General features: G+C 49.7%; 21 protein-coding genes. 2 read left to right on the forward strand and 19 right to left on the reverse strand.

Annotation, left to right across the window (positions count from 1 at the left end):
* Nucleotides 1–44 precede the first annotated feature (44 nt).
* The 9 genes from ymfI to EDC32_RS07055 form a co-directional block, all read right to left on the reverse strand.
* Nucleotides 45–797, reverse strand: a complete 753-nt coding sequence (ymfI, locus tag EDC32_RS07015) for an elongation factor P 5-aminopentanone reductase (RefSeq protein ID WP_132220816.1) — start codon at nucleotides 795–797, stop codon at nucleotides 45–47.
* 53 nt (nucleotides 798–850) lie between these two features.
* Complete coding sequence (gene yfmH / locus EDC32_RS07020) at nucleotides 851–2,143, reverse strand: EF-P 5-aminopentanol modification-associated protein YfmH (protein WP_132220818.1); 1,293 nt, start codon at nucleotides 2,141–2,143, stop codon at nucleotides 851–853.
* Nucleotides 2,130–3,428, reverse strand: coding sequence for an EF-P 5-aminopentanol modification-associated protein YfmF (gene yfmF / locus EDC32_RS07025; protein WP_022737593.1), 1,299 nt, complete (start codon nucleotides 3,426–3,428; stop codon nucleotides 2,130–2,132). Before yfmF ends, yfmH begins: the two co-directional genes overlap by 14 nt.
* Nucleotides 3,429–3,576: 148 nt before the next feature.
* Nucleotides 3,577–4,614 (reverse strand): BMP family lipoprotein, encoded by a 1,038-nt coding sequence (locus EDC32_RS07030; RefSeq protein ID WP_132220820.1) that lies wholly within the window; start codon nucleotides 4,612–4,614, stop codon nucleotides 3,577–3,579.
* A gap of 99 nt (nucleotides 4,615–4,713) precedes the next feature.
* Nucleotides 4,714–5,649: an ABC transporter permease gene (locus EDC32_RS07035; RefSeq protein WP_022737591.1), complete on the reverse strand. Its 936-nt coding sequence runs from the start codon at nucleotides 5,647–5,649 to the stop codon at nucleotides 4,714–4,716.
* A complete protein-coding gene (locus EDC32_RS07040) occupies nucleotides 5,642–6,712 on the reverse strand; it encodes an ABC transporter permease (RefSeq protein ID WP_132220822.1) in 1,071 nt (356 codons plus the stop codon). Before EDC32_RS07040 ends, EDC32_RS07035 begins: the two co-directional genes overlap by 8 nt.
* Nucleotides 6,709–8,220 carry an ABC transporter ATP-binding protein gene (locus EDC32_RS07045; RefSeq protein WP_132221007.1) on the reverse strand — a complete coding sequence of 504 codons (1,512 nt, stop codon included), beginning with the start codon at nucleotides 8,218–8,220 and terminating at the stop codon, nucleotides 6,709–6,711. The genes EDC32_RS07040 and EDC32_RS07045 overlap by 4 nt, the downstream gene beginning before the upstream one ends.
* A gap of 327 nt (nucleotides 8,221–8,547) precedes the next feature.
* The gene (locus EDC32_RS07050; RefSeq protein WP_132220824.1) at nucleotides 8,548–9,576 is read right to left on the reverse strand and encodes a BMP family lipoprotein; all 1,029 of its coding nucleotides are present in this window, start codon (nucleotides 9,574–9,576) and stop codon (nucleotides 8,548–8,550) included.
* A gap of 167 nt (nucleotides 9,577–9,743) precedes the next feature.
* Nucleotides 9,744–12,101, reverse strand: a complete 2,358-nt coding sequence (locus EDC32_RS07055; protein WP_132220826.1) for an FtsK/SpoIIIE family DNA translocase — start codon at nucleotides 12,099–12,101, stop codon at nucleotides 9,744–9,746.
* A 675-nt stretch (nucleotides 12,102–12,776) separates the two neighbouring features.
* On the opposite strand from EDC32_RS07055, the gene EDC32_RS07060 reads away from it, so the two are divergent.
* Both EDC32_RS07060 and EDC32_RS07065 read left to right on the forward strand, forming a co-directional pair.
* A complete protein-coding gene (locus EDC32_RS07060; RefSeq protein WP_158283263.1) occupies nucleotides 12,777–14,246 on the forward strand; it encodes a phytoene desaturase family protein in 1,470 nt (489 codons plus the stop codon).
* Between the two features lie 1,037 nt (nucleotides 14,247–15,283).
* Nucleotides 15,284–15,754, forward strand: coding sequence for a hypothetical protein (locus EDC32_RS07065; RefSeq protein WP_132220830.1), 471 nt, complete (start codon nucleotides 15,284–15,286; stop codon nucleotides 15,752–15,754).
* 252 nt (nucleotides 15,755–16,006) lie between these two features.
* Here EDC32_RS07065 and EDC32_RS07070 read toward each other — a convergent pair whose 3' ends face one another.
* The 10 genes from EDC32_RS07070 to EDC32_RS07115 all read right to left on the reverse strand — a co-directional run bounded on the left by EDC32_RS07070 (nucleotide 16,007) and on the right by EDC32_RS07115 (nucleotide 40,732).
* Nucleotides 16,007–16,210, reverse strand: coding sequence for a YlzJ-like family protein (locus EDC32_RS07070; protein WP_132220832.1), 204 nt, complete (start codon nucleotides 16,208–16,210; stop codon nucleotides 16,007–16,009).
* Nucleotides 16,207–16,965: a ClpP family protease gene (locus tag EDC32_RS07075; RefSeq protein ID WP_132220834.1), complete on the reverse strand. Its 759-nt coding sequence runs from the start codon at nucleotides 16,963–16,965 to the stop codon at nucleotides 16,207–16,209. Before EDC32_RS07075 ends, EDC32_RS07070 begins: the two co-directional genes overlap by 4 nt.
* A 105-nt stretch (nucleotides 16,966–17,070) precedes the next feature.
* The gene (locus EDC32_RS07080; protein WP_132220836.1) at nucleotides 17,071–17,556 is read right to left on the reverse strand and encodes a dihydrofolate reductase; all 486 of its coding nucleotides are present in this window, start codon (nucleotides 17,554–17,556) and stop codon (nucleotides 17,071–17,073) included.
* A gap of 30 nt (nucleotides 17,557–17,586) precedes the next feature.
* Nucleotides 17,587–18,024: a DUF402 domain-containing protein gene (locus EDC32_RS07085; protein ID WP_158283264.1), complete on the reverse strand. Its 438-nt coding sequence runs from the start codon at nucleotides 18,022–18,024 to the stop codon at nucleotides 17,587–17,589.
* A 161-nt stretch (nucleotides 18,025–18,185) separates the two neighbouring features.
* Nucleotides 18,186–19,358: a Ger(x)C family spore germination protein gene (locus EDC32_RS07090; RefSeq protein ID WP_132220839.1), complete on the reverse strand. Its 1,173-nt coding sequence runs from the start codon at nucleotides 19,356–19,358 to the stop codon at nucleotides 18,186–18,188.
* A complete protein-coding gene (locus tag EDC32_RS07095; protein WP_211341893.1) occupies nucleotides 19,342–20,451 on the reverse strand; it encodes a GerAB/ArcD/ProY family transporter in 1,110 nt (369 codons plus the stop codon). Before EDC32_RS07095 ends, EDC32_RS07090 begins: the two co-directional genes overlap by 17 nt.
* Before the next feature lie 7 nt (nucleotides 20,452–20,458).
* Nucleotides 20,459–22,081: a spore germination protein gene (locus tag EDC32_RS07100; RefSeq protein ID WP_132220843.1), complete on the reverse strand. Its 1,623-nt coding sequence runs from the start codon at nucleotides 22,079–22,081 to the stop codon at nucleotides 20,459–20,461.
* 172 nt (nucleotides 22,082–22,253) lie between these two features.
* On the reverse strand, nucleotides 22,254–24,200 hold the full coding sequence (gene thrS, locus EDC32_RS07105; RefSeq protein WP_132220845.1) for a threonine--tRNA ligase: 1,947 nt from the start codon (nucleotides 24,198–24,200) through the stop codon (nucleotides 22,254–22,256).
* A gap of 395 nt (nucleotides 24,201–24,595) precedes the next feature.
* Nucleotides 24,596–35,185, reverse strand: coding sequence for a non-ribosomal peptide synthetase (locus EDC32_RS07110; RefSeq protein ID WP_132220847.1), 10,590 nt, complete (start codon nucleotides 35,183–35,185; stop codon nucleotides 24,596–24,598).
* Nucleotides 35,186–35,353: 168 nt separating this feature from the next.
* The gene (locus tag EDC32_RS07115) at nucleotides 35,354–40,732 is read right to left on the reverse strand and encodes a non-ribosomal peptide synthetase (protein ID WP_246026863.1); all 5,379 of its coding nucleotides are present in this window, start codon (nucleotides 40,730–40,732) and stop codon (nucleotides 35,354–35,356) included.
* Nucleotides 40,733–40,741: the final 9 nt, after the last annotated feature.

Consider the following 40,741-nt stretch of genomic DNA (forward strand, 5'->3'; position numbering starts at 1 on the left):
TATCGCTCTAAGAGTAATATGGGACAAAAACATATTTTTTATGCTTATGTGTACCAACCGCCATTGACCGCAAGCACTTGGCCAGTCACATAACCCGCGTCGCCAGAACACAGGTATTTCACCGCATGGGCCACCTCGTTTGGTGCCCCCAATCTTCCCATCGGGATATCATCAGCCAACGCCTTCTGTTCATCACGGGTTAGTTGCCCATCCAACAACTTCGTGTGAATGGCGCCAGGAGCCACCGCGTTTACTGTGATTCCCGATCGCGCCAATTCTTTAGCGAGGGCTTTCACCATGCCGATCTGCGCTCCCTTGGCGGCAGAATAAAGCACTTCCAGCGCGCCACCCGTCTGGCCCCATATGGATGAGACCGCCACGATCCGCCCATGTTTGCGATTTAACATACTCGGCAACACGACTTGCGCCAAGTGAAAAAACCCCCGCACATGTACATCCATGACGTCATCAAACTCACTCTCCGAATGATCCTGAAAAAAGCCGACCATGCCCTGTCCAGCAGCATGGATAAGAACCGTCGGCGCTCCCAATTGGGAAACAATCGCTTGGTGTGCCTGGTCTACCGAGTCTCTTCTCGCCACGTCATGCCGCACCGCAAAAGCCGGCCTGCCGTATGTTTGACAACGCTCAACAACACATTGTGCTTCAGCCGCGGAATGCAGATATCCGACCGCCACCGCGGCCCCTGCCTCTGCCAACACTTCTGCAACAGCCGCGCCGATCCCTCCGCTCGCTCCGGTAACCCACGCAACTTCCCCTGCCAACTTCACTTCCATCCGTCTATCCCTCCATTTAAAAAGGCGCCCTTTTTCAAGGACGCATACATCTATTATCCCAATGGCCGCACAAGCGACACGGCAAAACGCGACCAATCGATATGTTCTTTCATTCGCTTGTTTACGTCAGCCAGTGTTAACTCCTCCAACATCGGAATGATGCGGAACAAGTCTACCCCTTTGAACTGGTAACTGGTGAATTGATTAGCAATCCACTCAGGAGAATTGAGATAGCGCAAATTGCTACCGATTTTTTTCTTGCGGATGCGATCAAAGGTGTCCTGCGAAATGCCTTGGTCGATTTTCTTCGGCAATTCTTCCCGTAACCGCTCCAACAACCGATCGGGATTCGGTGTATCCCCTCCCATCATCGAAAAGCCAAATCCGCTCTCCAATGAGTAGTCAAATCCGAAGTTATCATCGATCAGACCTTCGTCATACAGGGATTGATATAATTCAGTCGCCGGGCCGATCAAGGCCTCCAGCACGACTTGGGTCGCCAATTCTTGTTTGAGTGCGGCTTCCCCTTCCACTTGGGTCCAAGCTTTGCCCTCTTTGAAACCAAACAAGCACTTGGAAATACCAACGCTCAATTTCATTTCGTTCAGCGGCTGGGCCACCTCGTCCGGCTCTTCATCAAAGAAACGGACGATCTCCGCTTGTTGCTCAAACTGTTTGGCGGCTTGGTTTTCCCTGATCAAGGTCATGGTGCGCTCCGGGTCCACCGCACCGACGACAAATAACAGCATGTTGCTTGGATGATAAAACGTCTCGTAACAGGTGTACAGCAACTCTTTGTTGATTTGTGCAATGGACTCTACTGTGCCTGCGATATCGATTTTCACGGGATGTTTTTGGTACATCGCCTCAATCAGACCAAAATAAGAGCGCCAATCTGGATTGTCATCATACATGCGGATTTCCTGACCGATGATTCCTTTTTCCTTCTCCACATTTTCATCCGTGAAATGGGGTGATTGCACAAAATCGAGCAGAGTGGTCAAATTTTTGTCCACATGGTCGGTGCAAGAAAAGAGATAAGCTGTTCTAGTAAAGCTGGTAAATGCGTTGGCTGAAGCACCCTGGCGTGAAAACTCTTGGAAAACATCTTCACCGGAAGGCTGTTCAAACATCTTGTGCTCCAAAAAGTGGGCAATCCCGTCGGGTACAGAGATTTTCTCCTTGCCGGGCACTTGAAAGGTGTTGTCAACCGAACCGTATTTCGTCGTGAAAGTGGCATACGTCTTGCTGAACCCTTGCTTCGGCAAGATGTACACATGCAATCCATTGGGCAGCTTTTCATAAAACAGGGTTTCTTGGATTTGGGCGAATTCAATTTTTTGCATCAGCATTCCCCTCCTGGTCACGCAGGAAATAAATCGTATCCAATTGCACCTTTTGCGCCACCCGCACGACATCTTCCATGCTGACGCGCTGAATGGCTTGCAGCATCTGCTCCAGCGTTCTTTCTTGCCCAGCCAACACCGATTGGTGATGGAAATGGATCAGCTCGTATGAGCGGTCTTGCTGTTCTTTGTAAGCATTGGTCAATGTCGCTTTGGTTTGTTCCAATTCTTGTTGGTCGATCCGTCCCTGACGCATGGCTTCCAATTGTTCTTTGATGATATCGACCGCTCGTTGGTAATTGCCGATTTCGATGCCGGATTGGATCATCAACAAGCCTTTGAGGCTTTCCAGTCGGGAAGAGCAGTAGTACGCCAGACTGGCCTTTTCACGCACATTGCGGAAAAGCTTAGAGTGCGGGAACCCACCCAAAATCCCGTTGTAGACAACCAGTGCCGGATAGTCGTTTGAAGTGATCTCCGTTTGTGTACGGCAACCGATGTTTAATTTGCCTTGTTTGACATTGAGCCGATCGACAACCACCTTTTCTTCCTTCACTTCGCGGACGACGGGGGCGAGTGTATATGTCTTGCGTTGCCCAGTAGCCTGCGAGGCCAAGCGGTCACGCAACAGTTCGACAACCTGTTCTGTTGAAACATTGCCCACGCAGTACAGGTCAATGGGGCAGGTTTGAATCACATCCTGATAATATGTATAAAGTTCGGTCGCCCCCAATTGCTCCAAATCAGCTAGCCGTCCGTGAGTAAACAAGGCGTAGGGTTCACCTTTGCACATCTCTTCTACCATGCGCTGAGCGGCATAGCGGATTTTGTCGTCTTGCAAGCTCTCGATTTTTTGCTTGAGGTTCTTCTTTTCAGCTTCCACATAAGAAGCTTTAAACCCATTTCCTTCGGTTGCCGGGGCAAACAACACTTCGGTGAAAAAGGACAGCCCTTCTTCCAAAAGCGCCGGCTTGTCCTGCAAATACCGCTCATTGGCGATTTCCAGACCAAATTCCATCAGGTGGCGTTCCCCTCGTTTGGACACGTCGCCAAACAGGATGGCTCCGTACAGATCATCCAGCTTCCTTTTCAATTGGATCGTGGTGGGGGTCGATTGTGTACCCCGTTGCAACACTGCCGGCAACAGCGCGGTTTTGGTTACGGTTTCCGGCTTAAGTTCTTGTCCGATATAAGCTACAAACGTGGTCGTTTTAAACTTGGTGCTTGGTAAGACATGCACTTGGATATTTCCAATCGAAACGGTTTCAAAATGGTTATTGGCCACGTTGACACCTCTCCTTTAATGTGCCGATGTATTAACATTATAGACTAATTCCAACTGAATGGAAACGATAACCACTTTTTCGGATGAATTCCCTATCAAAAAGCGCTACCGCCCAACGGCTCGTTCACAGCAGTTGGGCGGCGCCGTTTTAACTCTGCATGAATTGCTTCAGATCAGCTTCTGTGGCAGGAACAATCAGTTCTTTATTGGCCACTTTTTGTTTGAATTCATCCACCCGTTTGAGCACGTCAGGCTTGACATGTTTGGTAGTGGTTGGGGCATAGTCCACCCCGTTTTCCTTTAAGCCGAATTGTAACAATGTGCCTGCTTTGTGCTTCTTCTGTTGCTGTGCTTTCATCACGTTGAAAACAGCCACATCCACTCTCTTCACCATCGAGCTCAACGTGTGATCTGGAGCCAAGCGACTCTGATCCATGTCCACTCCGATAGCCCAATATTTTCCCTTTTCCCGTGTCTTTACTTCGTCAAACAACCCTTTTCCAACACCGCCGGCCGCATGATAAATGATATCAGCCCCACCATCGTACATCGCTTTGGCCAGCGACCGCCCTTTGGTGGCATCATTAAAGCTTTCAGCGTACGCTACTTGCACTTTCACTTTGGGATTTGCCGCATGGACACCAGCTCGATACCCCACTTCAAACTTTTTGATAAGTGGGGAGCTAATCCCGCCAATAAAGCCGACTTTTCCTGTCTTGGTGCTCAAACCGGCGATCATTCCCATCAAAAATGAGCCTTCTTCTTCCTTGAAGGTGACTGCGGTAACATTTTTGGGAATCTTGCCGCCCATATCGCTGTCCACGATCCCAAACTGAGCATTTGGAAATTGATTTGCCACATCAGCAATGGCTTTTTCAATCTTAAAACCGACACCCCATATCATGTCGCGGTTTTCCCTGGCAAATTTGGTCAAGTTGGGCACATAATCTTCATCCCGTTTTGACTCAAGTGCCTTGATATCTATGCCTAACTCCTTTTGTGCCCGTTTTAAGCCAGCGTATGTGATCTGGTTGAATGATTCATCGTTCAAACCACCCGTGTCCGTCACCATCCCGGCGGAGAAATCGCCTTTCGCTTTTTGGTTGGCGTTTCCGCCCCCTGCACACGCGGACAGCAAGAAAACACAGCAAGCCAGCAATAACGAAGCCCAGCTCATCCGTTTCATGATGATCCTCCTTTGTTTTGATCTGGATGAACTTAGTATGAGCCTGAGCAAATAAAAAAAACCTCAGCCAAAGAATTGGCTAAGGTCTTTTGATGAGGATTAACGGCTTCCTTTTTCGTATGGTTTCCCAACTGCGGCAGGCGCTTCCGCCCGGCCTACGAAGCCGGCCAACGCCAGGATGGTCAACACATAAGGCAACATGCTCAGCACTTCACTGGGCACGTATTTCGTTACATTAAACAGCTGGCCTGTCAAGGTCAACGCTACGGCAAAACCAAAGAACGTTGCCGCCCCCAGTACCCCAAACGGACGCCACTTACCGAAAATCAGCGCGGCCAAAGCAATAAACCCTTGACCCGCCACTGTACCTTGGTTGAACTCACTGCCAATGGCAATCGACAATCCAGCTCCCCCTAATGCGGCCAGCGCGCCACTGATCAATACGGCAACATAGCGCATTTTCACCACGGATACGCCCGCTGTCTCCGCTGCATGTGGATGTTCGCCCACCGCGCGCAACCGCATGCCAAAGGTGGTACGGGTAAGCAGATAGTAACTGATCAGTACCACCAAAATCGCGATATACGTAGTAGGCAACGCTTTAAAGAGAGAGGGGCCGATCACAGGAATATCGCTTAAAAACGGAATCGCGATGGCATTCAACTTGTTTTCCACCACCGGGGTTTGTCCGGCACCATCATACAAGTGCTTAACCAAATAAACGGATAACCCTAAAGCCAAAAAGTTGATCGCCACACCGCTAACCACTTGATCCGCTTTGAATGTAATGGAGGCGACAGCGTGCGGCAATGCGAGCAACACCCCGGCAAGAACTGCAAACAGCAGACCCAACCATGGATTACCGGTTGTTAGAGTGGAAACGACCGCGGTGAAGGCACCAATGGTCATCAATCCCTCCAACCCGATATTGACAACACCGGATCGCTCAGAGTACAGGCCACCCATCCCGGCCAAAATCAACGGGGTGGCATAAATGACAGTTGTTGATAATATGTTGGTCAACGTATCAAGCACGCTTGTCCCCCCCTTTATTCCGGCTGAATTTGCCCATGAGTCGGCCGGTCACATTGGCAGCTACAAACAAGATGATTGCGGCAAACACTACCCGAATGACTTCAAATGGCACCCCGGCTTCAAACTGCATGTTTCCGCCGCCATATGTGAGGATACCAAACAGCACAGAAGCCAATACGACACCTAGTGGAGTGCTGGCACCCAACAAGGCTACCGCAATGCCATCAAACCCAATACCTGTGAAGGCAGGTTGAATCGCCAGATAACCGCTTGTACCCAATGCTTCGCCCGCGCCGGCCAAACCGGCAAACGCACCACTGAACATCATGGACAAAATGATGTTGCGTTTAACGCTCATGCCAGCGTATTCTGCTGCCAGCGGATTATGTCCAACCGCGCGCAATTCATATCCCAACCGGGTACGCCATACAAGCACATACATAACGAAAGCGGCCAAGATCGCAAGGATAAGTCCAAAATGCAAACGGGCGCCTCCGAACATTTGTGAAACAGCATCAATGCGTAACGAAGCAGAATCCATGATTTTCGGGGTCGAATCGGCCCCATTGGACAACCAGTGGAAAACCAATGCGTTCGACAGGTACAAGGCGATAAAGTTCATCATGATTGAGATGATCACCTCGTGAACCCCGCGCGTTGCCTTCAACAAGCCTGGCACCAAGCCCCATACAGCTCCGGCCAAGCCACCGGCGATCACAGCTACAAAGGCGTGCAAAACAGGTGGCAGATTCAATTTGAGCCCGACGATAATCGCCACCAACTGACCCACGATAAACTGCCCCTCGACACCGATGTTGAACAAGCCCGTCCGAAACGCCAAGGCAACCGCCAATCCAGTCAAGATCAGAGGCGTAATCGTCCGGAGCGTTTCACCCAAGTCGTATGGCTGCACCAACGCACTGACGAATAACGCGTTGTAAGCCGCAATCGGATCATATCCGGCTACCACCATCATGATCGCGCCAATCAACATCCCTAAAAGAATGGACAACAGGGAAGTGATAAAAGTAGATTGTGAATTTATGCGAGACAAGACTTTCATTCCGCCTTCACCTCCTGTTGTTTGACACTGCCGGCCATCAACAAGCCCAATTCTTCTTCGGAGGTGTTTTTCGGATCAACCCAACCGACGATTTTCCCTTCATAAATCACGGCCACCCGATCACTCAATTTCAGGACTTCATCCAGCTCCAAAGAGACCAACAGCACGGCTTTGCCCTTATCTCGTTGTTCGATGATCCGGCGATGGATGAACTCAATCGCCCCCACGTCCAACCCACGGGTCGGTTGGGCCGCGATCAAAAAGTCGGGATTGCGGTCCACTTCCCGAGCGATAATCGCTTTTTGCTGGTTACCTCCGGACAAAGCACGAATAGGCACGTGTTTATCAGGCGTGCGCACGTCAAACTCGCTGATCAATCGCTCCGCGTATAGATCCACTTCTTCTTTTTGTATCAGCCCATTTTTTGAAAACGGCGCTTGGTAGTATGTTTGCAAGACCATGTTTTCACTAACCGAAAAGTCAAGGACAAGCCCGCGTTTGTGACGGTCCTCGGGGATGTGGCCCACGCCTGCTTCGGTCACCTTGCGAGGGCTTGCATTGGTCACATCGTGCCCGCCAAGTCGAATCGTCCCGGCTTTTACCGGACGCAAGCCGGTGATCGCTTCGATCAATTCAGTTTGTCCGTTACCGTCCACACCAGCCAAGCCGACCACTTCACCGGCTCTCACTTGCATGTTCAGCCCGCGAACCACTTCTACGCCGCGATTGTCTTCAACAACCAGATTGGCAATATCCAACACCGTTTGACTTGGATTGGCTTCTGCTTTTTCGATCTCGAAAGAGACCTCCCGGCCAACCATCAACGCGGCTAGTTGATTCTCATCCGTATCTTGCACATCGACCGTCTTGATCACCTTTCCGCGGCGAATCACCGTTACCCGGTCGCAAGTGCTCATAATTTCTTTCAGCTTATGTGTGATGAAGATAATTGTTTTCCCTTCTTTTACAAGGTTCCGCATAATTTCCATCAATTCATTGATCTCTTGCGGAGTCAACACAGCAGTCGGCTCGTCAAAGATCAAAATATCAGCGCCACGGTACAATGTTTTGAGGATTTCCACCCGTTGTTGCATGCCTACGGAAATATCAGATATTTTGGCCGTGGGATCCACCTTGAGATTATAGCGTTCCGACAGACGCCGGATCTCACTTTCCGCTTTTTTTACATCGATGATACCCAACTTGCTCCGTTCATCACCCAGAATGATGTTTTCGGTGACAGTGAATGGTTGGACTAACATAAAGTGTTGGTGAACCATTCCGATTCCAAGCTTATTGGCCATTGTGGGGCCTGTGATGGTAACCGGTTGTTCCTTGATGCGAATTTCACCCTCATCCGGCTGATACAAGCCAAACAGGATGTTCATCAATGTTGACTTTCCAGCTCCATTTTCCCCAAGCAAGGCATGAATCTCACCTTTTTTCACAGTGAGATGAATTTGATCGTTGGCAACGATTCCCGGGAACCGTTTGGTTATTCCTAGCATCTCAACGACGTTCACAGGCTTCCCCCCTTTATAAATAAAAAGGATCGTGTTTTCTCCCCTTGTTTATATCACTTATCTTTCCATTTTAGAATGAGACAACGCTTACAGCAGTATACATGATGCCAAAATCAAAAAAAACGGCGAACCATCTCTCTTCCAAATGAAAGCGGATTAAAACAAGAGGGATTTCTAGTATACATGAGATAATTAGAATAAGGAAGAGATATTTTTATAAATAGATACTATAACCACAGAATTTCAATATGTTTTTCTAATTTGGACATAAAAAAGAGTTGGAGTGTTCCTCCAACTCTTTGCTCCGCCTGATTAGTTCGCTTTAAAGTTTTTTGCTTCTTCAGGCGTGGTTGGCACCTTGATTTCGCCTTTGATGATTTTTTGTTGGAACTCTTCCACTTTTTTTACTACATCGTCACTGATGTGTTTGCTTTTCACAAAGCTTACGCCGCCTTCTTTCAAGCCAAACTCTTTTTGCTCGCCGCCTTTGAGTTTTCCTTCTTTCAATTCTTTGATCACATCAAACACGGCAACATCCACTTTTTTGATCATGGAAGTCAAGGTGTGTTCCGGTGCCAGCTTGGATTGGTCCATGTCAACACCGATAGCCCAGAATTTGCCTTGTTCACGCACTTTCACTTCATCAAACAGTCCTTTGCCCACACCACCGGAAGCATGGTAAATGATGTCAACGTTTCCGTTGTACATGGACTGAGCCAAAGAACGACCTTTCGTCGCGTCGGTGAAGCTTTCAGCATAAGCAACCTGTACTTCCGCATTAGGATTTACCGCTTTCACCCCTGCGATGAAACCAGCTTCAAACTTTTTGATCAAAGGAGAGGTCATTCCGCCGATAAAGCCAACTTTATTTGTTTTCGTCGTCAGACCAGCAATCGCCCCGACAAGGAAGGAACCTTCTTCTTCTTTAAAGGTTACTGCCGTTACATTCTTCGGAATATTTCCGCCCAAATTGTCGTCCACAATGCCAAAGTGTACGTTTTGAAATTGGTTAGCCACTTCTGGGATCGCTTTGTTAAACTTAAAGCCAATGCCCCAAGTGATATTGCGGCCTTCACGGGCAAATTTGGTCAAGTTAGGAACATAGTCTTCGTCACGTTTGGATTCTAGAGCCTTGATATCCGTGCTCAATTCTTTTTGGGAACGTTCAATGCCGGACCAAGCGCTTTGGTTGAATGACTCGTCATTCAAACCTCCCGTATCCGTTACCATGCCTACCGAAAATCCTTTGCCACCAGCTTGTCCTGCATTTTGACCGGAACAACCGACCAAAGAGACAGCCAGGACACCCGCCAACACGGCAGCCCATGCTTTTCTTACCATTTCCATTTTCCCCCTTGCAGCAACAAATCGCTTGTAGTGCCAAGCTTCATCTGACGCAAAAAACCCCCCTCTAACCAATACAGAAAAAATACGTATCAATCCAGAGGAATTCTATATTTTTGATAAAAACATTATTTGGATGTCAAATAAAGCTTCGCCCATAAATGTTATACCATGGGTTTACTTATTTGGCTACTGTTTTGTTTTTGTTCATATTGTTCTTTCGTCATTAACACTTCGCGCGGTTTGCTGCCTTCATAGGGACCGATCAGACCGTCTCCTTCCATCATATCGATCAGGCGCGCAGCCCGAGTGTATCCAACCCGCAAGCGGCGTTGCAGAAGGGAAGCTGAAGCCGACTGTGATTCCAACACAATCTGAACCGCTTGCGGATAAAGCTCGTCAGTCATATCCTGCGTCTGATTCTCACCCGCCTGCGGAATCATCTCTTCTTGGTAATGGGGTTCCTGCTGACCTTTTACGAACTTCACCACTGCCTCCACCTCTTCATCTGTGACAAAAGCCCCTTGAATCCGAATCGGTTTGGAGGCACCGGTTGGCAAATACAACATATCCCCTCGACCCAATAACTTTTCAGCGCCGCCCATGTCGAGAATGGTTCGCGAGTCAGCTTGTGAGGAAACAGCAAAGGCGATCCGGGAAGGGATATTCGCTTTAATCACACCCGTGATAACATCGACGGACGGACGTTGCGTGGCAATGATCAAATGAATCCCCGCGGCACGGGCCATTTGTGCCAAGCGGCAAATCGCGTCTTCCACATCGGATGGCGCAACCATCATCAAATCCGCCAACTCATCGACAATGACCACAATATAGGGCAACGGCTCTCTTCCATTCTCTTTCCGTTCTGCGACCATCTGGTTATACCGTTCAATATCACGCGCTCCCATCTTGGCGAACAGCTCATATCGCTTCTCCATCTCGGCCACCACTTTTTTGAGAGCGACAGCTGCTTTGCGCGGCTCCGTCACCACGGGCACCAACAGATGAGGAATACCGTTGTACACGTTTAACTCAACCATTTTGGGGTCAATCATCAGGAGCTTCACTTCGTCTGGACGCGCCTTGTAGAGCAAACTGACAACGATGCCGTTAATACAAACACTTTTACCCGAACCGGTCGCCCCCGCGATCAGCAAATGGGGCATTTTCGCCAAGCTGTCCACCTTGGGCTCACCATAAATATCTCGTCCTAAAGCAATACTCAGCTTGGATTGGTTGTCTTGGTATGGCAAACTTTCTATCACATCACGCAACCCGACTTTGGCGACTTCGGGATTGGGGACTTCAATCCCCACCGCGGATTTACCGGGAATAGGCGCTTCAATACGAATATCTTGAGCTGCCAAAGCCAATGCGATGTCATCTGCCAGATTGACGATCCGGCTCACTTTCACTCCTGTCTCCGGCTGAATCTCATACCGCGTCACAGCCGGCCCCCGATGAATTCCGATCACATTGGCCTTTACACCGAAACTCTTCAACTTTTCGACCAGGATTTTGGCGTTTTCCTGATAATCCCCTTGATTCAGCTGATGTTTCCGTTTGAATTTGGTGAGCAATGAAAGCGGAGGCAACCGGTATTCTGCCGGCGTGTGCGACTGGAACCGGACCACCAACTCTTCCTCTTTGACCGGTTCAGCTGAACCAGCCGCCTGGACTGGGACATCTTGGCGAGGAGTTGATCCTTCTTCTGTCTTGAGCTGAAGCTGCAACTGCTTCGGCTTCATGTCATCTCCTGCTTCTTTCTGGTAAGCATGATCGGCGAAATCATAAATGATCGGTTCGACGATCGGCTCATTGCTAACACCTTGCTCGGCATCCTCCCGCCGTCGTGACGAGGCAGGCGCTTTGTGCCGCTTTTGCTGGCGGCGAGCTTGTTTAGCTACATATCCACGCAGCCATTCAATCAGGCTTCGTTTCACTTTTTTCTTCATCTTCTTGATCCAGCCCTTGGTCTTCTTAAACGCCTTTACATACGAAAAATCAGCGATCAAGAGAAGCCCGCTCAGCACGAATGCCCCCAGCACAATCAATGTGCCTGTGTCAGCAAACAAAAACCGCAACAGAGCGTAGAGGACAGCACCCACCATGCCACTGCCAATGTCTTGGGGAACGGCGGAAGTCCGCTCATCCAACAACAGGTACCACGTGGCGTCGACAATGCCTTGTTTGGTCTGCAAAGTGTGGAAGGTGAGATAATGGTTATAAGCCAGCAGTGACAAAAACACCAACAACACGCCCGTCATTCGCGGCGACCAGCGTTGTGGCCATTTCCGATTGATCATTACGTACACTGCCAGCCAGATGCCGATGATCGGCACAACAAAATCCCAAGTTCCTACAATAAACCGTGCCAAATACGTCAGGTTTCGCCCGATGGCGCCATAACTTGCCATAGTGATAAAAGATAAGGCCAAAAGGGTGATGCCGTAAATTTCGAATAATATTTCACGCTTTAGTTGTTCAGGTTGCTTCTTTTTTTTCTTTCTCCTTGCCATTTCGATCACCTTTCACTTAGCCATCGCTTTCCATTATAACATGGAAAAGCTCACCAGCAGGATTTCTTCTCTTGACATTTCTGATTTATCTGTTCTTTTCACCCCCGGCTGGTCGGCGAATGATCTCACCTTACAAAATTTCCTATCGACATGCCCATTCCCTGCCCACCGAAAAAGCGAAAAATAAAAAAACCCTCGTTCGGGTGTTCGGATAGGGCATTATTAGGGTGTGTCTAGCAAATCAAGTTGGTAGGGAGAAGCGGAGGAAGAACCTTTTCACGATGAGCGCCTATACACAAGTGAAGCGAATGAGAAAACGGTTTTGGAGCCGCTGCCTATTCATCAGATACGCTCTAAAAGGTACTATATTGCAAAACCACAGCATACGCCAACATGACGTAAAAACTCATTTTTAATAGAGTTTTATTGTTGATTAACGAAATCATCATTTCGTTAATCATTTAAGGCGGCACATGCAAGTTTTCATCAGAGTATATCGATTCAGTTTATCTTTCATCGTGCACAAGCCTTCAACACGTGCATGTCAATGGGGGCAGATCACCGCACTCACACAATATTTAACTAATTGTCATTAACTTATCTATTTTAAAGCCCCTTTATATATTTATTAATCATAAAATAATATAATCAATATAAATTTATGGAGGAACGAAAGTGAAACAAGCGAACACAGACCTTGATGTCATCATTATCGGTTCTGGATTGGGCGGTCTCACCGCTGGAGCGTTATTGGCCAAAGCAGGGATGAAAGTATCCGTTTTAGAACAACATTATGTGGTTGGGGGGTGCGCCCAGTCTTTCCGAAGGGGCACCTTTCTTTTTGATGCAGGAATTCATTTGATCGGCGGATGCCAACCAGGAGGGATTATTCATTCACTGTACGAGGAGTTGGGCCTATCTGGTGACATTGAATTTTTAGAAGTAAATCCCATGTTCCATCTCAAGCTGGGCTCCCGTCATTATGAGATTCCTGCCAACCTCGATCAACTGTCTGCGTTGATGGGGAAATGGTTTCCCGCAGATAAAGAAGTGATCGAGGAAACCATCGCAGAGATTAAGCAATTGGGAACCATCATCTTGCACGATCAGTTTCAACAGGAACCCCATATTCTTCAGCGGCTGATGGAAGTAGCCCATCTGTCTTTTGCCCAGTACTTGCAGGGGCGTTTTTCTCATCCCCATGCTGCATTGGTGCTGGGAGCATTGCATCCCTATGGCGGTGTGCCGACCAACCAATTGAGCACCCCGTTTATGATGGCGATGATGGCTTCTTATCATCATGGCGCGTATTATCCGCGAGGAGGATCGCAAACGATGGCCAATCTCTTGCGCGATTATATCGAATCAAAAGGTGGGATCGTCCAACTCAATAAAAAAGTGTCAAAAATCCTGTTCGACGGTAAGCGCGTCACGGGCGTGCTTGACCATAAAGGAAACTGTTATCTGGCAAACACCGTGATTTCCAATGCCGACATCCGAACAACGCTGATAGATCTTTTAGGGGCAGAACATTTGCCTTCCACTTACCTGCAAAACATGAAACAAATGATACCTTCCTACTCGGCGGTGATACTATACGGAGCGGTGTCCAACCATGATACCCAATCTCTTCCACACGAACTGTTCCTCTTTCCCGATCGGGAACTGGAGACAGAAGCACAATACTTGTATGATCCACTGAATCCGGAAACAGAACCCTGTATCCTTGTTTGTTGTCCTTCTACCGTTGATCCCGGATTGGCCCCCGACGGATATGCAATTATGACATTCATGTCCTTGTGCTCAGCCTCCCATCTGGAAAAAGCTCGCACCCAACTCGGTAAAGAAGCGATTGAACGCCATTATGTGGCATTAGTGGAAAAGAAACTACCCGGTATTCAAGAAAAATTGGTTTTTCAAGAGTTCGCCACCCCGAAAACAGTTGAACGATACACATCCAATCACAACGGAGCGATTTATGGTTGGATGAAATCTGCCACCCAACCTTGGGCAGAAAACATGGGGCCAACCACGCCGATCGAGGGGTTGTATTTGGCCGGTCATTGGACACCCAACACACATGGAGTCATCGGAGCTATCAAATCAGGAAAATTCACGGCCAACTACATCCTTCAGTCGAGATAAAATTCACGATAAAAATGAGCAACTCGATATAATCACATAATATGAAAAAGCCACAAAGACAATGGTATGTGGCTTTTTCGTATATTTAGAATTTCGCTTTTGGGATAAGCAACAGAATGTGAGCACCTCTGCTAATCCGATTCAGGTTCGGTTTTTCGTCACTCGAAACTGTCAAACATTGCGGTAGGGGTAGAAGAAATATCTGCAAAAAATTGGTGATATTCATCCATCAAGGTGGATGCTCCTTCTACCCCTATACTTTGGTTGATCGATGGCTGAAAAAGGGCGTCACGAAGAAAATCAGCTGTACTGGAGCAAACTTCTCACATATGATCACATAAACTCAGTCAGATCGCTCATTTCCACTTTATATCGATTGTTCCATTAAAGATCAAAAAGACAAAAACAAGAATCAAGATAACATCCAAAGCAATAAACAACATATAGGTCGTTTTTTGTTTCCATTCCCGCTTCTGACCCAAAATGTTTATTCCAAAGAAGAGAATCGATGTCAGTACCGCATATATCAAAGCCACATATTGTATCGCCATAGTTATCCCTCCGTTATAAGATGCTGGATAAGGAAGTAAATCATTGTAAACACACTACGCATTCGAATAATAAAGCCCGTCGAATCCATCCATTTTTCAGCGAACCAAGTTTTTCCGACCATCGATCATGATCATATTGAGTTGAACGGCTGCCCCATATATATATTCGCGAATAAATTAATTTTTTTGTCAAAAATACATCATTTTCTACAAAAGGTTGCCTCCATGTATCATCTCAAGACTTTGATCAAAGCGTTGTGTAAGTAAAAAAAGTTTAATGATTCACCAATTTAAAGGAAACCTTTTTCACATTAAGATGACCTCGACATTTGTTTTTGTATGTATTGAAGCTCTTGTTGTTGTACTATTAAATAGAACGACTTCCCATCCAAACGTGATCATATTTAGAATGGATGAGAAGGCAATGCTGCCTGCAAATATGAAATGCATCCTTCTCTAGCTAATCTAAACAATAGGAGTGATGGTATGTTCAGAAAATTTCCGTTTTTAATATGGGTATTTTTACTCATATTTCTAATGTATAACGGATATGCTTACTACTTAGGCCAGCAAGTTGAGGTTGGAAACCAAAAGCAGATGCTCACCTATTGGGCTTGGATTGATCTGGGTAGTCGCTTCAACTTATTCATGATAGGGCTTAGTGGCGTAGCCTGGGTGATTCAAAAACATCGTATACCCTTTTTTACCTATTCATCAGCGACTACATTGTCCTTCTATAGTTTACAGATCGTTGTTTCTCTCTTCTTTTTTCCTGAAGTGCAAAAGCCCCTTATCGCAAACAACCCCACCATTGGTTGGAGTGAAACCATCATGGGCTGGGGAGACGTAAAAGCAATAACCCTTATTATTATGAATTCCGCCTGGACCATCTACGGCTTAATCATCGGTTGGTTGGTTTACTACATACAATATAAAAGCGCAAAGATAAAAAGTTAGTCTTAATGGACTCTCTGCACCCAACTCACGTCTCCATTCGTTTCACCACCGAGCATCGCCACTGCCCCTTTATCTGTATCAATAGAAACAACCCTAAACAAAATATGACCGATTACTCCGTTTGAAACGGCAACCAAAGATAGCTCAGGTACAAAAAATTCTGATGCTCTGATCGCTTCTACCAGATTCGCTTCCTTTTCCTATATCCATCCATAATAAATAAGCTCCCCACTCAGGAGAGCTTTTCACTCATCATAAACTAATCCGCAGTCCGGGTTGAAACCGGGGATCGAGATAATGGGCAGGATCGGCGCTGAGCAAACGAACAATGGTCTTTTCCTGTTCATTATGCCTGCGCACCAGCATGGGCACTCCCTCAACCTCCACTTCTTCCAACGGTGTTTGTGATTCATCAAAAAAGGCGAGTTCCATCGGCACTACCGCATAATAAATCACTGCAAAATCTCCCCTTTGGACTCAGCAATCTTCCGGTTCAATTCTGCCAACGCGTCCGAAATTCCGCCCACACGGTCAATCAGCCCATATTTGACCGCGTCTTTGCCAATTACATTGGTACCGATGTCCCGTGCTAAATCCCCAGTCCGAAACATCAACTCCCGGAATTTCTCCTCTGTGATATTCGAATGTTGGGACACAAACCGGATCACGCGATCCTGCATTTTCTCCAAATACTCAAAAGTCTGAGGCACACCGATTACCAAGCCAGTCAACCGAACAGGGTGTACGGTCATCGTTGCGGTTTCCGCAATGAAAGATGTGTCTGCTGCCACTGCAATTGGTACGCCGATACTGTGACCTCCGCCCAAAACAATCGAAACGGTCGGTTTGCTCATGGAAGCGATCATTTCAGCGATGGCCAGTCCAGCCTCGACATCGCCGCCCACGGTGTTAAGAATGATAACCATTCCTTCGATTTTGGGATTTTGCTCTACTGCCACGATTTGCGGAATGATATGTTCATATTTGGTTGTTTTGTTATGTGGAGGCATGACGAGATGCCCTTCCACTTGTCCGATGATGCTCATACAGAACACATTGGATTCCAGTTGTGGGACATTGGTTTGCCCCAATTGCTGGATAGCTTGCAGCGCAGCATCCTTTTTCTTTTGCTCATCCGCTCCCTCTGCTGGCCGCTCCGGATTCCCTTCAGGCGATTCAACTTGGTCATTCTTTATATTCACTTCAGACATGTGCTAATCCCTCCAACCTCGTGTCCCTGTTAGTATGGTCGGAAGGACGGAATCTTATTGCACCCGCAGAGAAAAACGAGGACGACACGTTGTAGCATGGGGATATCATCGCTTTTCATAGACATAGAAAGTACAGCTATACTTGTTCTTCTCATCCCGAGGATGTCGGCATGAAGCAACCGCTTCCCAGACACCCGGCAAAGGGGGGAAATAGGCATCTCCTTCAAACTCATGTTCCACTACGGTGATGAAGGCTTTGGTGGCAATGGGAGCAAACAGTTCATAGATTTCTTGACCTCCGATGATAAAGGCGGGACGGGAGAAGGTGGCCGCCATCACCCCGTCAAAATCTGTCACGCGAACTTCAGGAAAGTCGCGCAAACATGTACGCTTCCTGGATAACACAATATTCTCCCGACCCGGTAACGGTTTGCCAATTGATTCAAATGTTTTTCTACCCATGATGACGGTGTGTCCCCATGTCACCTTTCGGAAATGCTGCAAATCTGCGGGCAAGTCTCTACCCCAAGGCATGTTACCGTCTTTTCCGATCACGCCGTTGAGATCCTTGGCCACGATTATATAAAACATGTGAGCTCCTCCATTAATAAGTGTTCACTATCATTCGTTTCCATCAGATTGGGAAACAACTTCCACATACTTGCGCAACAACGTTTCGTCAAATGAAAATTCGCCATCGGCGATCTTGAGTCGCAAGCTGTCCAGCGAACTGACTGCCTGGTAAATCAATTCTCCTGGATATTGATAGGTTACGCTATTATCGCGAAATTCATCTTCTTCGACAACTTGCCAATCCGACTCAGCCTTTTTGATAAGATCCAAATCCAGATCAACAAAACACACCACATCTCCATGAACAGTAGATGGCATGGCCACATTGCAATAATAAAAGAGAATCTGCCCATTTTCGAACTGCATGGCAGCAGTGAACCATTCTGTAAACGAAAAATATTCCAATGACGGCCGATCCATCACATAACCTTCTTTTTTGGTGTACCAATTTCCGACCGGACTTGCACCATACAAGTATGCCGTCATCAGTCTGCTCCAAGCATTCTCCTTCCCATTCATAGTGAAGGATATCGGGATATACACTGCAGATCCCTTTACTGTACTGGCTCGCACACGTTAAGCGATTGACCAAATATATGCCTAACACAGAAAAATAACAGGGCTAAAATCCGTTCATTTAAACCCTGTCACTTAGTCTTGCGTCCCTTGGTTCGGTAGTCCCTCACCTGAATGTGGACGTCTACTTTCACCTCAGCCTCGCTGAAAACCTCGTCCCATTTGTCCTTCATCTTTTCCCAGACTTGGGGATGATCCAGTTGCAACTTTTTGCCGAAACCGATCACATCAGCATGGTATTGATGCTGCAATTTGTCAAGCGTATGCCGGATCATCTGTGTCAGCGATTTTTCCACTGCTGTACCCGCCCGTTGCAACAAATCTCCTTCAAAAGCGTCTCCCGGCAACAGCCAGTCTTCTTCCAACTCCCCATCTGCTTCCACCTTTACCAAAAAGGTGATGCGCCCATCCTGTACTTGCGCTCTTACCCGGCTCTTGATCTCAGACGTCTCAACCGTAACCAATTGGCCCGTTTTGTCGTCAAAACCTTTAATCATATCGGATCTGGTCTCCCCTGTCAGCCAATTGACCGCAGTCACTTCTCCCGGATTTAACGTGCCGATCATCTTGTTCGATTTCCCTTTAATAACAGCCGCACCAACAACTTTCTTTCCTCCTTCGCTGGCACCAATCATTTGTAACAGAAAGCTGGACTTGGCAGCCATCTTCGCTGACACTTTTTGCAAACTCATCTCCGGCAAAATACTGCCAATCCTCTCCCGGTTCTTAGCCATGTCCACCAATTCAAATGCAGGCACGTCCTCCCCCACTTCCAAAATGTGTTTCGCCCGTCCCTCAGCTATGAACAGCAAACAACTATACCGGATCTGCGTATCACGTAGATAATCCATGAGCAATTGGTTTAAATTCAGCTTGCGGGCCAAATCTTCACTCACCACCACCACTTTCACATGTGAAACGATGGGGACTTGGGTATAGCGTTCAAACAACTTGTGCCAAGCCTTTAACACCGATATGTCAGTTGTTGAGAAATTAGTATACGGCTTCTGTTGTTGCCCTCCCTTTTGACTGGCAATCGCTTCCGGTACAATATGTTGCGCTGTCACCATAATCATGGGATGACTCTTTGTCTCTTCTTCTTCTGATTGCTCCGCCAAATCAAGCGCTTCACCCACCTGCAAGTGTCGTTCTTCCAAGTCTGTATAATCCCAGCAACCACCCAAACAAACACACAGTAACACCATGCAGACCAGCATGAGTAGCGTTCTAGGAGTGATTCGCATGCAACATCCCCCTCATCTTCGCGATGATAAGGAGCAACAACGGGATAACTACGATAAGCCCAAGCAACAAATAACCCAATAGATCTCCCACCGCAAACACATCATTAATTGTTGTCGGCACCCAACCCAATCCATATATCACCGGCAACAATCCGTAAACAAATGGGCGAAACCAGTTTTCATTGGCAAATACGTGCCTCAAACCCAATCCTGCGAAATAATGGCACAAGCTTAACGTGGTGAAAATCTGCAAAATCCACACCGCCAACAAAAAAGATTCATACCTCTCAAAAAACACCCCCTCCAATTCAACCGACCGAGCTAGATCAATCGTGGGAAAGGTAAGCGTCACCACATCATCAACCGTCAACACGCCTATGACGATAATCACTGTTAAAACATAAAATACCATGGATATCCCGATCCCCACGATCACCGCTTTGACAGCATCGCGTGGTTTGTCCATGAACGCGGGCAAAAATAGCATCGTTTCAAGTCCCAAGTAGGACAAGGAAGTCGTTTTGACACCCTGCAATACAGGCAACCAGCCTTTGGACAACACCGGTTCCAAATGATCGACATCAAATTCCTTAAAACCCATGAACAAGACGAGAAAAAACAAGATCACTGTGATCGGAAGAAAACCTTCGTACAATCGAGCCACTGCATTTAAGCCGCCAACTACCAGATACGCACTGGCCAATAAAAGCATACCCATCGTCACTTCCTTGGGTGTGGCTGGCAACAGAAAAAAATCAGTCACTTCCGCCATGGCCCGGACCTCAAATGAGGCCAACAGGGTGAAATAACCTACTGTATACAAACAAATGATGTTGCCGATCCACTTACCGGCGATGTCCTTACTGTATTGGTAAAACGTCTTTCCGGGAAAACACTGGCTGAACTTTGCAAGAAGGCTTCCCGCCAACATGGCTACCAGCCCTCCCAGAATGACCGAAATCCAACCATCAGGGGTACCGGTTTCATCAGTGACCGCGCGCGGCAGGGTCAAAATGCCGAGCCCCAAGATAAAGGAGGATACCAAGACAGCGGTTTGCGTAGAAGTGATGCGATCTTGCAAATTTGTTAACAATGTCCACTCACTTCCTTTTTGTCGGGGATCGCAAGCGAATCTCATCTTGCGTAAACAGCATTTTGGGACGCCTGGTCATCATTTTCTGCGGCAGGCGCAAAACGAAATCTTTCCAATCAGACAGGTAAATAGGCGCAGCCGGAGAAACATAGGGAACACCAAAACTCTTTAATTTGACCAAATGAATCGAGAGAATGAGAAAATAAAAGATCACGCCAAACAATCCCAAGACACCGGCGCAAATCATCGCCCCAAACCGTAACACACGCATGCTGATACCGCCCGCATACTGTGGAATGACAAAAGAAGAAATCGCCGTCAACGACACCACAATCACCATGATCGGGCTAACAATGCCCGCTTGTACCGCCGCTTCGCCGATCACCAGCCCCCCAACCAAGCCAACCGTTTGTCCCACCGGTTTGGGCAGGCGCAACCCCGCTTCACGCAAAATTTCAATGGCAATCTCCATGACAAAAGATTCAATGATAGATGGAAACGGGACCCCTTCCCTCGTGGCTGCAATCGAAATAGCCAACGTGGTAGGAATAAGCCCTTGATGAAAGGAGACGAAAGCGATATAGATGGAAGGGAGAAAGATGGTAAGAAATGCGGCAAAATAACGCAACAGGCGAATCAGGGAACCCGGAATCCATCGTTCATAATAATCTTCAGGTGACTGAAGCAACATCGCGAACGTGACGGGAGCGATTAAGGCAAAGGGGGTGCCGTCAAGTAGAATAACCACCCGCCCTTCCAACAGCGCGGCGACGATGCGGTCGGGCCGTTCCGTACTTTGCAATTGGGGAAAGAGCGTCACATGATTCTCTTCGATCAGTTGCTCAATATAACCGGATTCCGGTATATCATCCAATTCAATCATGTTGTCGATTCGTCGTTCTACCTCTTGAAGCAAATCTTCATTGACAATGCCCTCAAAATAAACAATGGCCAACTCTTTTTTGGTGCGTTGGCCCACATGCTTCGTGATGACTGACAGATTGGGATTGGCCACTTGTTGGCGCAAAATGGCCAGATTATCCTGAAGGCTTTCGTTAAAACCCAACCGCGGACCTCTAACCAAAGCCTCCGTCAGCGGCTCGGCAAATTTGCGCGACTTTTTATTCTTGGTATTGATCACCAATACCTCGTCAGCACCCTCAATCCACAATGCCGCATTTCCGTGAAAGACATGAGATGATACGTCGGATACCGCTACTTTAATCACATCATTCACAGTAAGAAAACGATCCTTTATGATATCCAGCAGGTTGGACGGCATATTGGCCCCATCGACCTCATCGGAAAGTCGAAAATTCATTAACAAGGGCTTCAAGACATACTCATTAATTACAATGCTATTTGCCAATTCGTTCAAGAATATCAATACGGCGCGAATGTTGGTACCTCGTAAATAAAACTCCCTCGTCCGCAGTTCTGTGCGGGTACCGATCTCCTCAATCAAACGCTGAAACGGATCTACGAACGCCTGGTTTGCCCCGCCACCGCTCGGTATCCCATCCTCCCTTACCCCCGGCGACGCGGACGGCTCAGTAGCCGACATCTTCTTCGGAGAAAGCGGCCGGGCCTTTCTTATCCGCGATGTTTTGCGCTTCCGTCCATCTGTCATCCCACATCCCCCTTTCTCTGCGAAACTGGCCCACGGAACGTCGGTTTTCCTTATTTTGGACAGAACCACACTTCTTCATACGGCATAAATTGGCAACCGCACCTTCTTTTCACGCACAAAAAAAACCACAGTTCGTTATCATCGAACTGCGGTTTATGGAATGGATTTCCCCTTAGTTTTTCACCAGCAACCCTTTGTTCCCCACTTCTTCCTTGAGGAGGTTGGCGAAGGCGTCTACCGTCATCACACCTAGATCCCCTTCACCATAACGGCGCACCGCAACAGAACGGGATGCTTGTTCTTTCTCCCCGATCACCAAGGTGTACGGGATTTTCTCTGTTTGCGATTTTCTGATCTTATAGCCGAGCTTCTCGTCACTATTGTCAAACTCCACTCGCAATCCGGCTCTGGTCAAGACATCTGCCACTTCTTGCGCATAAGTGTCAAACACTTTGCTTACCGTCAGCACGCGAGCTTGCACTGGTGCCAACCAAGCCGGAAATGCTCCTTTGTATTGCTCGATGAGGAAAGCGACAAAGCGCTCCATCGTTCCCACAATACCGCGGTGGAGGACAACCGGGCGGTGCATCTTGCCATCTTCGCCCATGTACTCCAATTCAAACCGCATCGGCAATTGGAAGTCCAGTTGCACAGTAGACAAGGTCTCATCTTTTCCCAACGCCGTTTTGACTTGAACATCCAATTTCGGACCATAGAAAGCCGCCTCACCCGGGGCAATCACATAGTCCAATCCCATGTCATCCATGGTTTCTTTCAACATACCTTGCGCCAATTCCCACATCTCATCATTTTGGATGTATTTCTCCTTATCTTCCGGATCGCGGAAAGACAAGCGGTGATAGTAATCCGTGATACCAAAATCCTTGTACACTTGCTCAATGAGCCGCACTACTCGGGTAAATTCTTCTTTGATCTGATCCGGGCGGCAGAAGATGTGGGCATCATTCAAGGTCATCACCCGCACCCGTTGCAAACCGGCTAAGGCCCCCGACATCTCATAGCGGTGCATCATGCCCAGCTCAGCGATCCGGATCGGCAGGTCGCGGTAGCTATGCAAGCGGGATTTGTACACCATCATATGGTGTGGGCAGTTCATTGGCCGCAACACCAACTCTTCTTGGTCGATCTTCATCACCGGATACATGTCTTCTTTGTAATGTTCCCAATGGCCCGATGTTTTGTAGAGATCCACGTTGGCCAAATGGGGGGTGTACACATGCTCATAACCCAAACGCTCTTCCAAGTCCACAATGTAACGCTCGATGATGCGGCGGATTTTGGCCCCTTTTGGCAACCAGATCGGCAAGCCTTGACCCACGTCTTTGGATAAGGTGAACAAGCCCAATTCTTTGCCCAGCTTGCGATGGTCGCGTTGTTTAGCCTCTTCCAACAGCTTCAAATGGGCATCCAGTTCTTCTTTTTTATTAAAAGCCACGGCATAGATGCGGGTCAGCATCTCCCGGTCGGAATCCCCACGCCAGTATGCCCCGGAAATGTTCATCAGCTTGAATGCTTTCACCTTGCCCGTAGAAGGCAGGTGTGGGCCACGGCACAAATCTACAAACTCGCCCTGACGATAGATGGTAATCACTTCATCTTCCGGCAAGTCTTGAATCAACTCCACCTTGAAACGATCCTCCCGCTCAGCGAAAAACTTGATCGCTTCGTCGCGGGACAGCACTTCGCGCTCCAACGGCAGATTTTCCTTGATGATCTTCTTCATCTCTGCCTCAATTTTGGGCAGATCTTCCGGAGTGAAAGTATGGTCAGCAAAATCATAGTAAAACCCGTTTTCAATCACCGGACCGATCGCGAACTTGACACCAGGATACAGGCGGGACACCGCTTGAGCCATAACATGGGCCGCGGTGTGGCGCATCACGTCAACCCCCTCAGCTTCCTTTAGGGTCAACAGTTCCAAATCGCCGTCTTCTTCGATCGTGCGCATCAAATCCAACACTTTTCCATTCAGTTTGGCGGCCACCGCTTCCTTCGCCAAGCTACGTGAAATGGACGCGGCAATTTCCTTAAACGTGGTGCCAGCTGGATATTCTCTCTCCGAACCATCTTTTAACCTGATCTTCAGCTGTTCTGCCACTGTTAAACACCTCTTTTTAGGTAAAATAAAAAACGTCCCCGCCGCCTCATTAAATGAGGGACGAGAACGTTGTTCCCGTGGTTCCACCCTGATTTGATGGGTTCCCCAATAGGGGCAAACGCCATCCTTGTTGGTGTATAACGTACACCCCGGCCATCATTTCATAAGTCGCCTTACTCCCTGATGGCAGCTTGGAAAGTGGTATCCGCTAAAAGTCCTATGGGCGTGCTTGCAGCCACGGCAACGCCTCTCTGATGCATAGGTTTCTTTAGGGCATGTCTTTCCGCATCGCTGTGAAAAATAAATTTGTTTATGATTATAGTGCCCTATCACCGCGTTGTCAACCATATTTGTTTACTTTAGCGGGCAAGTGTTAAAACTTGCCCGCCATCACTTCACTTAATCAACACTTTACTTCGGCAGTGGTCGATAATCCGTTCCAAGTTCCCTTTGTAATTCGCGGCGAACCGTTCCATCGTCTCCCGGTAAAATAGGGTGCTTTGATAACGGATCAGGATGAGGAGTTCGCCGTTCTCCACAAAGATGTTGAAATCCATTTTGTAAGGCCATTTGGTGAGCGGATTGATTCCTTGCCCCACAGGCATTTCAGACAAACGATACTCTTCTTTCTCCATATCCCGCACAAATTCACCTTGATAGTTAAAGTTGATCTCCGCTCTTGGTGGCAGGTGCAACGCTTGTTTGAGAGCAGGGTCCGTCAAATATTTCATGATGCCATATCCCACACCTTTATGGGGAACTTGGCGCAAGGCTTCTTTCACTTTGTCGATGGTGCGTCTTAAATCCCTTTGATCCGCTTCCAATATGACCGGATAAATGGAGGTAAACCAACCGACTGTGCGGGTGAGGTCCACACCCTCGATGATTTCCTCCCGTCCGTGTCCCTCCAGATCAACGGCGACCTTGCCTCCGACCCATTCCGATACCGTTTGTGCCAAGGCAGCCAGCAAGAGGTCGTTCACCTCGGTTTGATAGGCGCGATGCGCATGTGTGAGCAACTCTTTGGTTTCCTCAGCGTGCAGGCGCATGGTGATCGTGTGCAAGTCTTGGAATAAATACGTTTCCTCCCCGCGCTTGTCAATGGGTAGTTTCGGCACCCGTTCATCCGCCATCCGCTCCCAATATGCACGCTCTTTCAGGAATTCCGCAGAGTTGGCATAGTGGGACAATTGATGGCTCCATTCTTTGAATGAAGTCGTTTTGGCCGGCAAAACAATCTCCTTGCCCGATAGCGCCTGTTCATAAGCACTGTCCAAATCCTCAGAGATGATCCGCCATGATACTGCATCAATGACCAAGTGATGGATGATCAGAAGCAGATAATCCCCATCATCCGCATGAAAGACGGCAAGCTTGACCAAGGGGCCCTCTGCCAATTTGATCGAACGATGAAGACGATTCGCTTCTTGTTCGATGCGTTTGGCTATGTTCGCCTCCCCAGCTAAGTTAAATTCCTCCAAGGTGAAGTGCACCCCGTCGCGTCCGCGGTTAAAGAGGCGAATGCGTCCCTCCTCCCGCCAGCAAACCATCCGCAACGCATCGTGATGTTCAGTGATTTTGGTGAACGCTTTGCGCAAAGCGGCTGTTTTCCAGCCCTCTTCCCGCTTAAGGATAATCGCCATGTTCCAATGGTCAACCGTTTCGTTCATGTCAAAAATCCAGTGCTGAATCGGAGTTAACGGGACTTCGCCGACAACAAGATCCTGTTCAGACTCCGTCTCCAGTGTCCGTAACGCAGGAGCCAACTCCGCAATCGTCGGATGCCGGAAGAGATCCTTTAAGCGCATTTTCAGCTGGTGCTGTGCCAGGCGGGCCGCCACCTGCATCGCTTTGATCGAATCACCGCCCAATTCAAAAAATGGATCGTGCACACCAACGCGCTCGATATGGAGCACTTCTTGCCACACCTCGGCCAGCACACGCTCCACCGGGGTTCGTGGAGGCACATACTCCCGCAACGCGTTTCCCGTTTCCGGGATGGGCAAAGCCCGCTTATCCACCTTGCCGTTGGCCGTCAGCGGAAGTTCAGCCAACTCCACAAAGTGAGTTGGCACCATGTAATCAGGCAATTCCCGGGCCAAATGTGCCCGCAAATCTTCGATCAGGCAATCATCAGACGTCGTGTAGTAAACGCACAATTCCTGTCTCCCATCGGGCATGGTCTGTGTGAGCGCAACAGCCTCTTTCACCGCCTCATGCTGCAACAGACTCGCGCTGATCTCTCCCAGTTCGATTCGATATCCGCGAATCTTCACCTGATCATCGATCCGCCCCAGGAATTCCAAGCTCCCATCTGGCAACCACTTGACCAAGTCTCCGGTCTTGTAGAGTCGCTCACCCAAGTCAAACGGACTTTCGACAAACTTTTCCGCTGTCAGCTCCGGAAGATGCAGGTATCCCCGAGCCAGACCGACGCCGCTGACGCACAGCTCACCTGGAACGCCGATCGGTTGCAACTGATGGTGCTTGTTTAAGACGTAAACACGGTGGTTGTCAATCGGCTTCCCGATTAGGATCGGCTCATCTGCTTTCAGCTCACAGCTTGTCGTTACCACGGTGTTCTCAGTAGGTCCGTAATTGTTGATGACGGCATATGTTTGCGGAACCATCCGTTGCAATCGGTCACCGCCGACAAGCAACGTTTTCAGAGTGCTGTTGGGCAATTGCATGAATTGCTCCGCCACTTGGGTCGGCAAAAAGCTGATCGTCACTCCTTGTTGTTCCATGTAGCGATTGAGGGCTTCTATTTCATAACGCAATTCCTCGTCAATGATGATGAGGGCCGCTCCCGCTACCAAAGTGGGGAAAATCTCCCAGACGGAGGCGTCGAAACCGACTCCGGCATATTTGGTCATCCGGTCTTCTTCCGTCACATGGAACCGGCGGTTATGCCAAGTAATCAGATTTACTAACGCTTTGTGCTCCACCATCACACCCTTTGGTTTACCTGTTGAGCCTGAAGTATAAATCACATACGCCAAATCATGGGGGTTATGTGACAGTGCCAGTTCCTCTCCTGCACCTTTGCCATAATCAAAGGCACCCAAGTCTAATTGCCGGACGCTCGCCAACGCGGGAACGTCGCCATGCGTCAATACGATTTCGGCCCGGCTGTCCGCCACCATATAGCGAATGCGTTCTTCCGGGTATTGCGGGTCTATGGGTAAATAAGCGGCTCCCGCTTTCAAAATGCCCCAAATGCCAATAATCATCTCGATAGAAGGCTTCGTGAGCAAGCCTACGATCTGCCCCCGAGCAACCCCCATTCTATGAAGCTCACCAGCCACCAGATTTGCCCGCCGGTTCAACTCACGGTAAGTGATCCGCTTTTGCCCATGGATCACTGCGGTTCGGTCGGGAACCAGGTTTACACGTTCAGCAAACAATTGCGTAACAGTGCGATGATGTGGATAAGGTGCTTCCGTTCGGTTAAACTCGTACAGCACTTGGGTTTTCTCCGTCTCTGTCATCAATTCCACCTGACTGATTAGCAGTTCCGGCTTTTTGGCTACTTGCTCCAAAATATGTGTAAAATGCTGTGTCATGCGACGGATAGTTGCTTCAGCGAACAAATGGGTGCTGTACTCGACGCTCCCTTCCAACCTTTCTCCTTCCGCAATCACCCAACTGAGATCAAATTTAGCTTTTTGCCAACCCCACTCAAATGGTTGGACTTCCAAATCCGGCAACGACAAGTGGGGAGCTTCCAAGTTTTGCACGGCAAAAACCGTGTCAAACAGTGGATTGCGGCTCATATCCCGTCTCAGCCCCAGCTTTTCCAACAAGTCTTCCATGGGGTAGCTCTGATGTTCCATCACATCAAGCACCCGCTCCTTCACGTGATTTACTAGCTGGCGGAACGATTGATCCTCCCGCACTTGATTGCGAATCGCCAGCGTGTTGGCGAACATCCCTATGATCGGCTTCATCTCGGCATGCGTGCGCCCGGCCAGCGGGGTGCCGACAACGAAATCATCTTGCCCTGTATATTTGTTAAGCAATACGTGGTACGCCGCCAACAGCACCATATACAAGGTCGCACCCGTTTGGCTGGCCACCTTGCGTAAGTTTTCGGTGGTGTCAGCATCTAAGCGAAAGCCGAAACGCTGTCCTTCAAAACGTTGCACGGGTGGACGCGGCCGGTCAGTCGGCAGCTCCAAGACGGGCAAGTCCCCTGCAAACATCTCGAGCCAAAACGCTTCATGACGGCGGCGGGCCGCTTGCGCCGATTCACTCTCCTGCCATACGGCAATATCTTTAAATTGCACCGTGGGAGCTGGCAACGTTTCACCTTGATACAGTTGCATCAGATCACGAACCAAGATGTTGACTGATACCCCATCACTGACAATGTGATGCAAGTCAAGCACCAGCATGTGTTGATCAGCATTTAACCGGATTAAGCCGACTCGGAACAACGGTGCCTCATCCAAGGCAAACGGGCGAACGAATCGCCGGAGTTCAACCTCGGCTTCCACTTCGTCCTGCGCTTCCATCCATTCAATCGCGAAAGGCACGTGGGTGTGAACCTTCTGCTTCAATGCCCCACCGATCAAATGGAACGAGGTGCGCAAGCTTTCATGCCTTTCTATTAACTGCTGGCACGCCCATTGCAATCGCTCCTCTTGGAGTTTGCCATTCAGGCGGAACGCCAACGGCATGTTGTACCCTGTACCTACTCCTTCGAGTTGGCTCACCACATATAAGCGTTTTTGTGCGGATGTGACAGGATAATATTCCTGCATTGGCGCCACTGGAATCGCTTCTTTCACATGGGCCCGACCATGGATGAATTCCGCTAACTCCTTGATCGTGGGATGCGCGAATAACTCCCGTAACGAAAGATCTACCCCCCACTCTTCTTGCAAGCGGGCCGTCAAAGCCATCGCTTTCAACGAATGTCCACCCAAGGCAAAGAACGAATCAGTGCGGCTAATGTGCTTTACCTGTAACAACTCTTGCCAGATAGCTGCCAATTTCTGCTCTGTAGGAGTGGCTGGTGGCGTGTACGCTTCGGCTTCAGAATCCCCACACGGTTCCGGCAGGGCCTTTTTATCCACTTTGCCATTGACCGTCAGCGGCATCTGTTCCAATGGAACCCAATGGGAGGGAATCATGTAATCAGGCAATTCTTGCGCCAGATGTGCCCGCAACTCGGCGATGTCGCAAGCTTCTTCCAATGTGAAGTAAGCGCACAGCCTTCTTTCTCCATCGGTCCCTTCCCGTGCAAGCACTACCGCTTCCCGAATCGCCGGGTGCTGCAAGAGTCTAGCCATAACTTCTCCTAGTTCAATCCGATATCCCCTGATTTTCACTTGCTCATCGACCCGGCCGATAAACTCGATCTGGCCATCAGCCGTCCACCGTACCAAGTCTCCGGTTTTATACATTTTTTCCCCCGCCGCAAACGGATTGTCGACAAACTTTTCCGCGGTCAGGTCAGGACGATGCAGATAGCCGCGGGCCAAACTCTCCCCGCTGACGCACAACTCTCCGGGCACACCGACCGGTTGTAACTGGCCGTCGCGATTGATGACATACACCCGATTGTTGGCGACCGGCTTGCCGATGGTTATCGTTTCGCCCGGCTTTACCTGTCCGCTTGTCGTCACCACTGTATTTTCCGTCGGACCGTAATTGTTGACGACGACATAGGGGCGCGGCTCCACTTGTTGTAAACGGTCTCCACCGACCAACAATATCCTTAAGGAACGGTTTTCCAAGCGCATGAACTGTTCGGCCACCGGTGTGGGCAAAAAGCTGATCGTGATCCCATTTTCATTCATATAACGGTTTAAACCGATCACATCATGGCGCAGCGACTCCTCAATCACATGAATGGTCGCCCCTGCGATCAAACTGGGGAAAATCTCCCAAACGGAAGCATCGAAACCGAGACCCGCGTACTTGGTTGATCTGTCTCGCTCCGTCAATCCAAATTCCCGCACATGCCAGCAGGTGAGGTTGACCAGCGAGCGGTGTTCCACCATCACCCCTTTGGGTTTTCCGGTTGATCCGGAAGTATAAATCACATAGGCCAAGTCGGCAGCTTTATTGACTAGGGGCACGGATGGTACCTCTTTGCCTGATAACTGTAATTCATCCAACGTCAAAACCGGTGCGTCTTTGATCCGTTCCTTGATCCCCGCGTGCGTCAACGTAAACGGCACTCGGCTATCCTCCAACATGTACTTGATCCGCTCCGCCGGATACGCCGGGTCGATCGGCAAAAATGCGGCCCCCGCTTTCAATACACCCAACATGGCCACAAACAGATCAAGTGATGGAGAGAACATCAATCCGATGATCTGCTCCCGTTGCACGCCCCGGTCACGCAACAGCTGCGCTAATTCATTGGATCGCCAATCCAGCTCGCGATAGGTGAGTGACTCTCCCTGGTACACTACCGCCGCACGCTCCGGCGTGCGCAACGCTTGTTTCACGAACAATTGATGAATCGGTTTGTCTTGCGGGTAAGAGTGAGTCGTCTTATTGAAAGTCCCTAGCAGAAGCTCTTTTTCCGCTTCGGTCACCAATACGATGTCCTGCACGCGCATCTGTGGTCGTTCCACGATTTGCTCAATGATATGGATGAAATGACCGATCATGCGCTGAACCGTTGCCTCCGTAAACAAATGGGTGCTATACTCAACGGTCCCTTGCACTTGCTCGCCTTCTGCCACCACCCAACTCATGTCGAATTTCGCCTGTTTCCACTCCATTTCAAGCGGCGTCCATGTCAATCCAGGCAAAACGAGTGCGGACAAGTCCATGTTTTGCACGGCAAATAGTGTGTCAAACAACGGGTTGCGGCTTAAATCGCGGGCAAGTCCCAGCTTTTCCACCAATTCTTCAAACGGGTAGTCCTGATGTTGCATCATTTTCAACACGCGTGCTTTGACTTGGGCCAAAAATTCCGCAAATGTCTGCTCAGGCTGGTGTGTGTTGCGCACAGCCAGCGTGTTGACGAACATACCGGCTACCGGTTGCATGTCTGCGTGGGAGCGGCCTGCGATGGGGGAACCGATGATAATATCTTCTTGCCCGGTGTATTTTGCCAATAGCACATGATAAGCGGCCAACAGCAACATATACAGGGTAACATTTTGCTCTTCCATCAATCGCTTGAGTTTACGCGTCAATTCCGCGTCCAGCGCAAAGGTCACATACGCCCCATCAAACTGTTGCACGGGAGGACGCGGGAAATCGGTCGGCAATGTCAACACCGGCAACTCTCCCGCCATTTCCTGCAGCCAAAACGCTTCGTGACGCTTCCACTCGGCGCGCACCGCATCACTTTGTTGCCACACAGCAATATCTTTGTACTGCAACGGAAGCGGGGGCAGGCGCTCCCCTTCGTAGAGCCGCACCAAGTCTTGGAACAAGAGATTCATCGTCACCCCATCGGCGATCATATGGTGCAAATCCATCACCAGCACAGCCCGCTCCGGTGCAAGGCTGATCAGCCCTACTCGAAACAGCGGTGCCCGATCCAAAACAAACGGCCTGACGAACGCACGCAACTGATCCCGCATTTCCTCCTCAGACCCCGCCGTCATCTTTTGGATCACAAATGATACGTCCTGATGTACTTTTTGTTTTAGTTCCCCCTCCACCAGATGGAAGGAAGTGCGCAAACTCTCGTGCCGGGCGATTAACTGGCCGAAAGCCCGCTCAAGCCGCTCCACTTCAATACGCCCCTGCAAATCGAAAGCCATGGGCATATTATAGCTGACACCCGATCCCTCCAGCTGGCTGACCACATACAACCGCTTTTGTTGGGAAGATGCGGGGTACCACTCCTGCGCGGGTGCTGGTTTGATCACCAGCTGTTCTGATTCCCGGCTTGCCTGCACATAGCTTGCCAGATCTCTTACCGTCGGCCGCGCGAACACTTCTTGGAGCGGCAAATCGACACGCAGTCGCTTATGCACTTGTGAAGCCAAAATCATCGCTTTCAGCGAGTGCCCGCCCAATTGGAAGAAGTTTGCCGTCACACTGACCCGCTCCAGATTCAACACCTCTTGGAAGATCTCCGCCAAGCTGGCTTCCAGCTCATTCGCTGGGCGGACATAATCGGCTTCAGTCCGCAAGCTGTGCGTGGGCTTGGGCAAGGAACGCTTATCGACTTTCCCGTTGAACGTAAGTGGTAAATCAGCGATCTCCACAAAATAATCTGGCACCATGTATTCCGGCAATCCAGCCTGCACATGCTGGCGCAATTCGGACATTTCGCACGGCTCTCCCAACATGACATAGGCACATAAGTATGAGTGACCGTGTTCATCTTTGTCTGCGATTACAACGACTTTTTCTACTGCGGGATGCTCAAACAATTTGACTTCGATTTCACCGAGCTCAATACGGTGGCCGCGTATTTTCACCTGGCCATCCATCCGATCGATGTACTCTATGTTGCCGTCGGGCAACCACCGCACCAAATCCCCGGTACGGTACATGGTTCTGCCCGGTTCAAAGGGGTCAGGCACAAACCTTTCCGCGGTAAGCTCCGGCCGGTTGAGATACCCCAAAGCCACTCCGTCGCCGCTGACGCATAATTCACCAGGCACACCAATCGGTTGCAACTGATTGGATTTGTTCACCACATAAAGTTTGGTCGCATTGACAGGCTTACCGATGGGGACCGTTTGCTGCTCCAGCCAGTACGGTTCACACCGATACATGGTCGCATACACCGTGCCCTCAGTGGGGCCGTAGGCATTGACAAGGCGATCATTGCCCAACACCGCCAACGCTTTGCGCACATGCTTAAGCGAGGCTTTTTCCCCACCAAATATCAGCTTCCGCAAATCGGCGAGGGCAGAGACGTTCAGATCGACAATGGTGTTGAACAATGCCGTCGTCATAAAACAGATGGTAATTTTCTCTTCTCGAATCAATGCCGTTATTTGATTCAAATCAAGCAAAACCTCTTTGGGCGCCAACACCAATTTTGCGCCGTGAAGCAAGGACCCGAATATATCAAACACGGATCCGTCAAAGGTGAAGTTGGCGAGCTGTAGCATGGCATCTTCAGCGGTGATATCTACATCCCCCGTCTGAACGATCGTGCGTACAACGTTGTAATGGCATGAGATGCTCCCTTTGGGCGTCCCGGTAGAACCTGATGTGTAGATCACATAGATCATGTCCTCCGGCCCGCTCATAAGCGGGAGGTTGTCCCCCTCTTCGCCGGCCCAGACCTTTTCGTCAAGGATAACAACATCTCCCATGAAAGCGGGCGGCAAACATAGATGCGGCTGTTTCACAATCAAGGAAATATGGCCGTCATCCAGCATGAATTGGATGCGTTCTTCCGGATAATTGGGATCAATCGGCACATAGGCGGCACCGGCCTTAATAATTGCAAACATGCCGATGATCATCTCCAAAGAGCGCTCTGCCATGAGGCCGACCAGCTGGCCTCTCACCACCCCACGTCTGCGTAGCACGCGAGCCAAGCGATTCACCTCGGCATTCAGCTCCCGATAGGTCAGCTGACGGGTGCCCATCTTGAGCGCGACATGGTTGGGTGTCCGTTCAACCTGCTCTTCAAACAGCTGTTGGACCGGTTTATGCTTGGGATAAGGCCGCATTGGCGGATTGAAGTCAACCAGCAACGTCCGCTTCTCCTCTTCGGTTACCACTTCGATCTCATTGATCGGCAGGTCGGGGCGCTCCACCACTTGTTTTGCAATATGTGAAAAGTGCCGGAAAACCTGGTCGACAAACGCCGCAGTGTAGCTCAACCCATTGTAATGAAACAGGATCTGGCATTTTTCTCCGGGGACTACGATCACGTTGAAATCATAATTGGTTTTGTCGAACGTGCTGTATGCCCCGCAGATGTCAAACCCGATGTGCTCCCGGTGTTTTTCGAAAACCGAACGGTCAAAATCATAGTTTTCGAAAACCATGATATGATCAAACAATTGCTCTTTCAGTTCGGTTCGCTCTTGCACTTCCGCTAGAGAAAGGTAATCAAATGCCTCTTTGTCGAGAGAAGCTTGATGCACCTCTTTGGCTAATTCGATGAAACGTTGAGCCCCCGCCCCTTTGACGCGAACAGGCACCGTATTGATAAACAAGCCCACAATGCGCTCGATATCGTGAATCTCTTTATTGCGACCCGACACAACCGCACCGAACAAAGCATCCTCTGTATCGTTGTATTTCTGCAGCAGTATGCCCCAGATGGTCTGAAACAAATTGTTCAACGTGACATGCGACGTACGGGCCAATTGATGCAACCCTTCGGTCAACGCCGGATCAAGCTGATACGAGGCCTTTTCCAACCGGTAATCTTGCGGCTTCTCCTGCCCTTGCCGAGGCACCCCCGTGCGCTGATCGAAGCCAGCCAAATAATCTTTCCAATATGTCAAAGCCTTTTCTTTGTCTTGCTTTTCCAACCAACGAATGTATTCCCGATATGGTGTGACCCGTTTGGTGGGAACCGGCTGCCCTTGTCGCAAACGGCCATACGTTTCAAACAAATCCTCCAGAATAATCCCCATACACCAGCCGTCCGTCAGGATGTGGTGGCTACTAAAAATGATGTGATGGCGCCCCTCTCCCATATGGACGACGGTCACACGCCACAAAATATCTTTGGACAAATCAAACGGTGTTTCTTGATCTTGGCGGAGCAGCTGGGAAAATGCGCTGGTACGCTCCGATTCCGGCAGATGGGACAAATCCCGCACACCTATTTTGAATTTCCTTTCCTTCAACACAACTTGGCGCGGCTTCGTCATTCCTTTATATACAAAAACGGTACGAAACACCTCATAACGTTGAATCAATACGTTCATGCTTTTTTCTAACAAAGCGGGATCCAAGTCTCCCTCGGCTTTCATGACCATCTGCAAAAAATACGAATTCCCTTGGTCATATAAGGAATGAAACAACATCGCCTCTTGCATTGGAGAAAGGGAGTATATATCCGCCATATTTTTCATATCCATCTATATCACCTGCGCTGTCGCATAAATGAATTCCGCCGTCGGTGTCCCCTTCGCGCACGCGGACACCGACAGCGGTGATGTGTTATTATTGCTGGGGCTTTCCGCACCCGCTTGCATTAGAACGTGTTCGGCGCATCACACTGGTACTGGCCTGTTCATCAGCACGTTCTAATCGAGATCCAACTCTGCCAACAATTCTGTGATCTCTTCCACTTCTTCAAACGTCAAATCATTGGCACTAAAGTCGCTTGGCGTATATTCACTCTCTTCTTTGTTCAAGCAGTGGGTGATGATTTCGCGCAACCACCACAGGAACCTGTCAGCCAATCTGGTAATGGTTTCATGCCGATGTGCCCCCGTATGATAGTGGAAATGTACCGACAACTGTTGTTCCATCACGATGCCCACAATATTTAGGAGATGTGGGATTTCAGACAAGGGGCTTAGTTCATCCCCTTTAGGCATGGGCGATTGAACGAACAAATCCGTCGACATCTCTTGGTCAAACTGTCCCAGATAGTTAAAACTCAACTCAGGTTCCATGTTGAAAGGTACATCGTGTTTGTGCGAAGGGGCGGTCAAATAGCGCAAGATGCCGTAACCCAAGCCTTTATTGGGAATTTGACGCAATTGTTCTTTCACTTGCTTGATGGTGTCCGACAATTGCTCCGATTCCACCTCGATCACCACGGGGAACGTAGATGTGAACCAACCCACTGTTCTCGTCAAATCAAGGTCTTCGGCAATTTCTTCCCGACCGTGCCCCTCCATGTTGACCGTCACGATTTTGCTTTGGTTCCATTCGCTGATGGTCAGAGCCAACGCCGCCATCAGCACGTCATTTATTTCAGTGTGGTAAGCGGCATGCACTTCCGTCAGGAGCTGTCTGGTTTCCGCTTCGGGCAATGTGACCGTCACCGTCTTGCAGCCGTTGATCGTCAACGGTTTATCCACCGGAAAATCTTTGGGCAAGGCAGAAACGGGCTTCTCCTCAATCTGGCGCCAGTATTCCTTTTCTCGCAACAACTCGGGACTGTTGGCGTACTCCTCCAATTTATGGCTCCACTCTTGAAACGAACTTGTTTTCGGCGGTAGCTGAATCGGCTTGCCTTGCATCACTTGTTGGTAAGCCGTGGCAAAGTCTTCCATCAGAATACGCCAAGATACTCCGTCAACCACCAAGTGGTGAATGCTGATCAAAAGATGATCTCCCGACTTCGTCTTAAACAAACCCACCTGCATCAATGGTCCCTCTACGAGGCGATGCTGCCGTTGCAATCGTCCGGCTTCCCGCTCGATGCGACCTTGAAGATCCAGCTCCTGTGACAGGTCAAAGACGGTGAAGGCAAAATGGTTTCCTTCCAAACCACGGTTGATCTGCTTCAAGCTCTCCCCTTCTTGGTGATAAACCATGCGCAATGCATCATGGTGAGCAACCAACGCTTGGAGCACCTGCTTCACCGCATCCGCATCCCAGCCCGTTTCCCGGTATAGCATCATCGCTTGGTTCCAGTGGTGCGCTTCGGTAAATTGCTTATCGAAAAACCACCGCTGGATTGGGGTGAGCGGCACCTCTCCCGTAACCGGCCCCCACTCTGCCGCATGTGTCTCCAACCATTGAACGCGCGTAGCCAGCTCGGCAATCGTCGGATATTGGAATAGATCATTGATTCTCACTTTACAACCATGTTGCTTCAAATAGGCGACAACTTGAATCGCTTTAATGGAGTCTCCACCCAACTCCAAGAAATGGTCTTGGGTACCAATCCGTGCAATCCCCAGCACTTTCTGCCAGCACGTTGCCAACAACCGTTCGATATCGGTAGCAGGAGGAACATGGTCTACCCCTGTCTCCGATGGTTCCGTCGGTTCAGGCAGGGCACGCTTATCCACTTTGCCGTGCGGGGTGAGCGGAATCTTATCCAGCAGTATAAAATGGCTTGGAATCATGTAATCCGGCAATGCATACGCCAAGTGTTGCCTTAGCTCCGCGACGGTCCATGGACCCTTCTCCGTGAAATAAGCGCAGAGATAGGAATACCCACGTTCATCTTTCCTGGCTATGACCACCGCTTCATGGACAGCGGGATGCTCTAACAACCGTGTAGTCACTTCTCCTAATTCAATCCGATGTCCACGGATTTTCACTTGGTCGTCAATGCGGCCCCAATATTCGATGCTGCCATCCGGCAACCAACGGGCCAAATCCCCCGTTTTGTACATACGCTCACCCGGGACAAACGGGTTTGGCACAAACTTCTCCGCCGTAAGATCAGGGCGCTGCCAATAACCACGGGCCAAACCCGCTCCGCCGATGCAAAGCTCGCCCACAACTCCCACCGGCAACAATTGATGTTCGCGATTTACGATATAAACCTGTTGGTTTTTGATTGGCCTTCCAATCGTCACTTTGTCCATATCCGGTGTGAGGCGCGCCAATGTCGCGCAGACGGTTCCCTCTGTCGGCCCGTATTCATTGATAAACGTACGTCCCTGCCCCCATGTTCGCACCAAATCCATCGTGCAAGCTTCTCCCGCGCTGATCACTGTTTTCAGATCTGGTAATGCTTCATAAGGCACGGTGCGCAATACAGAAGGAGGCAATGCTGCAGTCGTGATCCGGTTTCGCTTCAAATACTGCGTCAATTCGCCCAACAGGATGTCACGATCCTCAAAGTAGAGGGTCGCTCCCGTAAACAAAGCGGGGAAGATTTCGGCCACTGAAGAATCAAAGCTAATCGAAGCAAATTGCATCACCCGGCTGTGTGGTTCAATTTCCCGCAATGGGCCCAGCAGGCCAAGGTTGCACAAACTACGATGCTCAATCATCACTCCCTTGGGTTTGCCGGTCGAACCGGAAGTATAGATCATGTAGACCAAATCGGTCGGCTCGTTAACCGGGGTCAGATTGGAATCGTCTTCAGCATAGGCTTCATCGGCTACGATCACATGGCCCCGGTAATTGCCAGGAATTTCTGTCCCGCGATGAACCAACAACCATTTTGCCTGACTGTCTTCAAGCAGATACTGAATGCGGCTTTCAGGGTATTCAGGGTCGATCGGCAGATATGCGCCGCCCGCTTTCATGATCGCTAACATGGCAATGACACACGCATGCGACCGTTTCATCATCAACCCGACAATCTGGTCACGAGTCACCCCTTGCGCCCGCAACACCCGAGCCAGTCGGTTGGCGCGCTTGTTCACCTCGCTGTAAGTCAGCGCCTCTTCTCGATACACAACGGCCAATTGTTCGGGTGAACGTTCCACTTGCTCTTCAAACAGCTGGTGAGCCAACGCCCGGTCACGGTAGGGCGCCTGAGTGGCATTAAATTGGTTGAGAATTTGCATTCGCTCCGCTTGGGTTGTCAGTTCAATCCTGTCGAGCGTTATGTCCGGATCATTCACAATCTGTTCCAATATGTGCAGGTAGTGGCCGATCATACGCCTTACCGTCGCTTCCGTAAACAAGCTCGTGCTGTATTCCACCATTCCCGTGAGGAATGTGCCGTCGGTGAAGAGCCAGCTCAGGTCAAACTTCGAACTATTCCATTCCAACTCATCCGGCGTCAGTGTCGCTCCGGGCAACTGCAAGACCGGTGGGGAAATGTTTTGCATCCCGAGCGTTGTGTCAAACAACGGCGTCCGGCTCATGTCACGTTGTCCACCCAGCTTTTCAATCAATTCCTCCAGCGGGTAATCTTGGTGTTGGGTCGCCAGCAACACCTTTTCTTTGATTTGCGCCAAAAGCGATGAGAAACTTTCCCGCAACCGGGGCTGGCTACGAATCGCCAACGTGTTGACAAACATCCCCACGATCTCATGTGTGTCCGCATGTGAACGACCTGCCACCGGCGCCCCCACGATCACATCTTCTTGACCGGTATACTTGGTCAGTAACACCGCATAAGCGGCCATCAATGCCATATAGGGCGTTGCTCCCCGTTCTTCCGCCAACTGCTTCAATTTGCCGCTTAATGTTTCATCGATGGTGAAGGTGAGATAACTCCCCTCAAAGCGTTGTACCGGCGGGCGCGGAAAATCAGCCGGCAATTCCAAAACAGGCAATTCCCCAGACAATTCCCGCAACCAGTAAGACTCATGCACACGCTTGGCTTCTTGTGCAGCCTCTGATTGTTGCCACACAGCCACATCCTTGTACTGCAACCGTAGCTCCGGTAAGTCCTCGCCTTGATACAATTTGGCGAAATCGGCAAACAGCCGCTCCATTGAAACGCCATCCGCAGCAATATGATGCAAATCCCACATCAAGAAGGCTTCCCCCGCGTCCACACTGACCACTCCGACTCGGAATAAAGGTGCCCGTTCCAAGTCGAAGGGGCGGATAAACGCTCGCATGATTCGTCTGGCATCCTCTTGATCAGCGGCTTGCTCATACTCTATGGCAACAGCCGCTTCTTGATGAACCTGCTGTACCAATTCGCCCTCAAGGAGATGGAACGAGGTGCGTAAGGACTCATGCCGTTGCACCAGCTTGGTGACCGCCTGCTCCAGTCGCTCCAGATCAAGCTGTCCCCTGACCCGGAAGAAATACGGCATATGATATCCCGTACCGACCCCATCTATCTGTTGAAGCGCATAAAGGCGCTTTTGCGCAGAAGTGACCGGATAGTGAGCAGCTGGCGGTGCGGGGTTGATTTCCCTATGCGCATTGTGATCCAATTCCGACAAATATGCCGCCATTTCTCTTACGGTCGGGCGAGCGAAAATTTCGCGTAGCGGCATCTCCATGTTCAACTCTTTATGGATCTGAGCCGATAACGACATTGCTGTCAACGAATGCCCGCCCAATTCAAAGAACCGGTCATCAATGCCCACGCGCTCCTTCTGTAACACTCGTTCCCAGATGCGGACCAGTGCTCTCTCCAAGTCTGTCGTTGGCGCCGCATACACGCGCTGGCCACTGATGTCCGGTTCGGGCAACGCCCGCTTGTCAACCTTGCCATTGGCGTTAACCGGCAACGCGTCCAGGCCGATGAAATAGGTTGGCACCATGTAATCCGGCAATATGCGCGACATGTGCTCTCGCAATTCCTCTTCCGTCCATTCGCCTTCCGCCGTGAAGTATGCGCACAAGTAGGTTTGGCCCGTTTCGTCCGTTCTGGCCGTGACGATCCCTTCCCGTACTGCAGGATGTGTCAACAACCGGTCGGTCACCTCTCCCAATTCAATGCGGAACCCGCGCACTTTGACTTGCTCATCCATCCGCCCCAGGAATTCGAGAGTGCCATCAGGCAACCAGCGCACCCGGTCTCCTGTCCTGTACATTCGCTCCCCGGGGGCGTATGGGTTGGGCACGAACTTCTCCGCCGTCAATTCTGGGCGGCCCAGGTAGCCCCGTGCCAAGCTCTCGCCGCTGACGCACAATTCACCCGGCACACCAACCGGCACCAATCGCCCATCTGCTCCCAGCACATACACCCGGTTGTTGGCGATCGGCTTTCCGATCGGCAATACCTCCATGCCCGGCTTCACCTCTATGCTGGTGGTGACAACCGTATTCTCTGTCGGGCCATAGTTGTTCACTACCCGGTA

Source organism: Laceyella sacchari, from assembly GCF_004343255.1.
GTDB lineage: Bacteria > Bacillota > Bacilli > Thermoactinomycetales > Thermoactinomycetaceae > Laceyella > Laceyella sacchari.

Coding starts and splice junctions, on each gene's coding strand:
- ymfI (WP_132220816.1), bottom strand. CDS start 797: ATGGAAGTGAAGTTGGCAGGGGAAGTTGCGTGGGTTACCGGAGCGAGC.
- yfmH (WP_132220818.1), bottom strand. CDS start 2,143: ATGCAAAAAATTGAATTCGCCCAAATCCAAGAAACCCTGTTTTATGAA.
- EDC32_RS07030 (WP_132220820.1), bottom strand. CDS start 4,614: ATGAAACGGATGAGCTGGGCTTCGTTATTGCTGGCTTGCTGTGTTTTC.
- EDC32_RS07040 (WP_132220822.1), bottom strand. CDS start 6,712: ATGAAAGTCTTGTCTCGCATAAATTCACAATCTACTTTTATCACTTCC.
- EDC32_RS07045 (WP_132221007.1), bottom strand. CDS start 8,220: ATGCTAGGAATAACCAAACGGTTCCCGGGAATCGTTGCCAACGATCAA.
- EDC32_RS07050 (WP_132220824.1), bottom strand. CDS start 9,576: ATGGTAAGAAAAGCATGGGCTGCCGTGTTGGCGGGTGTCCTGGCTGTC.
- EDC32_RS07055 (WP_132220826.1), bottom strand. CDS start 12,101: ATGGCAAGGAGAAAGAAAAAAAAGAAGCAACCTGAACAACTAAAGCGT.
- EDC32_RS07065 (WP_132220830.1), top strand. CDS start 15,284: ATGTTCAGAAAATTTCCGTTTTTAATATGGGTATTTTTACTCATATTT.
- EDC32_RS07075 (WP_132220834.1), bottom strand. CDS start 16,965: ATGTCTGAAGTGAATATAAAGAATGACCAAGTTGAATCGCCTGAAGGG.
- EDC32_RS07080 (WP_132220836.1), bottom strand. CDS start 17,556: ATGTTTTATATAATCGTGGCCAAGGATCTCAACGGCGTGATCGGAAAA.
- EDC32_RS07085 (WP_158283264.1), bottom strand. CDS start 18,024: ATGACGGCATACTTGTATGGTGCAAGTCCGGTCGGAAATTGGTACACC.
- EDC32_RS07090 (WP_132220839.1), bottom strand. CDS start 19,358: ATGCGAATCACTCCTAGAACGCTACTCATGCTGGTCTGCATGGTGTTA.
- EDC32_RS07100 (WP_132220843.1), bottom strand. CDS start 22,081: ATGACAGATGGACGGAAGCGCAAAACATCGCGGATAAGAAAGGCCCGG.
- EDC32_RS07110 (WP_132220847.1), bottom strand. CDS start 35,185: ATGGATATGAAAAATATGGCGGATATATACTCCCTTTCTCCAATGCAA.